This window comes from Pseudomonas sp. UBA5568 (assembly GCF_002425525.1).
In the GTDB taxonomy this organism is placed as follows: domain Bacteria; phylum Pseudomonadota; class Gammaproteobacteria; order Pseudomonadales; family Pseudomonadaceae; genus Aquipseudomonas; species Aquipseudomonas fulva.
Genome location: NZ_DIMK01000003.1, coordinates 33,407 through 86,135, shown reverse-complemented (window position 1 = coordinate 86,135; position 52,729 = coordinate 33,407). Strand labels below are relative to the sequence as shown.

Sequence of the window (52,729 nt, the reverse complement as noted above, 5' to 3'; positions counted from 1 at the left end):
AGCTGTTGGGCGATAAATGCGGGGTTGAGACCGGACATTAAGCATATTGTCGCATAGGTATGGCGGCAGTTATACGGTGGGCGATATCGGATCCCCAAACCCTTCAGGATCGGGCGCCATTGGTGGTGGAGGTCCGATGTCTGCTTGACGTACTCGCCGTTCTTCCCTGGTGGAAAGACGAACGGCGATTCATTGAACTGCCCCTTGCCCTGCTTGCGGCGCTCTGCATACTGCTTCGCGAACGCCAAGGCATGCAGCGCTCTGTCGTTGAGCAGAACAAACCGATCACGGCCGGTTTTAGTCCTCTCTTCCACAACGCCCAGCGCGACTGTCCGTCGGACGTGAGCGGTTTTCTTTATCGAGTCCACCGCATCCCAGCGTAGTGCCAAGCCCTCAGAGAGACGAAGCCCCGTGAAGAACATGAACTCGAAGAATGCTGCGTAGATCTGGCTGGGCCAGTGCGCGTGCTTGTATAGCTCAGCGATGATCAAATTGGCCTCGTCGAGAGTGAACGGATCGACTTCCTTCCTTGAGCGCGCTGGAAGTTGGATCGCTTCGGCGGGATTCCTGGTGATCAGCCCGTCCAGCACAGCTGAGCGGAGGATTGTCGACAGCTTCACCATGGCATTGCGTTTAACGGATGCCGATGTCCAGGTGATCGAGGTGACGATCCGCCTAAGAAGCGTGGGCGTGATCAGATCTATACGTACCAAGGCGAGGTGGGGCACCCAATACAGATTCAAGGTGCCTTTGTAGTTGAGCCTCGTGCCCGCCGCGATCTCCCGGCTGTCCAACCACAATTGCGCGTACTCGCCGAACGTTGGTACGCCACCCACGACAGCGCCGGAGCTAGGAAAGAGTTCCGCGTACTTGTCATGGTCGAGTAGGTTGAGTTTTATCAGGCTGTTTACTTTATCTCGAAGCTGGGATGCAGCCTTGATGCCTTTTTGTGTCGCGGGATAGGGAAGGGTCTCACTCCTGCGAGCACCTTCCCACATGAACCTGAGCCGGAGCGAGCCGTAGTGGACGTCGATGCCAGGGGGTAAATCCATTGGCTTTCCAGCCATTCGTCATACCTCTTTATGCTGTAGACAATTCGGCCGCTGTGCTTCATCCATACGCCCTCGGGGATAGATCCCCGTAGTCGCCGGCCTTCGAGAGCGCGCTTCGTGCAGCCGAGCAAATCGGCCATTTTCTGTTCGGTAACTTTGTCGACGTCACCAGTGCTGGCGGTTTCCATGGGTGGTCTCCACGCCGCCGGCGGCGGCAGGTTGTTAGTCAGACGAGTATTTGCTCGAGCACGGCGTCGGCGACTTTTAGTGCAGCCTGGGCGTCCCTTACGTAAGCCGGATCGAAGCCGCCCGCGTAATGGATCACTCGCTGGCAAGCATCCAGCTCTTTGCGCACCAGGCGCAGCGCCTGCACCACTTCCTCCTGCAGTGCACCTTCGGCGCGACCGATATCCCAAAACTCCTGACCCCAGTGGCCATCTGGTGGGGGGTTGTTGTTCTGCTTGCCGAAAGCCATGGCGCCGATGATGGCGTCACAGAGCAGTCGCTTGTAGATGTTCTCGCCATCCAGACCCAACCCCCCGCGCCGCCGTAGGGTGCTCACGACCTCGTCTACGTTAAGGCCGCTGTCCTTGAGCACGATGTCGAGCTCAGGCTTTTCAGGGGTGTAGATGACCAGAGCCAACTTGGCTTCTGGCCAGAGATCGGCCGCCAGGCGCTCTAGGCAGTCATTCGCGGTGTGGTGGAATCGTTGAGTTGCGGACATAGGAAATCCTCGCACGCGCGTATCGGCGGGCTTAAGTAGTAGTGAAGGGGGTTCGGTTAAAGCAGGTGGGCGCCGGCCTCGAGCAAGGCGTCGCGGTCTTCGCGCGCCTTATTCAGCTCGGTTGCCAGGCGCTGGATGCCGCGATGCAGGTACTGTGCGATGGTCTCGCCGCCGCGCAGGTCGCTGGGCTTGACGCCTTTCAGAATGGCCTCAAGCTCGTTCACGCTGAATTGCTCGATCATGGCTTCCACCTCTTGCCCACGCGGAACACCATCATCATGTTGTGATGGAGTGGCACCTTCAGGACGTGGTCGAAGAACTCGCCCTTTCCAGAGATGAATCCGGTGGGCACCTTGGTCCGCCCTGCGCCGAATTCACGCCAGCACTCTTCACCGCCGTTCTCTTCCCAGTAGGCGCGCTCGCGCTTTGGAATCTCATCGTAGGTTTTTTCGAACATGGAGATATCCGGGATATCGCAGATCCGGCGCCATGCGGGGTTGCGTTTGCACCATTCAGCAGCATGCTGAGAGGCTTGATCGACAGAGTAGAATTGCTTTGTGCTTTGTTCGGTCATGGCATCAGCTCCTTGGGCACCTGGACGGTATCGCCGAGCTTGGCGTCGACTATGGCCAGACATATCGCTGCGGTCGGGCTATCGCAAAAGGCAGTCCATGCATCGCCCAGCGCGCTCCACTTCTCGGATTGAAAGTCCAGGCAGATATGGTGCTTGGCCAGCAGCGGCCCGCCCAGCGCCCATGCCTCCCAGGGGTTGTAACGCTCGCAGCGCTCGGTCGCCTCACCCCGGTAGATGGTAAACACGCGCCAGCCGTTGCCGTACTGGGGCGGCTCGAGGTGTAGAGCCAGGCCTTCGGCCATACCCACCGCCCAGCCTAGGGCCTCGTCTGCCAGGTCCGCCGTCTTCACTTCGATCAGGTCGGTCATGGGCGGCGCTCCATTTGACGCTGGCGATATGTCGACGGCCTCTCGATGGCCCACCAGCCAGCGCTGCGCGATATGGCGAAATACCAGTGGCCTTGAGCGTCTGTTTTGTACCAGCCCGCCATGAATTTGTGGGTGCTGGGTGCCCATGCCTCTGCATCGGCAGGCGCGACTTTCCAATTCGTAGTCGTCACAGCTCATACCTCTCATCAATCCAGCGCCCAGGCGCCAGAGCGGGTGTAGGTTCCGGTTGGGTTTCGTGCGGGGAGAGCTGGCGCTCGTTGCCGGCCTGCAGCTGGCTGTCGGGGATGCAGCTGATGCCGCTGGGGGAGCTGAAGCCGTACAGCCAGCAGGTCGCGCCCCGCTCATCGTCATGGAACACGTGCACTCCGTGCGGTAACGGCGCTGCGCTGGCGCCGGTGGCCAGCAGCAGGAGGCAGAGGGCGAGGCGGGTCATGATGGTTCGTTTCCTTCACGCATGGCGCGCAGCTTGTCGCGCTTGATGATTTCGGTGCACTCCTGCAACCCGTGGCAGCATTGATCTGGCATGCCTTCTTTGAAGGTGTAACAACAGTCCGCGCAAACCCATGGGCATTCGCCGCGGGCAGCGCGATCAGTCCAGTCGCGCGTAGCCTGGTCCAGCGCGCTGATGTACTCCGGCAGTTTGTTTGCGGGCATCTCCGTTACAGCAATTTCGAAGTCGCTCATATGCTTACCTCGCCGCTGTAGCGCTCGTGGCCTTCGCCGTACTCATGGCAATAGGTCGCAGGCCAGCATCCCCGAGTGCCTTCGGGCACGATGTTGTACATGCGGTCGTAGGTGCCGTGGCCCGGGGTTGTCTTGATCCAGACATGCTCAGGGCCACCAAGGCACCAGCCAGGGTGATCGGCAACTGCAGCCTTCATGAACTCTTCCAGGTTGTGGTGACCCTTGCTCATGCAGATGTAGGTGTCCTCGCCAACGCTACGCACATCAAGCGGATAGGTTTTGGATGGCATCGCTCTGCACCTTTTCGAAGTGGAAGACGACCTCGGCGCCGGTCTCGGCTATCAAGCCGTAGGCCTTGGCCAGGCGGTAGATGGGGTGGTACTGGTTGAGGCTGTTGACGTGGCCGGCCAGCCAGCGCCGCCAGTCCTCCAACTGCATGCGGGACTTACTCAGGTTGCAGGGCACGCAGGCCGGCATCATGTTGGCCACGTTGTGGTTCTGCAGCTGCTCGGCCACGCGCTCATCGGGCAACCGGATCACCGGGTCGAAGTGATCGGCGTGCCAGCGCTCGCCCAGGACGTTGCCGCAATAGGAGCAGCGGCCGCCGTACTTCAGACGGACCTGCTCGCGCTCAGCTTTCTTCAGGCGCACGGATGCTCCTTGGCCGCCATATCGCGGCAGTGAATAGAGGGGAGAGGGTTTACAGCGGGGTGGAGTACAGATGTTCTCTTGGGCGGTTAGGCTTGTCCGCGCATGTAGGCAGCCATGTCGCCCATTTGCTCGACGATATCGTGCTCCTCGGCCGCTATGGCCTTGGTGATGCTGCTCTTGCGCTTATGGCATCTCCGGCAATCGACCTTGGCCCAGTCGCCAGATAGCTCGGAGGATTCCCCTAGCCAGGTGCCGCAGGGTGCTTGCTCAAAGTCTTCCGGGTCGGTGAATGGTGCGAAGTGCGTCTTCACGACTTCACCTGCGGCTCTGGGCTGGCGGATAGGGCAGCGTCGATCTCCGTCTCGATCTTACCGCTGGCCCATTCATGCACTGGGCGATTCTTCAGGCTGCGCAGCAGCGCAGCCCGCTCGGCCAGCTGGGCGCGCAGCCTGCTGATCGCCGTGGTGACGTTCATGTACCCAAGTGCGGTAGCCAGCTCCCACACTTCGTCGTACAGCTCGGCCTTGTAGCGCAGCCGCTCAACCTCGCCAGTATCGGCGCGTAGTGCCTGAATGGCGCGGCGAATGATGGCCTTGTGTCCGATCGGCGTTTCGAGCCATTCGCAAGCCTCCAACGCATCGGCGATCTTGCTGGTCTGGTGCTGCTCGGCTGGCTGAGCCAAGAGAGCAGCACCTTCAGCACGTGCTTTGTCTTCGACGCCGCATGCACCGCAGTACGGAGTTTCAAGGCTACCGGCTCGTTTCACTAAGCGTTGCAGCAGCTCACGCGGCACGCTGACCATCTCTGTGTTGCTGGATCGGTTTTCTGTGGGCATGGGGATACCTAGACGGGTAACATATGGCGGATTTATGAGGAGGAAGAATGCTCAACGACTATGGGAAGAGTTTGTTCAGGCCGTGGCTTTCAGCTCAAAATGTTTGCTTGTCTCTGGCATTAGTATTTATTTGCGGGCTCTTTATTAGAATCTACGATTTAAAAAGTTCTGATATCGCAAGCTGGGTGCAAGCGATAGGTTCTATACTGGCTATCGTTGGCGCGTTTGCAGTCGGAGGTAACCAGGCTAGGGCACAGCAGGAGCTAGTGGCTGAGCAAGAGCATAGGCAAGAGCGAGCCCGGGCTGCAGATAGGAAAAAGCGGGCGAAGTCATACCTGTCAGTGATCCAGCATGCGGCCAGCCAATGCCAGTATGTTACAGACATAGCCGAAGGGAGACCGCTCGAGGTGTTCAAGGGGCAGTGGGAAGCTCATTACAAGGAATTGTGTTTAGTTTCGATTTCGTCTCTGAAATTATTGCCGGCTCACGAACTAGGAACGCATGACTTGGTTCTTGCTTACATTAATGTCTTGGCCGGATTCTCTAACTTTATTAGCGAGGCTGATAGGGTGGTGGTTGAGGATAAGAAGTTCCACGCCCCCGGAACTGATAAGCCGTATGCTGGCTTGGTTATGCATAATGGAGTAGTTCACGCTGGGCTTGAACTGTATACAGAGGCGCTCAACAAAGCTGACGAGACGCTAGTAAGCTAATCTCCGCACATACAGTCGATGAGATCCTCGTTCTCGGCGAAGTCCAGGTCCAGCGGCATCTGGCGGCCCAACTGGTCAGCCATCCACGCCAGAGCCTTGTAGTTGGGACGGTCGCGGCGAAACACCTGGCCGGTGCGCTCTTCCGCCTCAATCCACCAGCGGGCGGCGCCGGGGTTTTCGATGATTGCCCGGATGATCTTCTCTGGTGACTTGAGAAAGCAGAGGTCGCAGTTGCCCAGGTCGGAGTCGATGCCAAGGTCGAACAACTGGCGCGCCCAGAAGCTGTTCACGTCGGCCTTCAGCACGCCCGCGTGATACATGGGTGTCACGTTCTCCCACCGGTTACCGCCTTTCTCGTTCGCCGCCATCATGCGGTGGTAACGCCGGGGCTCATCCGCCCGGATACCGATGATCGCGTCCCATGAGGTCAGGCCGACCACATCTCGCATGTACCAGGTGCTGGCCTTGATCTTCATCCGGTCAGTGCACATCCGGTTTACCGGGTTCGGCAGGATTGGCGGCTCGCCCTTTTCTTCGCGTCGATAGTCGGTGTAGTACTGCAGCATTAGGTCGAACGGCTCACCGTTCCGGCTGGCCGTCTCGTGACTTACGATTTTCCAGCTCAGGCCCTGGCCATAAACCCCGTCAAACTCTAGCCAGGTGATCGGCACGTTCCAGTGGCGCTGGCACTCACGGATGAAGTCGAGCGTCTCGTCCCGCTCTTTGCCGGTGTTCTGGAAGGTGACATGAACCCCTTCGGGCAACTGGCCGCCGTGCGCTTCGAGGATGTGGTACAGCATGTACCCGGAACTGCGTCCGCCACTGAATCCGATCTGCGCCGGCCCAGTGATCTGGTAGGGGTTAATGGTCATGCGCTGCCTATCCCAAGCTGTTCCTGGCCTCCGTGGGCCAAACCTGGGTTCAGCTCGACCCGCTGACCAGCCAACAGGCCTGCGATTTGCGCATTCAGGTCTAGCTCAAGCTCTCGGGCCTTACGGGCCTTGCCGATCTCGCGACCTGACAGGTACTGCTCGATCAGCGCCTTGTCATGCGATTCGACCGCCATCAAGTCTCGCCCCGTCGAGTGCTGGCCGATTGCAAGGTCCTCTTCGCCGCAAGGTACCAGCTCATGGATCTTGCCGTGGACTGCTGAAACCCAGGCGATCGCGAAGTGATCACCCGCAGTCTGGGGTGAGTACGAGCTGCGCCGCTTTCCCGCCCTAACCTGCGACACATACTCACGCCGGGCCTGGGCGAGCTTGTTTAGCAGCGTCTCGTAGGCGTACATGGCGATCTGCGGTGCGGGAGTCACCCCAACGAACATAGCGCGATCAACCAATCTGCTGGTGGTCCTGCACCAGTGGCGCCTTGAGAAAGCCCGGCAGCCGAAAGCGTCCGCGATGATCGAACTGAGATCGCGATCCCAGGTTGGCCTGCGCTTGGCTCGAGCCACTGCTGACTCCACTTCGCCCACATCGCTGAGATGTACATCCAGTTCTGTTAGTCGGTATTCGCGCATCAGTGCCTGAGCCTGCCGCATAGCGGTTGCAGCTTCGGTTTCGTTGGAGCTGGCTGATAGGGCCAGGCAGCGCTTGATCTTGCGTATTACGCGCTCGAGCTTGGCTTCGTCGATCTTCTTGTCAGACATGGCTGATCCTCGCCGGGGAGGCGTTATCGTTGAATAGGGGAAGGTGAATTTTCCACAAGAGGAACGTTAGGCGGGGCTCACCGACGATAGGCGTACACAGTGAAGCGTTTTGCTCCGATCTTGGAAAAAACCCAAGTGGAATGGGCAGGCCATGCGCTTCAAAGTGCGCCTGCCGATGAGTCGTGACGCGAAGCTTCGGCCATTATTCAAGCCGGAGAGCTGCTGTATGAAACGACTGACTGAATGGATCAACCTGCTGAACGAGGTCGTCAGGCTGATCAAAGAAATTCTGCTATGCCTGGTCTTGATCGGTCAGCTCCAAGGAGTGGAGCCGACCGATCCCTCAGGTCACTTCGAGTCGAAGCTACCCAGCACCAGCTTGGCAGATTCGCCTACCTTATCCTCCAGAACTTGCTTGAACTCCTGAGCGATCGCCTCTCGCTGGGCCTCCTCGCCGAGCCAGCGCAGCTTGAGAACCGGCTGCGAGCCGCTGGTGATGACGGACATGCGCAGGCGGATCACCTGTTCGGCCAAGCCTTCGAATGGGATGACCTTGAAGTCGAGCCAGGCCGGCAGGGTTTCCTTGCTGCTGGCCTCAATCGAATCCATGGCGCTGCGGCTGGCGCGGGTCTCGCTGACCGCGTGATCGCTCTCGGATGAGGCCTTGATGGTGATGGTGCGCACGGCGGCGATGGCCTTGGCGATCGTCATACCGGCGCCGTTCTCGTCAGTAGCGGTCAGGTGCTGATGCCAGTCTTCGATCCAGTCGCTCATGGACTTCTGCACCAAGGACTGACCACATACGGCCTGCACGGCGGCGAATGCAGCGGAAGGCTTGAGACGCAGCACGGCGCGATCATCAGCATGGCCAGGGTTATCTGGAGTGCCGAGGTTGAACAGCACGGTGCAGCTCATGGCGTCCTGATCGATGAAGCCGCGGGCTGCTGGTACCGAGCGTTCGACCACGTAAGCGCCGAAGTCGGCCAGGGAGTGGGTGGAGTAGGTACCACGGAAGCGGTTGCGGTAATTCTGGAAGCGTTCGAGGTCGACGACCTTGGCGCCGTCTGGCACCAGCGCAACCGGTGCATGCGTATCCAGCTGCTTGCCGGCGGCTGCCAGAGCGTCGTCGATGATCAGCTGCAGTGCTTCTTTCGAGAGGGACATACAATGTTTCCTTGTTGGGATAGGGATCAGGTGCGCGGGTGGACCGGTGCTTCGTCACGGGTGAAGAGCTGATCGTGCTTCTCGGGGAACAGCGAAATGTTGCCGCCGGTACCGACGTACATCGGCGTGTCCAAGCTGGTGTTTTCGCTGCGATCACCGCGCTTGGTGGGCACCTTGTAGGCCAGCTTGTGCTTAATCTTCACCTGGTGGGAGTCACCGATCTGGCTGAAGTCCAGAGTGATGGTGATCTTGCCGGCCTTGCCGTGATCGACCACGTCGGCGGCTACTTCTGAGAGGGCGTGGCCGATCTGGCTGGCGAATGCGCCGCCGTTGAGCTCCTGCAGGAACTCGGTAGTGTCTGTAGGTTTTGGCATTGCTGATGCTCCGAGAGGACAAGGCCGCTGGGCGGCAGGTTGATGTACTGCTGGCGCCGGCCGTGCCGAACGCGTGGGGTGATGCGCTTCATGCTGCTTTCTGCTGACTCCAGGCGCCGACAGCGGCAAAGATCTTTGCGGCCTCTGCTTCGTCGAGCGTTGTGTCGGTTGGGATGGCGATCCAGCCGGCTGCCACCAGGTGATTAGGATTGGCCGTGGCCCGCAGGTCTGTGTAGGCCGCCTCAATCACGTCGGTCAGGTGCTCGGCGCGGTAGTTGCCCTGTGGCGCGACTTCGATCGACTTGTGATAGCGCTCTCCGAACTCCGTCCGGCACAGCACGCTGAGGTAGATGGTCCAGCGGTGGGGGATGTCGCAGACTGCGTCGACGACTTGCCGCACGCAGATCTGTTTTAGGTTTTTCCAGTTGATCAGCACCTGCTGTCCGCTTGGGTCGATGTTGACCACGGCCGCGTGGTTGGCCGAGACCAGGGCCCGGCACGTCCGTTCAAGGCGGGCCCTCATGTTGTGGGGCTTGCGCTTGCTCATTGCCGCGCGCCTGTTTTGGTGGCCGCCCCAGCTTCGCACGCATCGACAAACCGCATCGCCGCCTTGTAGCTATAGGCGAAGCCTTGCACCGCGCCGGTTGCGATCTCGACCACATCCCAAGCGCCGCTCTTGCCGCTGGCCTGATAGCGCGGAGCGGGCTGGCCGATCTTGTTGTGGGCTTCGGCCCGTGCCGACTGACTGCGCTGAAGCAGTGCTGCGAGCACGGCAAGTTTCTCCGCGAAAGCGGGATGCATTGCTGTTTGCATGGGGCGATCCTCGGTGGAATCAGGCGTGGAGCTCGAAGGCCTCGGCCTTGCGAACGATTCGAACTTGGGCGGTGCGACGCTCAGGTGCGCGGCGATCGCGGCGCATGGGGTCGCTGTCGTTGATGACGGAGTGCATTGCGATTAGGCCTGCCAGCACGATGCAGAGCGGGCTGATGATCTGCTGGCGCATGGCCTTGGTGACCGCCTCGATGCGGCGCCCGGCTTCCAGCTTGAACAGCGCAGCCTCGATACGGTTGGCCACGGTCCCGGGGGTGACCGCCATCTGCCGCGCAATCTCTTTGGTGGTCAGGCCCTGGGCAACCCAAAGCAGTGCTTCCAGCTCGCGTGGTGCCAGCGTCTTGCCGAGCTGGCCGGTCCATGAGCCGCAGGTGATCGTTTCCATGATTGTCCTCAGCAACCGCATTGGTCAGGCGTCAGGGTGGGTGACCAAACCCACGCGCAGCCGAGAAGCGCGGACCTGGCGCCTGCCTAATGCGGTCGTATGTGAAGGGAAGGGGTGCCGATAAAGTTTGGCAGGGTGAGCCTTACGAGTTTTAAGGATCACGCTCATGCGCTTTACGATGTTTCTGCATCGGTGATCCACATTCCGGGGCAAACCGGGTGTCGGGACGCCTCACCGAAGGACGAGACGCTACCCACGCTCACAATTCGCGGCGATCAAATCGCGTTCAATGTGGATCACCGATGCAGCCTGCGATGGGGAGCAGGGCATCGGGCAGTTAACGACAGGCTGTCGTGGCGCTTGCTTCGAAGGCGGCGCGCTCCAGCTCCATGCATTGCTCGTAATGGGCCAACGCGATCGGCATGTGGTAGCTATCCAGAGGCCATTTACTGACCTTGCAGCCCTGACCTGCCGGGCAGTGAAAGACGAAGAGCTCGCCCTCTTCCTTGTCCATTTCCATGCTTACCTTGGCACCGCTGTCGAAGCGGTCTTCGATAATCGTCGTCATCTTGAATTGCTCCGTGGGTTTGATTTCCCGTCTGGCCCTGTCGCCAAGGCCAGCCAGTGAAAACAAATCAGGCAGCAACCTCGGCCTGAGCCGCAATTCGTTCTTGAATCTCTTGGCGGTGCACGGAAACGTCTTTTGGCGCCTCAATACCAATGCGCACCTGATTGCCCTTAACCTGCAGCACCGTCACTCGAATCGTGTCGTTGATCACAATGGTTTCGCCCACTTTGCGGGTCAGTATCAGCATGGTCCTACTCCTTGGTTGGTTTCCCGTCTGGCCCTCGTGAGAAGGCAAGCCAGTGAAATCGTCACGGCAACAGCGGTGCCAGCGCCAAGCGTGTGTGCAATCGAGCGCGGTGATAGTGGAAAGCTCGGATCATTTCAGCCTTAGCTGGCCCCCAGCCGGCGCCTTCGCGGCACTCAGCCATAGAGCTCATGAGGTTGATCGCCACGCCGCGAGCACGACGAGCCTTGAACTGCTCCATGGTTTCGCCTTCGATGCGAAGCTGATTGAAATTGCGCATGCTGTGTTCCTCCAGTGGATTCCCAAAGCACCCGGTCGCCCAGGTGCTTCAGTGAATCGATAGGTCCGGCCTCGCTACTGGCGTCAGGCCGGGGCATTGCGTCAGCGGTGATTCCCTCTGCGCTAGGGTGGCGCCGCGTCTGCCGCAGCTGATTGCAGCTCTGCGGTCCGTCGTGGTTGCGGGCGTCGAGCTTCCTCCTCGCGACGTCAAACAGCATCTGTCCGCCGCGGATCACAGGTCCTTACAACATGCACGCTGCAGCTCTGAGTGCCCTAGCTGAGTGGGGCAGGGTGCATGAGGTCCGGCGCCCCTCGATGCCGAAGCTCGGGGCGCTAATTCAATGATTCGTGTGGCCACTCCCGCTTACCGAGGTCGATACAGCCAATCCCAGGGAGCCGCATGGCTATATGGATTCGCTAACGCCTTTCCCGACAGGAGCTTGAACAAGTCGAGTTGTTAAAGAGCGGTGGCGGTCCGGCGTAAAGCATCTAGCCGTTTGTGGCTATAAATCTAACCATGGATGGCTGTTACGTCAAGCCGTAAATGGCTAACCCGAGACATAAAGCCTTAAGTGGCTGATTTTGGCCAAAAAAAACCCGCCGAAGCGGGGTTGTTTGGAGGGGGGGGCTATCTCCTGCGGCGATCCATCCAACTGCCGGTGCACACTCCGCATATGAGCGTGCCTTCAGGAACCCGAATGATCCGATCTGGATAGTCTGGGTTGACTGCTAGAAGGAACATCCCATCGTCACCTTCTTGCAGCCGTTTGAAGGTGGTCTTGCCGTCCGGCGTTCGAACGATTACATCGTCATTGTGCTGAGCAGCGACCTCGGGATCGATCTGTATGATTTCCCCGTCTTTGTAGTCAGGCCACATGCTCTCTCCGCGCACCCGGAGGCAAAAAGTTTGCTTACTGTGGGGGAAGGGGGATTCCAGCCAATCCTCGGCCTCGCCAGCCGGAAGAGTATCAATAGCTTCACATAGCATCCCTGCGTTCACCCATGAAATCAGAGGAATCAATCCGACCGTCCCGCTGGTCGAGCCTACGTTTGAGTCGTCACCGCTTAGGCGGGTGACTAACCCGGCGTCAAGAAGGTCTCCTGGAGCCAGCTTAAAGACCTTGGCTAGGTCCTTGACGGTTCCAATTTTGGCCTGGGTCTCAGCCCTTAGAATTCTACCTATGGTCGCCTGGGCTACCCCGGATCGCTCCTCGAGCTTCGGCTGGGTGCCGAAATCGCTGCTCGAAGCCATCAGATACTTCAGATTATTAGCCAGCGTTTGCTCTATTGAGGCCATTTGGTCCTACCCGTCTAGTGAAAGCTGATTTTGCCATTAACGGCTAATCGCTTGCGGCTTGACGGCTGAAGCCATAAACGACTAGCCTAGCCGCACATGGCTTAAAAGGCGCACAGCAATGACAACCCTGAGCGAAGCTCAATCGATTAGTCGTGACCTCAGCGCGTTCGTCATTGAGCAGCTGAGGCGGCGTAAGGGTGAGTGGCCGGAGATCAGCCGCGCTTCGTCCGTCCCGTATTTCACGATCAGCAAGATGGTGACCGGAACGACCCGTAACCCGCGGGTTAACACCGTCCAGAGGCTGGCCAACTACTTCATGGATAACCCGTCCGCTGACTGACGAGACGAATTATCGAGCGGGATCCATCGGGCAGGTAGATGCCCGTCATACCTGTGAATGTAACCAGTAGGAGAGAGCAGATGAAAGGGAAGCGAAAAAAATTGCTGGGGGAGGCGTTACGCAAGCATCGCGCAAACGCCGTTGAGGTGGCACGTGCAAGCACGTCAAGGCAATTGAGTCAGGACTCCAGCTATCTGGACCCGACCGTTAAGCGCGCTTACCCGATAGTCAAGGCAGAGGAGCCGACTCTGCGAGTAGCTGATAGCAGTCCATATGAGAAGTCCAGTTGCGAACTGGCTCCCACTCCTCCTTCGTCAGCCTCATCTGAGTGAGCTCCTCATGCAGAAACGCCATCAGCGCAACGATATCAAGATTCTTCACCTCAGCAGGAATCCAGTGGTGCTTGTTGAGCAGATAGAGGCGTCCGGCTTCAACCGCTGTGGGCTGATACCAAGGAGAGAAAAACTCTCTAGCCAATCGCTCACAAAAGCACCTTGTTTTGTAGATCCCAAAACCAAGTCGACAGGCTTGAGCCTCCCAAGGTTCGGCACTGTTGCCGCTCTTGCGAGCTACCGATTCTTGATCGTCCACGGCCTTCGCCCAGATCGACTCATAACTTACTTCCCTAGGTTTCATACGTCCGGTCTCCTTGGACCTTCTTGTGTGGAAGCAAAAAGCTACCACGGATGCACCGGACACCCATAACGCCCGAATAGCGGGCGAAAAAAAACCGCCTTGCACGGCGGCTTTCTCTACAGCTTCAAACGAGACCAGAGCATGACAAACATCGTCCCACTTGACAAGTCCAGGGGGTTCACCCGGATGGACAACCAGCTCATGGATGGCCTCTTGGCTATCGATCTTCCGGCACGAGAAATGAAGATCGTGCTGTACGTGGCCAAGGCCACCATCAACTTCGGGGCAGGCGCCCAGCGCATCCCAGCTACCGATATCGCGAAGGCCATCAACGCTCACCCCGACTCGGTATCGAAGGCAGTCTCGAGTCTGCTGCGCCGTCGCGTACTGTTTCGTGAGGGTGGTGCTCGTGGCGATATCGGCGTCAATGACCCGAAAGACTGGGTCTACGTAGCTGATCCGAAACAGACCAAAACAGTCGATTCGGCTCAAGTGGTCCGAATCGGCTGTGAGTCGAAACAGACCAAAACCGCCGAGTCCCTTCTTTATTCTAAGAAACAAACCCCCTATGTATTTCTTCCTTCGGAAGAAGATACATGCCCCCCCAGCGAAGCGGACGAGCCGCCAGCGAAGGCTGACCGCAAGACCCCATTCGGGAAGGCCGCCATGATGGCCGACAACCCCCACGGTCTGGATGAATCGTTGATCGCTGACTACCTGGCTGTCCGCAAAGCGGCCAAGGCTACGGTTAGCGCCCGGATCTGGTCCCGCCTGAACGCCAAGCTCGAGCAGTGCAAGGCCTTCGGTATCCAGCCTGCACAGGCCTTGGAGATCGCGGTGGAGAACGGCTGGCGCGGCTTCGACGTGGAATGGGTCACCAAGCGCGTTGGTGGCCAGACGCCTACCAAAGCCAACCCCAATAGCCGTCATCACGGCTTCAACGAGCGCGATTACACCGCTGGCCTTGCCCCGCGGGAGGACGGTACCTATGCGATCTGAATCGGTGATCACCATGTCCGAGGTGAAGAATGCCGCTGGCTTTCGTGTTCAGCCGGCTGAGTGCGAACAGCACGGCCCCTTCGAGCAGCGAGTGACACTGTTGATGGGGCGCGAGATCGTCGGCCGCTGCCCAGACTGCGAGAAGATCGCCATCGCCGAGCGCAAGGCCAAGCAGCTGGCTGAGGAAACGCGCCTGAAACGTGAGGCCATGAGCCGAAAACTCGGCTCGGCGCTCATCCCGAAGCGATTCGCCGACCGCACCTTGGCCAATTACCGGGTCGAGCACGAGGGTCAGCGCAAGGCCCTGGCCTATTGCACGCGGTACGTTGCGGCGTTCGACGAGATCCAGCGTACCGGGCGATGCCTGATGCTGTTGGGCCAGGTCGGTACCGGCAAGACCCATCTGGGCGCTGGCATGGCCAATGATTTGATGCGTAACACCTCGGCTACCGCCGTGTACCGCACAGTAGGCGCTGTCCTGCAGGCCATCAGAGCGACATACGACCGCCACAGCGAGCAGTCCGAGGCCGACATCCTGTCCAGCCTGATCGAGCCGTCGCTGCTGGTGCTGGACGAAGTCGGCGTCAGCAAGGAGCAGCCGAGCGAATTCGAGCTGACAACCCTGTTTTCGATCATCAACGGGCGTTACGAGCAAATGCGCCCCACGGTCGTGATTTCCAACCTGGAAGCCAGCCAACTGCGCCACGCCATGGGAGAACGGTGTTACGACCGCCTGCGCGAGGGCGGCGGTGTGGTGGTGCCGTTCCAGTGGGAGTCTCACCGTGGCAAGGAGGAGTTCTGACCATGCGGCAAACCAAGCTGACCAAGGCTGCGCGCGGCCGGGAGTGTCAGGTGCGTATCCCGGGGGTGTGCAACGGCAATCCGGAGACCACCGTTCTCGCGCACTACCGCTTGGCTGGCACCTGCGGCGTCGGCAAGAAGCCGCACGACCTGCAGGGCGCCTGGTGCTGCAGCGCGTGCCATGACGCTTGCGACGGGCGCAGCAAGGCCGTAGATCGCGAAACAGCCCGGCAGTATCACGCCGAGGGCGTCATGCGCACCCAGGCGCTGCTGCTCAACGAGGGGGTGCTCATCGCATGAAGCCGGCAACCGTGTCTGGGTTCAGCCCCAAGAAGCCCCGGGCCAAGCGCGTAGACCGCGAGGGGCTCGAGCAGGCCACCCTGATGACCGAGATCAAGATCCGCTATCCAGAGGTGTACGCGAATCTCCATCACACCCCGAATGGTGGGCATCGCAGTTGGGCCGAAGCCAAGCGGCTCAAGGCCCAAGGCACCAAGCCTGGCATTCCCGATCTGCAGCTGACGCTGGCCCGCGGCGGATATTTCGGTCTGTTCATCGAGTTCAAAGCCACCGTTGAGCCGGCGGCTGTCTCCCCTGAGCAGTACGCCTGCATCGAGCGGCTGACCCGCGAGGGTTACCTGGCGGTCGTTTGCTACGGCCATTTCGACGCCATGGAGTGCTTGAGAGCCTACATGGCCCTGCCCAAAACCGAGGTAGTGCAATGACCAACACCGCTGCTGTGAAGATCAGCGATTCCGAGATCCGCCGGCAGGCCGCCGGGTCGGCACGAGACCTGCGCAGCCTGGCTAGCAAAGGCCTGTATTTCCGTTTTCACAGGTCCCGCGATCGAGGTTCCTGGTACCTGGTCATCAAGGGCAAATGGCACCGGATCGGCTCATATCCAGAACTGAGCGCCGCCAAGGTTGCCGCGGCGCTACCGGATATCCGTCTGCGCCTGGAAGCGGGCGAGGGCTCTAGCCTTTCGAGCTGGGTGCTGACCGGCGAGCTGCTGACCTGGTTTGCTGAGCGCATGGCCCGGGACCGCAATCTGTCGGGCAAGCGCAAGAGCACCGGTGCATCGGCCATCAAGCAGCACCTAGTGCCGCGCCTCGGGCAAGTGCCGCTTGCCCAGATCGACAAGGCCCTGCTCGACCGCGAGCTGATGTGGCCACTGCAAGAGACCCTGTCCATCGACTACGTGCGGCTGGTCTTCCAGCTGCTGGCCTTGGCCTTCCGGCAAGCCCTCAAGCTGGGCCATATCAGCTCCAACCCCATGGCTGGCATCCGCTTCGGAGACTTCTCGAAGGCCAAGGTCACTGTCAAGCCATCGCGTCTGCGTGGTGTGCACCTTGAGGATCTCATGAGCCGCATGAAGACCGCTCTGGCCAACCGGCCACAGCACGGCGTGCTGGCCCTGATGATGCTGTGCCACGGCACCCGGCTGGGCGAAACCCGCCTGGCCCGCTGGAGCCACATCAGCCTGGCCGAGCGTGAGTGGTACATCCCGGCCGAGCACACCAAGACCGGCGTGCAGCACCGTCTGCCCCTGACCGACCAGGTGCGGCTCCTGCTGATGGCCTATCGCGAGATCCAGCGTAATCAGGGCTATGACGGCGAATTCATTTTCCCAGGGCGCCATGGCAAACCCATGAGCGAAGCCAAGGCATCGGCAGTCTTCACGGTCATGGGGCAGGGTGAGTGGACAAGCCACGACCTGCGCAAGCTGGCTCGCACAGGCTGGGCTGACCTGGGCGTTGACCACCTGGTGGGAGAGCTGCTGATCAATCACGCCATGGGCCACAACGTGAAGGTGTACATCCAGTCCGACATCATGGCCCGCAAGCGTGAGGCGCTGGAGAAGTGGCATGCACATCTTGATCAGAAGGGTTTCGAGTCGGTTCACGGGTTGATCGGCGATAGATCGACGGATTCAGGGATTCTCTCGCGGGCCGCAGAGCGTGCGGGCTTCGGGGCACTTCCGGTATCCACCATAAGCGAGGATTCGAAAGGATGAAGAAGAGCCGCACGCCTGAGTTTTCAACGAGGCGGATACCGCTGACTGCTTGCTCGGCATGTGGTGGCCGAGCAGCAATCAGCGGGCTTTTCGGGCCGCGGCCCTGCATAGCCTGCAATGTGTCTGGTTGGGTTTCGGCGGCGACGGGTGAGCCACTACCTCTCGAGGATCTGGCTATGCAGCTTGGCCTGCGCCTTCGCGAGCTGGAGCAACAGGCCGAAAGCAAACCCCTGGCCGCGATCAGCGGCCCGGAAGATCAGTATCAGTCGAACAACCGCCGCGGCGCCGGCGGCACCAACTACACCGGGGATTGAGGGGAAGGACATGATCTACAACAGCGTATCGGGTGCAGTAGTTTCCGCTCTGGCGGCAGGGGAGAAAGGCGCTGCGAAAGGCCAGGCATGGCAGAAGCTCTACAAGTCGGCAGAAGAAGAGGGTGGCTGCCTGGCTTCGTTGGGAGGGAGTTCAGGTGGCTTCGATCGGGCCCAGGTGGATTATTGGCTGGCTGCGCGCCTGCATCACCTGCTCGTTCCTCGTCACTGGAGCGCACTGAATGCGAAGTACGCCACCAACAAGGCGAAGCGGCTACAGGGTATCACGGCCATTGCGCCTCTGATTGCCAGCCCTGCGCCTCAGCTGTTCATCTTCAAGGCCGTGACCACCTGGGCCATCCCAAAGCTCAAAGGTGCGCGTCGCAAGGGGCCTCGCTCGGTTGCGGTTGATATTCCGCTGGATGCGCCTGAATGGCGCCGCGAGAACTTGGTCAACGCTGCATTGGCCGCTGGCCAGGCGGAACGCAAAAAGGCAGAGGCTCTGGCCGAGGATCTGGTAATTCTGCCTGACAGCTTCTACGACATGAACACCTGGGACCTCGATGCTACGTCGGAGCCAACGCGCTACCGCTGGCGTGCCGGAATCAAGGAAAAGCTGGATGGCATGATCAACGACTCTTTGCGCGAGGTCCGAGCGATTCTTGAAGCAGAAGGGCTGCTGATCAAAGACGCCGCATAATTGCCTGTTGACATCAGTGAGAGAGTGAGAGAAATTATTCCCATCCTGTCATTCCTGCGCGTTGCTGAGGAATGGCGCTGCAAAGCCCGGCCATCGCGCCGGGTTTTTTATTGCCTTCAGAGGGCCTCACGAGTTCCGAAAACACAAACTTTGGTAGATGCCTCATTTTTCAGAGTGCACGGAACGAATTGATAGCACTATGATTCTGATAGCTTGCTAAGAAAACCATCAGGATTCCGTGATCATGAAAAAAATCATCGCTGCTGCGCTGTTCTCCCTTTTGGCTACCGGTGCACATGCTGCTGATCTATCTGGCGCAATCGGTGCGACTAGTCAGGGCGGCTTGACCGCTCGCGTAGCTGTGGGCTTCAACTGGGACAAGAGCTGGTTTGAGAGCAGCACCGGCCGCTTAACCGGGTACTGGGATGCTGGCTACACCTATTGGGAAGCTGGAGACGCTTCTGGTGGATCCCATTCGCTGTCCTTCGCCCCTGTGTTCGTTTATGAATTTGGCAGCGGTAACATCAAGCCTTTCATCGAAGCGGGGATTGGGCTCGCAGTGTTCTCGGGCACCTCTGCAGGTGATCAGGAGTTCGGCTCGGCTTTCAACTTCGAAGACCGTATTGGTGCAGGCCTGAAGATTGGCGAAACGCAAAAGGTCGGTATCCGAGCGATCCACTATTCCAACGCTGGCATCAAGCAACCGAACGACGGCATCGAGTCATACTCGCTGTTCTATAGCCATCAGATCTAATTCACAGTCCCTCCCTTGCCCGCCTAGCGCGGGCTTTTTTGCTTTTCAGCAGGGTTCGGTGCCTGTCCTGCGACATCATCTCGCCTCAGCTATCGAATTGAGCTTCAGCCGGGAGTCTGTAGCCGGTCATCTCGGCACTGAGAGCAAACCGCTTCTCTTCAGAGCTCATTTGCTCAAGCTGCGATTTGGTCCAGTTGTGCTTCTGCATCAGGTAATAATTCACTGCCGAAATACCGTACAGGTCTGGCGGCAACTGATGCGCCTTTGCTAAGTGATCTCCAAAAACATCAAGGATGTATGCCATCTCTGCCTCTGCCTGATAGAGGCGCAGAGTCGTTTCATAGTGGCTTCGTGACCTGGGCACTGCGGAGCTCCTGGGAGGGCTTGGAAATCGGTTTTGAATTGTGACATCAAGTCGCGCTTGTACGACACAACAGAATTATCGGCCTCGACGTTCGTCGTAGCTCGTTCCCTTCAGGAGAAATTGATGGACCCGACCGATCTCGGCCCAGGCACAGCCACCTGGCTGGGCGGTACGGGCACCGTCCTGCTGGGCGGCTTCCTTTGGCTGCGCAAATTCCTATCTAAAGATGCGGCAGATCGAGCGATGGATAACGCCGATATCGGCACGGTGCGCCGCCTGAACGAACTGCTCGACTCGGAGCGCGAGGCCCGCAAGCTCGCCGAGGCCCGGGCTGACCAGTTCGCCAAGGAGCGCAACGACCTTGCCGCCACCGTTGGGCGCATGGAAGGGAAGATCGAGGCTCTGACCAGCCAGGTCGGCCAGCTCACTGAGCGCGTCTCGCTGCAAAGCGAAGAGATTGCCCGCTTGCGCACCAAGCTCGGAGGTATGTCGTGATGGACAGATGCGCAATTGAATTCATTGCCCGCCGCTGGTGGCGTCGCATCGAGGTTTGGGTAATCGCCCTGTTGCTCGTGGTGGGTGGCGGGTTCGGCGGCTACCAGCTCGCTCAATGGGCTCTTGCCCGCAGTTACCTGGAGCAGGTCGCCGAGATCCGCGCAGCCTATGACGAAGCCAGTCTGCAGCGAGACCAGCGCCTGGATGAACTAGCCAGGCAGACTGGAAGCGCCGCCGCAAAGGCGTCGAAGGCAGCGACTACCGCTACCCAGGCCGCCGACAAGGCTGACGAAGCCCTCAATCGAGTGCAGAGCGAGGAACGACCGTGATCAAGCTGACCAGCACCAACGGCAACAATTACTACCTGGCGCCTGCTGCTATCGCTCGTGTAAGCGAGGCCAGCGCCAGCTCTCAGTGGCACGGCATCTGCGCCATCGTCCATACGTTCGATGGCCAAACGCTTGAGGTTCGCGAGCGCGCCACCGATATCGCCAGCCAAATTGGTATGCGCCGAGAGGGGTGAGAGGTGGCTAGGACACGAGCGCCGTATACACCCTGCAAGCTTTACGTGGACGGCGCCGACGGCATCGCGGTTGGTGACTACATAACCACTGCTGCTGGTTCTGCCTACCTGGTGCAGACGCTGAGGGTGAGTCGCACCAGGCCAGAGCGCAAGCACATGGACTGCCTGCGCTGGCCCATTGCTGAGTTACCGCCTGATGCACGGTGCTACCAGCTGACTTGGTACAAGAGATAAGGAACATCGGCCATGGCCAAGGTTTACGCAACGATCGTCTGCCGCCACCGCTGGTGGTTGAAGTACTACTTGGCTGGCGTGCTGCTGGCGTGTCACCTCACCGGGCGTGATCCTCACCTTGGTCGCGTCACGCGCTGGATAGAGCGCGGCATCGTGGTCGAGGTGCGTTGATGGCCAGGCTCAAGACGATCAGCCCCCGCCTACAGGAAGCCGAAAACACTAGGGTCAAGCTAGTAGACCCCAGCAGTTGGCGTAGTGGAATGACCAGCTCGCAGCGCGGGTACAACTACAAGTGGCAGAAGGCGAGGGAGCGATATCTCAAAGAACACCCGCTCTGCGCCTACTGCGCGAAGATCGGGCGAACGACCGCCGCCGGCGTTGTTGACCATGTCGTGCCGCACCGGGGTGATCGCGATCTGTTCTGGAACCAGGACAACTGGCAACCGCTCTGCAAGTCCTGCCACGACACGGTCAAGCAAGCCGAAGAGGCCGCAGGCTTAGTGGGTTGACCGCGCGGCGCACCAAATAGGTGCGGGATCTTTCCCTAAGCACGCCAGTGACGTGCCACAAAGGGGTAGGGGGGTCAAAAGCTAGGGATTGTCATCTAGCTAGACCGCTCCCGACCCCACGTACAGATTTTTTTCCCCTACAGGATTTTTGTTAAATGGCTTTAACATCCCGCAAGCGCGCTTTCATCGCCGCGCTGAGGGAAGGTGCGTCCAATCGAGACGCTGCCGTGGCGGCCGGCTATTCCGAGAAGACAGCGTCTGCGGCGGGCTCTCGGCTGGTCAAGGACAAGGACGTCGCAGTCGAGTTAATGAAGCTGCGTGCCTTGGGACTGATGCCTCCAGATGTTAAAGGCGATGTTAAACCGGATGTTAAAGCCAGGCCCGCCGCCAAGGCTGCCAAAGAGGCTGAGCCGGGCCCGGAAGGGGCACCGGAATCCGAGGAGCAACCAGAGCCGGAACCTGCCGGCTTCGACCTGGCCCAGGCGCTGCTCCACCGTGACCCGAAGGACTTCCTCCTCTCGGTGATGAACGACATGGGCACGGAAGCGAAGCTTCGCGTAGACGCCGCCAAGGCCCTGATGCCATTCGTTCATCCCCGCAAGGGCGAGAGCGGCAAGAAGGACCAGGCCCAGGCCAACGCCGATAAGGCTGCCACCGGCAAGTTCGGCACCCGCCGCGGCCCGCTGCAGTCGGTGAAATGATGGAGTGGTCAACCGCCTGCCCAGACTGGGAGCAGTGCATCGTTGCTCGTCAGAGCCTGATTCCGTTCGAGCCGCTATTCCCCACCGAGGCCGAGGAAGCCCTGGACGTGTTCGGCGCACTGCGCATGGTGGACGCCACCGGCAGTCCACTGATGTGCGAGACCGTACGTGACTGGGTCAACCAGTTTGTGGCTGCGATCTTCGGCGCCTACGACCCAGACTCGGGCCGGCGCCTGGTCAGCGAGTTCATGCTGCTGATCAGCAAGAAGAACGGCAAGTCGACCATCGCCGCCGGCATCATGCTCACCGCACTGATCCTCAACTGGCGGGCGTCGGGTGAGTTCATCATCTTGGCGCCGACCAAGGAGATCGCGGATAACTCCTACCTCCCGATCCGGGACATGGTGGGTGCTGACGAAGAGCTCAAAGCCTTGCTCAAGGTGCAGGATCACCTGCGCACCGTGACGCACCGTCAGACTAACGCCACCCTCAAGGTGGTTGCGGCGGACAGCGAGACGGTGTCGGGCAAGAAAGCCATCGGCGTGTTCGTTGACGAGCTGTGGGTGTTCGGCAAGCGGGCCAACGCCGAGGCCATGCTGCGCGAGGCCACTGGTGGCCTGGCATCCCGGCCGGAGGGATTCATCATCTGGGCCACCACCCAGTCCGATGCGCCGCCGGCCGGCGTGTTCCGCCAGAAGCTGACGTACGCCCGCAAGGTGCGCGACGGCGAGATCGTCGATAAATCGTTCCTGCCGGTGCTGTACGAGTTTCCCAAGGCGATGCTGGACGCCGGCGAACACCGGGATTTCTCCAACGCGTACATCACCAACCCTAACCTTGGGCTGTCGGTCGACGAACCTTTCATCGAGCGTGGTTACGCACAGGCCCAGCTGGACGGCGAGGAATCGTTCCGCGGCTTCTTGGCCAAGCACCTGAACGTCGAGATCGGCTTGGCGCTGCTTTCGGATCGCTGGGCGGGTGCTGATTTCTGGGAGACCCAGACCTCCGAGCTATGCCGGACGTTGGAAGACCTGATTGAGCGCTGCGAAGTGATCGATATCGGTGTCGATGGCGGGGGGCTGGATGACTTGCTTGGCTTTGCAGCACTCGGTCGAGAGCAGGGCACACGGCGTTGGCTGACCTGGACCCATGCCTGGGCCCACCCATCAGTACTGGAGCGGCGTAAAGCAGAAGCGCCGCGCATCCGCGACTTCGCGAGGGATGGGCACCTGACCCTGGTTGAACGCATCGGCGACGACATCGAGGCGGTGGCACAACTGGTGGCGCAGGTTGAGCAGGCCGGCCTGCTGGACAAGGTCGGGCTGGACCCGGCCGGCGTCGGGGCGATCCTCGACGCGCTGGAGGCTGTTGGGATTCCGCGCGAAAAGATCGATGGCATTTCCCAAGGCTGGCGTCTGGGCGGAGCCATCAAGACTGCCGAGCGCAAACTGGCCGAGGGCACGCTGCTACACGGGGGCCAGCCGATGATGGCCTGGTGCTGCGGTAACGCCAAAGTCGAGCCCCGTGGCAACTCGATCCTCATTACTAAGCAGGCCAGCGGCTCGGCCAAGATCGACCCGCTGATGGCGCTATTCAACGCTGTGACGCTGATGGCCCTCAATCCCGAGGGCCAAGGCGGCATGGAAAACTTCATGGCCGGCATTCGGGATCCACTGATCGCATGAACGCATTTCACTACTTCATCATCTGCGCGGTGTGCGGATTCGGCCTAGCCTGCGCGGGCGTCTGGATGCTGGCGGGTACGGGCTGGTCTCTGCTCGCGGGCTCGGTCAGTCTGTTCAGCATTGCAGCGTTCATTCGCCGAGGGCTGAGCAGTGATTAAAACCCTCTCTCAAGCGCTCGGCACTGCAGCCGCCAAGCCCTCGGCAAGCATGAGCAGTTGGCTGGGCAAAAGCATTCGATTGTCGGACGGCGGGTTCTGGAGCGCCTTCTTGGGCGCCCAGTCCAGTAGCGGCAAGTCAGTCACGGTCGACAAGGCCATGCGCCTGTCGGCGGTCTGGGCCTGCGTTCGCATCATCTCCACCTCGGTCGCAGGCTTGCCACTCAGCATCTACCGGCGCCTCCCGGACGGCGGGCGCGAGACGGCGCGAGACTTCCCGCTCTACGACGTGGTGCACAACAGCCCGAATGAGGACATGGCGGCCTTCCACTTCTGGCAGGCGGTCGTCGCTTCGATGCTGCTGTGGGGCAATGCTTACTGTGAGATTCACCGATCCGGCGGGCGGGTCATCGCACTAGACTTCCTGATGCCGTCGCGGGTAACTCCGGAGGCGGACGATGATGGTCGGCTGCGCTACTTTTTCCAGCCGCGCAAGGGCGCTCGCCGAGAGATTGCCCAGGGCGACATGTTGCACATCCCGGCCTTCACCCTGGATGGCCGGATGGGCCTCTCGGCAATTCGTTACGGCGCCGATGTATTCGGCTCGGCTATGTCGGCCGACGATGCTGCCAATACCACCTTCAAGAACGGGATGATGCCCACCGTAGCCTTCTCGGTGGATAAGACGCTCAACCCAACGCAGCGTGCCGAATTTCGAGACTACGTTAAGACGATTTCTGGCGCGCTCAATGCGGGTAAGAGCCCGGTGCTCGAGCAAGGCGTGAAGCCCGAGATGATCGGCATTAACCCGGCTGACGCCCAGCTGCTCGAGTCACGTGGGCACAGCATCGAGGAGATCTGCCGTTGGTTCGGCGTGCCGCCCTGGATGGTGATGAAAACTGACAAAGGCAGTAACTGGGGCACAGGCCTTGAGCAACAGCAAATCGCGTTCCTGACCTATTGCATCATGACCTACACGGCGCCAATCGAGCAGTGCGTGAACAAGCGATGCCTGACAGCGGTTGACCGGATCAAGCACTACGCGGAGTTTTCGCTGGAAGCCTTCCTGCGCGCTGACAGTGCCGGCCGTGCCGCCTACCTCAGCACCATGGGCCAAAACGGCTACATGACCCGAAACGAGGGTCGTCACAAAGAGAACCTGCCCAGCATGCCTGGCGGCGACATCCTCACCGTGCAATCGAACCTGGTACCGCTTGACCAGCTGGGCAAACAAAACGACAGCCAAGCCGCGCGTGCGGCGCTGATGAACTGGCTCCAAAGCAACTCCGGGGAGTAACCCATGAAACACAAGATCCAGTCTCGCGGCCTGCGCAGCGAGATGAGCCCGCGTGCGCTCGATAAATGGAACCCCGCCATCCAGGCGGCCGTGGAAAACACCTCGGAAACCATCACCATCTACGGCGTGATCGGTGAGGACTGGTACGGGGAGGGCGTGACCCTCAAGCGTATCGATGCAGCGCTGCGGACCATCGGCGACCGTGAGGTGACGGTGTACATCAACTCCCCAGGCGGCGACATGTTCGAAGGCATCGCTATCTACAACCGCCTGCTTGAGCACAGCCAGAAGGTCACCACCAAAGTGCTGGGTATGGCGGCGAGCGCGGCGTCGATCATCTACCTGGCCGGCGCCGAGCGTCAGGTGGCTAGCAGCGCCTTCCTGATGATCCACAACTGCTGGACCTTCCTCGCTGGCAACCGCCACTACCTGCGCGACGTGGCCGGCGACATGGAAGAGTTTGACGCCGCCATGGCCGACCTTTACGCCGAGACCAGCGGCCAGACCTCTGAAAGCATGGCGGAGCTGATGGACGACGAGACGTTCATCCGCGGTAAGCGTGCCGTGGAGCTCGGCCTGGCCACCAGCATCCTCGCCCCGGGAGAAATCACCGAGCGGGAGACCGAGGAATCTGCCCAGGCCAACGCCCTGAAGGCCATGGACACAGCGCTCGCGAAAGCCGGTATGCCCCGGTCCGAGCGCCGCGAATTGTTCGCCAGTTTCAAGTCCAGCATGCCTCGCGCTGCTGGCGGGGGTACGCCTCGCGCTGCCCTGACCGACAAGCCGAACGCTGTCGCGCCAGACCTCTCCGCCTCACTGAGCGCGGCAACCAATCTCTTGAACTCTCTGAAAGGTAAATGACCGTGGACTATGAAGCCCAAGTCAAAGAAATCAACGCCACGCTCAAGGGCATCGGCGACCAGATCAAAAGCCAGGCCGAGGCCACCGAGAAGCAGATCAAAGCTTCCGGTGAGATGAACGCCGAAACGCGCGCGAAGGTCGACGAGCTGCTGACCAAGCAGGGCGAGGTCTCGGCGCGCTTGCAGGAAGCAGAGCAAAAGCTCGTTAACGCTAACCGCTCGCGCAGTGAGCCGGACCGCCAAAAGACGGCCGGCGAAATCGTCACGGCATCTCAGGAGATGGAGGGTGTTGATTCCTCGTTCCGCGGCTCCCGCCGCATCTCGGTAGCTCGGGCAGCTATCACCTCGGCAACCGGATCGGCGGCGGACACAGTACCTGCTGATCGCCGCTACGGCATCCAGGCAATCCCTGAGCGTCGACTGACTATCCGTGACCTCATCGCACCAGGCCAGACTGGCAGCAACTCGGTGGAGTACGTTCAAGAGGAGGGTTTCACCAACAGCGCCCGACCAGTCGCCGAAGGTACCGCCAAGCCCTACTCCGACATCAAATTCAAGCTGGAGAACGCGCCCGTTCGCACGCTGGCTCACCTGTTCAAGGCCAGTCGGCAGATCCTGGACGATGCACCTGCGCTGCGCAGCTTCATTGACGCTCGTGGCTACTACGGCCTGAAACTCGCGGAAGAGTCGCAGATGCTGTTCGGTAACGGTACCGGAGCGAACATCGGGGGGATCGTACCGGCGGCTCAGCTCTACTCGCCTCCTGGCGGTGTTGTTGTGCCAGGTGAGCAGCGGATTGACCGCATTCGTTTGGCGCTGCTGCAGGCAGAGCTCGCTGAGTACCCCTCGGACGGCATCGTTCTCAACCCGATCGACTGGGCCATGATCGAGCTGCTCAAGGATGCACAAGGTCGCTATCTGATTGGCCAGCCTCAAGGCGACACCCAACCCACTCTGTGGCGGCGTCCCGTAGTTGCCACGCAGGCCATGCCGGTCGATGACTTCCTGGTAGGTGCATTCGGTCTAGGTGCCCAGATCTTCGACCGCATGGATGTTGAGATCCTCATCTCGACCGAGAACGACAAAGACTTCGAGAACAACATGGTGACCGTACGTGCGGAGCAGCGCTTAGCATTGGCCATCTATCGAGGCGAAGCTTTCGTCACTGGCCCGCTCACTCGCACGTCCTAACCCAACAAAAAACGGCGCCGGCCCCGGCGCCATTGAGGAGTCAATCTCATGGCCAGCACGAAAAAGCAGGACAAGGCTGACACGGTCGCGCCCTCAGCGCCCGAAGCGTTGCAACATCAGCTCGAGGATTCTCAGTCCCAAGACCGACCAGCCGAGCAGGGTTCGCCGCTCGATCCTGAGCAGGCACCGGCAATTGTTACGGTGAATGCCGACTCTGGCCTCGAGCAAATGGGGCCATTGCTCGTGGAGCAACCGACAGCAACCGAAGTATCAGCCTCTTACGCTGATGCAACTGAGGTCACGCAGTCGCGTATCGACGAGCAGCGCCAAGCAGTCAGTGGAGACCAGGTAAAAGCTGAGTCGACCACGATTGCGCGTACAGACCCGAACCCTATCAGTGTCGAGGTTTACCCAATGCGGACCTACATGGACGAGGGCGAACTGCGTCGTCGCGGCGGCCCAAGTTACCAGGTACCGCGGCGGCATGCTGAAGACCTAGAGCGCCGCAATCTAGTATCTCGCACTCCACTGGAGGAGTGATCCATGTCGCTGATCAGCATGGTCCAGGCACGCGCCCACCTGCGTGATCCGGACGATGACGACGATTATCTGCAGCTGCTGATCGACTCGGCCGAGCTCTCGGCAATGAACTACCTCAACCGCCAGGTTTACGTCGATGCGCAATCAATGGCAGAGGCGATACTGGCAGGTCTGGTCGGGGAGAAGCCTATGCTCAGCAACGCGCCGTTCAAGGCGGCGTGCCTTCTAATCCTGGGGCACCTCTACGCCAACCGAGAAGACGTAGTGACGGGGACCATCGCCACTGAACTGCCTCGAGGCTCGCAGGCCTTGCTGACCCCCTACCGGGTGGGGTGGGGCATATGAGGGCCGGGCCGCTTCGCCATTTATTCGAAGTCACTTTCCGTCACGAGGAGCGCACCAAGTCCGGTGGGGCTGTCGTCACCTGGCTCCCTGCAGCTCGTCCAAAGATGTGGGGTGAAGTGCGCACACCCTCTGGCCGGATCATCGCTGTAGCTGAAAAGCTCAAAGCGATAGTTACAGCCGAGATCATCAGCAGGCCTCGAGCTGAAATGGTGGCAGGCGTAAGGCTCACCCGCCGCGGCGTCACCTATCAGGTCGAGGCTGTATTGCCAGACAACGAAAACACGCTGATGAGACTTCTTTGCTCATCGGTACCAAACCCATGAGGTGAACCATGAAAATTCAAGCATTGGGCCCGCTCACCGGTGCATTCGGCGAGCGCGAAAAGGGCGATATCTTCGATGTGAAGAAGGAATACGGTGAAGGCCTGATCGCGCGCGGCTACGCGATTGAAGTCAAGGAAGAGGCAGCCCAGGAAAAAACAGCCAAGGCCCAGGCCAAGGAGTAGCCCATGGCCCGCCGCTCGAAGATGCGCGGCGATATCCGCTTAAGGCGAACGCTGCGCAACATCCACAAGACCATGGACAACGAACTGGCCCCGGCCATGCGCCAAGCTGCAGAGCGCATCTTGGCCACTCAGCAGCAGCTGATGCCGAGGGACACCGGCGCTGCCGCAGCCGCGCTGAGAATCTACGTCGCACCCAGCGGCCTTGATGCGCAGATCGGGATCAGGGGCAAGCGCGACAGCCGCAAGTTCTTCTACCTGCGCTTCATCGAGTACGGCACCAAGGGCTATACCGGGGGGAGACGTTCAGCCGGCCGCAAGCAGCGCGAAACGAACAAGAGCGATGGTGAGCACTTCTTCGGCAAGCACCCAGACATTCCGGCCCGGCCGGCGCACCCATGGCTTCGGCCCTCGATGGACGTCAACCGCGAGTATGTGACGGCAGATATCGAGGCAGCAGTACGCCGCACGCTGCGCAAGGCAAGCCAGGGGGTGGGCAATGGCTGATCCCTCGGTATCGCTGCAAGAGGCCATTTTTGCCAGGCTGCAGGCCGAGGTGAGCTGCCCGGTCTATGACGGTGCACCCATGGACGCTGACATGCCCTATGTGTCGATCGACCGCGAGGTCTCAGCCAACGTCAGCCCGATATCAGGCCGCAAGCGCGAGCAGCGCCTGCTGTACCTGTCGGTATGGTCTGACACGGTTGGCCAGGCAGAGGTGAAGCGCATCAACGGGGAGGTCATCACCGCCCTGGACGAGCGCCCGCTGCCGCTGAGCGTCGGCAGGGCAGTCTCTGTGCGCGTAATCCAGTCGGACGCCCAGCGTGACGCTGACGGGGTTACCTACCAGGGCTCGATCACAGTCCGCGTCATTACCACCCACTGATCCACCTACCGGCCGCACCGCGGCTTTATCCAATGTGCCTTTGGAGGAACCCCCATGGCCGATGACAACCTGAACACCGCTGCCGGCTGCCGCTTCTGGCTTGGCGGCAAAACTGGCGCTGACACCCAGACCCAATACGAAGCCGACACCTATGTCGAGGTGGGCGAAATCGAGGACCTGGGCGAGTTCGGCGACACATTCAGCAGCGTGACTTTCACGTCGCTGAAGAACGGCCGCGTGCGTAAGTACAAGGGCACCGCTGATGCTGGTGACCTGACGCTGACCGTGGGACTGGACAACGGCGATGCCGGCCAGAAGGCAGTGAAGGTCGCTCACAAGGACCGTAGCAAGGGCGACTACAACATCAAGATCACCCTCAACGATGGTGATCCCACCGCCACCCCAGTGGTCAGGCCGACCACCTTCTACATGCGCGGCAAGGTGATGAACAACACCGTTGCACCAGGTGCCGCCGACAACGTCGTGCGCCGCAACATCACCATCGGCATCAACTCCGATATCTTGGAGCTGCTACCTGCAGCCGCCTGAATAACCGGGGCCCTGCCCCGGCAATCAAGGACAGTGCTTTATGAATAAGACCCTCCACGGGACTTTGACCGTGAAACTGGGTGATGAGGAGTTCGTCCTCCAGCCAACGTTGAAAGCGGTGCGGGCTATTGAAAGCCGTTTTGGTGGCCTCCGCGGCGCCTCCCAAACCATCTCAGCCTTGAGCATTGATGGCTGCGCGATAATCCTGGCTGCTGGAGCCGGCCTGGAAGGCAAGGCTGCAGACGCTATGCCAGAGAAAGTGTGGCAAGCCGGCGTGCTGGGCGTTGCCAGCCAGCTCAATGCTTACCTGGTCGCGCTTTACAATCCACGCGGTGGTGATGAGGGAAAGGAGACAGCCGGGGAGGCGTGAGCGTTGTCGAGGATGGCAGCTACGTAGACCGGCTTTATGCAATCGCTACAGGGTGGCTTGGCTGGTCACCAGATGCAGCATGGCGCACGCCTCTTCCGGAGTTGTTCCTGGCCATGGATGCGCGCATCGAGTGGTCACAGATGACGAACCCCTTCGGCAAGGGCAAGGCTCAGCCAGGGAAGGGAAAGCCGAGTGCATCAAATGTAGCGGACAGGCTCAGAACCGCATTGACTGGGAGAAAGAGCTGAGCAGGATGTAGAATCTCCTGCCCTTTAAATATGGATGTTGAGCATGACTTTCCTGATGATTTTGTTCACGGTGGCCGTGGGTGTAGCGGTTTACATAATATGCTCTGTGATGGCAGCGAATTGGAGTCCTGCTGAAGGGAAGATCCGATTCACGCTAGCTATCGCAGCGGTAGTGCTTATTGGTGGCTGGTCCTGGTTTTATTCATGGAAGCATAGTCCTCAGCGTGAAATCGAAGCGCAAATTAAGGACTGCGGAAACACGACAATGGCTTTCGTCATGTCGCAGAACTTTGTGAAACAAAGGCTGAAATCTCCCGCGACCGCGCAGTTTCCATATGTAAACGATCAAGGTGTTGACGTTGTGCCTGATGGTGAGTGCGGATTCCAAGTTTCGGCATATGTTGATTCTCAGAACGGATTCGGCGCTTTAATTCGCAGCAGCTACCGTGCATCAATCTCATATGACAGAGCAACGAAGCTTTGGAGGGTGAGTGACCTAAACATCCAGTAGCGTCGATCCACTATCAAACCCGCCTCGGCGGGTTTACTTTTATACGGAGAATAGAATGGCCGATCAGCAAGTCCAGGGAATGCTGGTCCAAATCGAGGCCACTACCGCACAACTTCGCCGGGAGTTGGCTAATGCAGATCAGTTAGTCGCTCGCTCATCACAGAGCATTGATCGCAATCTGGCTCAGGTCGACTCTGCATTTGACCGCGCTGGCAACTCCGCTCAGCAGGCAGGTAACCTGATCCGCGGTGCATTTGCTGCAGTGGCTGGCGCCGGTCTGGTTGGCGGCATCATCAAGCAGGTCGATGCCTACGGTCAGATGTCCGACCGCATGAAGGCTGCTGCAGGGAGCGGCGCTGAATATCAGTTGGTGCAGGAGCACCTTCTGCAAACCGCCAATGAAACCTACCGCCCGCTGGCGGAGGCACAGGAACTCTATATTCGTACTGCCGGGGTAATGCGCAACCTAGGCTACGACACCCAGAAAACCCTGGATATCACCGACAGCTTCAGCTTTCTGCTGGTAACCAACGCTGCGTCAGCGGACAAAGCCGGCTCTGCGCTGGATGCCTATTCCAAGGCGCTGCAAACTGGCAAAGTCGAGGCTGACGGCTGGGTGTCGATTCAGACCGCAATGCCGACGATCGTCGATGCGATCGCTGCGGGTACTGGAAAAAGCGCTGAGCAGATACGCAAGCTGGGCGTAGAGGGCAAGCTTGCGCTGGACGACCTCAACAACGGCCTACTGAAGACGGTCGATACGAATCGCCAGGCAGCTGCCGAGATGTCGACCAGTGTGCAGGATGCGTTGACCAATATTGGAAACGCCATCAGCACTTTCCTTGGCAATATGGAAGAGAGCACTGGGGTAGTCGGCGGGCTATCCCAGGTTTTGTTGGTGCTGGGCGAAAATGTCGAGTTGGTCGCTTCGGCGATGGGTGTTGCCGGCGTGGCCGCGCTCACCAACTACGTGGCCAAGTCGGGCCTGGCGCTTAAGGCGGCGTTGGCCCAATACCGGGCAGAAGTCCAGAACGCCCAGGCTGCTATGCGGGCGGCTGAGGCTCAACGCATCTACGCCCAAGCCCAGTTGCAGCAGGCCGAGGCTACGATTGTTGCTACCACCGGCCTGCAGCGCCTTTCGATCGTCCAGAGTGAGCTGATCCCCAAACAGGCTGCGCTGAAGGCTTCGACTGACGCGCTGGCCATCGCCCAGGCAAACCTTACCCGGGCTGCCACCGGTGGCCTGCTGGCGGCGATGGGTGGCCCAATGGGCATTGCCATGCTCGCCGGTACTGCAGCGGCCAGTTTCCTGCTGCTGCGCGACAACTCCGACTCGCTGGAGAAGAAGCTCGGAGACCTAAACGACCCAATCGATAAGCTGGTTGAGCGGTTCGGCAAGCTCAATAAGGCCACACAAGCAGTGGCGTTGCGCGAGCTAAAAGGAACTCTCGAAGACACTGCCAGCGAGCTTAGTCAAGTTGCCGGCTCCATCGCTGACCGGTTTGAAAACAGCCTGCGCGACGTGGGTGCCGCAGGTGTCGACGGCTTTATTGGTGCCCTAGTGCCGCTGCCAGCAGAAGCGCAGAAAGCGCTCGACTTGGTTCGGCAGGCGGCGAATGAAGCGGCTAAAGGCGCAGTCGTGGATTGGAAGGCTGTGGCTGACCAGGTGCGCGGCATTCCCGGCGTCACAGAAGCCATGGCCCAGGCCATCGAGACCGGTCAGATCAAGGCCTCCGAGCTCAGTGCGCAGTTGCAGAACCTGCGCGCAAAGCTCGGTGAACTGACCGAGGAAACCGACCGTAACACGGCCTCTACCCAGGCAAACACTGCCGCCAAGATCGGTATGAGTAGTGCCGGGCAGACATACCTCGACACCCTGCAGAAGCAGCTGGGCGGCCTGCAAGATAACAATGACGCGATCAAGATCGCCAATCGCTATATCGCAGAGCACGCCGATCTCACCGACACTGACCGCAACGCGATCCTCTCAGCAGCGAGTGCTATCGAGTCGCAGAAGAAGGTCAACGACGCGGCCAACAAGGCTAAGCGAAAGGGTGAGTCTGAAAGCGAGAAAGCCGCAAAAAAACAGCTCAAGGACTTTGAGTCGACTGAGGAGGGATTCAAGCGTCAGATCCAGCTGATCAACACCACCGGCGACAGGCAAAAGGACGCCACCGAGGTCGCCAAGCTGTCGTTTGAGCTACAACAGGGCAAGCTTGGCAACCTGTCGAAGGCTCAGCAAAAGCGGCTCCTGGAACTGGCTGCAGAGCTGGACGGGCTCAACAAGATCAAGAAAGCCAATGAGGATGCGCTGAAGCTAAGCGCTTTCAAAGCTGCGCAGTCCTCTGGCACACAAACAGCCATCAACGGCTATGCGCAGGAGCTGGCGGGAATTGGGATGGGCGACAAAGCCCGTGACCGGATGCGTGCCGATCTGGCTGTACGGCAGAAGTACGTCGAGGATGTGAAGGCCCTCAATGAACAGCGAAATACGGGTCAGATCACCCCTGAGCTCTATGCCAGCCAGACAGAAGTTTTACAGGAAGAGCTGAACAAACAGCTGTTCGCCCAGCAGCTCTACTACGAGCAGGTCGATGAGCTGCAGACAAACTGGGTACTGGGTGCTCAGGAAGCCTGGCAGAACTATGCCGACGCGGCCACCAACTACTCCGCGATTGCAGCCGATGCTACCGCGTCTACTCTCGGCAGCGCTCGCAGTGAACTAGGGGCGTTCTTCACGGATGTGGCCACCGGATCCAAGGACGCCGGCGACGCATTGGCGGACATGGTGACTGGTTTCGGTAAGTCAGTGATATCGACCTTGGCCGATATGGCAGCTCAGTGGCTGATCTACCAGGCGGTGCAGCTTGTGGTCGGTAAAACCACTCAGTCATCTGCAAGCCTTGGCATGGTAGCTAACGCCCAGGCAACGGCCTTCCAAGCGCAACTGGCCGCATATGCATCTACCGCAGCCATCCCCATTTACGGGCCCGCTCTGGCGCCTGCTGCAGCGCTTACGGCGGCAGCTGCTACGGCCCCCATGGTTGCCGGGGTAGCCTCAACCTCAGCGATGGCAGGGGCAGGCTTCATGGATGGCGGCTACACAGGCCACGGTCGCAGAGATGAAGTTGCCGGCCCTGTTCACCGTGGGGAATACGTTTTCGATGCCGAGGCCACTGCCAGGATTGGTGTTGGCAATCTGGAAGCCCTCAGCGATGGGCGCATTGGGATGATCGGTCAGAGTTCGTCAGCTTCTGCTGGCGCAGAGCGCGCGCAGAGCGGTGCGCAGATCATCATCAACTCACCAATCAACGTGCAGGCCCAGCAAGGAGTAACTGAAGAGCAGGCGAGGCGTCAGGGTGAAGGTCTGCGAGAGGGCTTCGAAGGTGTCGTGCGTGATGTGCTGTATCGGGAAACCCAGCAGGGCGGCCTTCTTTGGAGAAAGTGATGACAGAGATCTTCAGCTTTGACGTTGAGGCCGAAGCTGACGGCGAGGTCAAGCAGAACACCTGGGAGAACAACTTCGGTGATGGTTTTGTCCAGGCAGGTGGCGTCGGCATTAACACCAAGACACAATCGTGGAGCTTGTCCCATACAGGCCTTCTAGTCGAGGGAGAGGAAGCCTTTGAGATTCGCAAGTTCCTAGACCGCCATGAGGGCTATCGCACCTGTTACTGGACGCCGCCCGGTGGTGTGCAGGGTCGGTACAGGGCTAAAGGCTACAAAATCAGAGCCCGTGGCGCTCCCAACCTGGTGACCATCAGCTGGACTTTCGATCAGCGATTTACCCCCTATTGACCCCGCGCTTGCGGGGTTTTCTCTTTCAGAGGCCCCATGACATTCGAATCCGATATCCAGAAGCTTGAGCCGGGAAACCAGATCCGGCTCTACGAGGTGGACGCCACCCGGCTGGGCGGGAACATCATGCGCTTCCATGGCCATGCCCAAGAGGGTGAAATTATCTGGCAGGGTCAGCTCTATTCGGCCATGCAGATCGAGGCCAAAGGCTTCGACATTCGCGGCGATGGCCGGCCTGCCACCCCGACCCTGCAGATGTCTAACGAGATAGCTGGCGTGCGTGGCGCGGTCACAGCGCTCTGCCTAGCGCTTAAGGACCTGGTGGGCTCCAAGGTCAGGGTCATCGAGACCTTCCGCCACTTCCTGGATGCTGCGAACTTCCCGGACGGAAACCCCGATGCGTCCAACCAGGCCCGAGAAAACCTCTGGTACATCGAGCAGAAGACCGACGAAGACCGCCAGCAGGTGACCTTTCAGCTGTCCAGCCCGCTGGACATGGGCGGCGTCATGCTGCCGGCTCAGCAGATCACCAAGCTATGCCGCTGGGCCTGCCGTGGGCAGTACCGGGGCGAGGCCTGCGCCTATACCGGCGCTGCCATGTACACCAAGCAGGACGAACCCACTGACAACCCGGCGCTCGACCGCTGCCCGGGGCGCTGGAAGAGCTGCAAGCTTCGCGGCAACACACGCCGCTTCGGCGGCTCCATGGGCGCAAGCCTGATCGTCAGCTCGAGGTGATCAATGCGTATCAACCATTCATTGCAGGCCGCGATCCGCGAGCATGCCGAACGCGCGTACCCGGCCGAAGCGTGCGGGGTGCTTATCAAGACCGACCAGGGCCGGACCTATGTGCCGTGCCGCAACCTGGCGAAAACCCCGCGGGAGAACTTCCGCCTTCACCATGAGGACTTGGCAGACGCCGAGGATAAGGGCGAGCTGCTGGCGATCGTGCATAGCCATCCTGATGCTGCGCCTACGCCCAGCATGGCAGACCGGGTGAGCTGTGAACTGCATGAGGTGCCCTGGGGCATCGTCGGCTGGCCAGGTGGCGACATGCAGTGGTTCAAGCCGTCAGGCTACCAGGCCCCGCTGCTGGGTCGGGAGTTCGCCCATGGTCTGCTGGATTGCTGGGCAGCCTGTCGCGACTGGTATGCCCGCGAGGCCGGGCTGATGCTGCCCAACTTCGAGCGCGATGACCTCTGGTGGGAACAGGAAGACGGCCCAAGCCTATACGAGGCCAACTTTGCGGCCACCGGTTTCTACCAGGTGGATGAGCCCCAGCGCGGTGACATGCTGGTCTTCATGGTGCCATCGCCAGGCCGGCCCTGCTTTCACTCTAATCATGCGGCCATTTACCTCGGCAGCCAGCCGGAGCTGACCAGCGAGCCGGCCGCGCGCCTGGGCGGCAGTGGGCCCTTCATCTACCACCACATGGCCGGCAGGGCCTCCACGCGGGAAGTCTACGGCTGGTCAATGGCCAACCGCTGCCGGCTGATCCTGCGGCACAAGGACTTTCAGCCATGAAGCGCAAGGTGAAACTGTACGGAGTGCTGCGCAAGCACTTCGGGCGTGAGTATGAATTGGATGTGAACAGCACGCGCGATGCCATCCAGGCGTTGTGCAACATGGTGCCCGGCTTTGAAAAGTTTCTGACCACAGGCGAGGAGCGAGGGCTGGTATTCACCGTGTTTTCCGGCACCCGCAACCTGTCAGCCGATGACTTGGACATGCTGGGCGACGACGCCGGGGACATCCGAATCGCCCCGATCATTCAGGGCAGCAAGCAGGCCGGGCTGTTCACCACCATCATCGGCGTCGTGCTCATCGTGGCTGGCTACTTCACCTTCGGTACCACCTCCGCCTATGGCGTGGCGATGATCGCTGGCGGTGCCGCGATGGCTGCAACTGGTGTTGTGCAGATGCTGTCGCCCACGCCGACAACCGGCAGCCTTGATCGCAATGAGGACGGCAACAACCCCAGCTACGGGTTTGGCGGTGCGGTCACGACGATTGCCCAGGGCAATCCCTACCCAGTGCTGTACGGCGAGCGCGAGATCGGCGGAGCCGTAGAGTCGGGGGGAATCTACCCGCAAGACCGGCTGTGAATATTGGCAACACACGACCCGCTTCGGCGGGTTTTTTCGTTTGTGGAGACTGGAATGGTCCAAGTATCGAAGCGCGCCCCGCAGCAGTCCCGCGCAGCACGTAAGCGCCAGGTTATGGGCAGCAAGGGCGGGGAGAAGAAGCAGAAGCAGCCCAGCATCGCTTCCAACAGCGTTCCGTCCATCGCCGTTGCCCGCCTGCTGTACCTGTGGAGCTGGGGCCCCATTGTAGGGCCGGTAAATGGGCTGCGCTCCGTCAAGCTCGATGGCACTCAGGTCATGGCCGACGACGGCACCATGAACTATCCGGGCGTGAAATGGCAGTTTCGCTCCGGTGAGTTGAACCAGGAGCGTATGACTGGCATCACCGAGTCGAGCAACGAGATTGCTGTTGGCCAGTTGCTGCTGACCACCGCGCCCTACGTGCACACCATCAGCAACCCCATGCTGGATGCCGTGCGCCTGCGTTTCTCCTGGCCACAGCTCCAGCGCCAGGACCAGAGCGGCAACATTGATGGCGTGCGCATCGAGTATGCGATAGACGTTTCGACTGACAACGGCCCCTTCCAGCAAGTCCTGGTGTCCGAGGTCAACCGCAAGAACGTCACCAAGTACGAACGCTCGCACCGGATCGAACTCCCTGCCGGTTCTCGCTGGACGGTCCGCGCCCGTCGTATCACCCCCGAGGCCAACAGCTCGCTGACCCAAGATGGGATGTACGTTGAGGCGCTGTCGGAGGTGGTCGACAGCGACCAAGAGTACCCGCTGACCGCTGTCAGCTGCGTGGAGTACGACGCCGAGCAGTTCGGTGGCGATATCGCCAAGATCGCCGTGCTGATGCGCGGGCGAATCGTGCGCGTACCTGCCAACTACAACGCGGAGACTCGTACCTACGCCACCAGTGGTATAGGCACAACGAACGGGGTCTGGGATGGGACCTTCAAGGAGGCCTATGCCAACAACCCGGCCTGGGTCTTTTATGACCTGGTGCTGCACCCTTACTACGGCTTGGGAGATCGCATTGATCCGAGCATGATCAATCGCTGGTCGCTGTATCGCATCGGGCAGTATTGCGACCAATTGGTGCCAGACGGCATGGGCGGCCAAGAACCGCGCTTCACCTGTAACCTGTACCTGCAGAAGCAGGCCGAGGCCTGGGCGGTGATCCAGGACCTGGCAGCCATCTTCCATGGCCTGGCCTTCTGGGACGGTAGCCAGATCACCGTGAACGCAGATCTGCCGCAGGACCCGGTCTACAACTACACCCTGTCACAGATCCTCGACGACGGCGCAGTCAAGTACACCGGCAGCAAGCTGCGCGAGCGGCATAGCCAGGCCATGGTGTCGTTCGATGACCCGGCGCGGGGGTATGACACCGACAAAGAGCCCGTTTTCGACGAGGACGCGATCGCTGAATATGGGGTCCGCGAGATCTCCGTAGAGGCGGTGGGGTGCACCTCGCGTGGCCAGGCCCAGCGCGCTGGCCAGTGGGCTCTGATGACCGAGCAGCTGCAACTCAGGGGGGCAACCTTCCACGTCGGCCTGGATGGCTACATTCCGAAGCCAGGCAAAGTCATCACCTTGTCCGACCCAATGCTCGCTGGGCGGGACAATGGCGGACGTATCGCCGCAGTAACGGGCCGCGTCGTGACGGTAGACCGTGACATCAATGTTCCAAGCGGCGCCCGCCTGCTGGTCAACCTGCCTAGCGGCAGGTCCGAGGTTCGCCAGATCCGTTCTGTGACCGGTCGCCAGATCACCGTGGTAGCTGAATTCAGCGAGGCGCCGCAGCCTGAGTGTGCCTGGGTGCTGGACTTCGACGACCTCAAGGACATGCAGTTCTACGTCCGCAACATCACCCGGCCGGAGTGGCACCAGTTTCAGCTGGAGTGCATCCAGTATGAGCCGGGTAAATTCGACGCCATCGACTTCGGTACCATCATCGATGATCGGCCCATCAGTGTGCTTCCGCCAGGCGTACAAGATGCACCCGCGCGCGTACTGATCGGCAGCCACTCCGCTGTGGACCAGGGCATTGCGGTCACCACCATGACCATCTCCTGGGATGCAGCACCAGGTGCTGTGGCCTACGACGTTGAATGGCGGTGGGGTTCGCGTGACTGGGTGAGGATGCCGAGAACTGGCCAGCTCACCGCTGATGTTCGTGGGGTCTATGCGGGTCAGTACTTGGCCCGCGTGCGCGCGGTCAGTGCCATGGACGTGGCTTCCATCCCGACCACCTCAGTCCTGACGGAGGTTGCCGGCAAAACGACGCCACCGCCAGCGGTCACCTTCCTGCGCGCTGAAAGCTTGATCTTCGGGATCAAGGTCACCATCGGTTACCCAGCTGGTGCCAGCGATACGCAGCGTGCAGAACTGTGGTACGGGCCGGGCTCAGACCTGGCCGCAGCCACAAAACTGACGGATTTGGCGTACCCGCAGGCCGACCACACTCTGCAGGGCTTACGCGCTGGCCAGACGTTCTACTTCTGGGCGCGCCTGGTCGATCGCTCTGGCAACATCGGCCCATGGTTCCCGGTAGACGGCACTGCGATTCGTGGCCAAGCCAGCGAAGACGCCATTCCAGTGCTTGAGCAGATCGCGGGCCAAGTTGGACGCAGCGAGCTGGGCAAAGAGATCAACAGCGAGATCGACAAGATCAAGCTTATTGACGGCAATGGCCCGGGCTCGGTGAATGAGCGCCTGGGTACTGCCAAAGCCGAGTTGGCCAAGCAGATCAGCGAGGTGAACAACGCCCTTGGCACCGTGAAGGGCAACCTTGAGCAGCAGATCACGGCCGTCAGCGCGGACGTTTCCGCTGCCAACACCGAGCTGCAGCAGCAGATTGCGAACGTCTCGGCTCTGGCCGGCTCTCTGCCTTATCGCAAGGACAAGGCCTACAGCGTCGGCCAGAGCGCCCTGGGCAGTGATGGCAAGCTCTACCAGGCCCTTAAAGCGGTACCGCTGAACACGCCACCGCCGAACACCACCTACTGGACCGATGTTGGCCAGGCGGTGGTAACTGCCAATGGCATGGCCGCGCGCGTCTCGAAAGTCGAAACCGATGTGTCGACGCTGGATGGCAAGGTCACCGCCCAGGCGTCTCAGATCAGCGGGCTGCAATCGAGCCTGACCACCACCAATGGCAATGTCTCGGCTGCCCAGCAGGCTGCTCAGGATGCGGCCACGCTGGCGGGCGGGAAGGGCAAGGTCATCGTTCAGTCGGCCGCGCCTGCCGTCGCTGATCGCCTGGCGCAGAATCTCTGGATCGACACCACCAGCAATGGCAACACCCCGAAGCGCTGGACCGGCTCGGCTTGGGTTGCGGTGACGGACAAGGTGGCCACCGATGCAGCCGCTGCTGCCGCTGGCGCACTGGCTCTGGCCCAGACCAAAGCCGATGCCTCGGTAGTCAGCAGCCTGACAACCCGCGTCAGCGATGCAGAGGGCAAGCTCACATCGCAAGCCAACAAGCTGGACGGCATGCAGACCAGCATCGACGGCAAGGCCAGCTCGCAGGCGCTGCAGCAGGTCACCAGCCGTGTGACCGCTACCGAGCAGAAGGATGCTGCTCAGGATCAGCAGCTGACCTCGCAGAGCCAGGCCCTGACCTCGCTGACCGACAGCGTGAGCAAGAAGGCCGACGCTTCAACGGTCCAGGCCCTGAGCAACGAGGTGAAGACCCAGGGGCAGATCCAGACCGCCCAGGGCCAGGCGCTGACCCGGATAGACACCAAGCTGCTGGCCAGCCAGGACAACTCGCCGACCAAGGTCTATCAGAGCGTGTTTTCGGACATGGCTCAGGATCAATGGGTGTCAACCAATTCGGGTGCCGGTTCTTCGGCATCGTTCGGTACGCCCACTGACATCACGCGGGGCGCTGCGCTGATTTTGGACGGCGGCGCCGGCAATAGGACCTGGTGGGGCGCTTCGACTCGCAAGATTCGCTTCGACTCGACGCGCCTGTACAAGCTGACCATTCGAGTGCAACAGGTCGCCATGGGTACCGGCTCGCCCGGCACCTACGCTGGCCTTGATTGCTACGCGGAAGACGGCAAAACCCGCGTCAGCACCATGGGCACGGGCTCGGTCGGGTCCTCTCACTACGTTCTGCTGAGCAACAGGAAGCTCGGCCAAGGTGAATGGGCTACCGCCGAGGTGTATGTGAAGGGCCATACCACTGGCTCGGAGGGCGGGGCAGCCGGTGCAGGGACGCTGGCAGACCCCAAGCGGCTCAAGGAAGGTGCTGCCTGGTTCTCGCCCATGATCATCGCCGGTTACTCGGACGTGGGCGGGCAGGTCGTTGTCGATTATTTCGACATCGAGGACGCCACCGAGCAGGCGCAGATCGACGCAGGCGCCACGGCCACGTCAGCCATTGGTGCGCGGGTTGAGCGAACGGAGCAGGGACTGAGCTCGCAATCCGGTGCCATCACCGTACTGATCAATACGCTGAATGCAACCAATCAGGAGGTGGCCAAGAAAGCCGAATCATCTGCAGTCCAGTCTCTTAATAACGTCGTATCACAGCAGGGCGCTGCGATCACCGCCAACGGCCAGGCCTTGACAGGCATCAATGCAAGCCTGAACAACTTGGGCGCCAGTGGCGTCAACCTGGTCCCTGCTGAGTACTGTGCGTTCACAAAAGACTTGCCGCCCATGTACTCCAACGGTGGCGTCAACGTCACTACAGTGGCTGATCCGCAAGCCCTCAAAGGCTATGCATTGCGGGCTGATAGTCGCGCCGTCGACTCTCACACCTTCGGTTTGAACACCGGTTTCAATGCGCCTGGTTGCAACATGGACTTCAAGCCGGGGAAATACCTGGTGTCCTTCTATGCCAGGACGGAGACACCTGGTCATGTTGTGGGGGCATACGCCCGCGTGTTGCTCGCGGACGGGACATCTTTCAAGACGTCAAACGCGCCCACCTTCGCATTGACCACGTCGTGGGCCAGGTACGCAGGCGTTATTGACCTGACAGACTCAGCCTACACCGGCACGCAGATGCAGCTGGCCATTCAAGGCAACCGCTCTGGGGTGGCCAACCGGGTCAGCTACTTCGACCGGTTCATGTTCGAAGCGGTGGTCAACGAGCAGAAGTCGCCGTCCACGTTCAGCATGGGCAACAGCTTCGACCAGGCCCAGGCGAATGCCTTGGCTAACACAGCCCTGACGGGTCGAGTAGAGCGGGCCGAAAGCGGGGTGACCAGTGTTTCCGGTCAGCTGACCGAGCTGAACAACAGCATCGGTGATGTCGGCGCGGAGAACCTCGTCTTTAACCCTTCGTTCGAGCGGGTCGACCCGGGCACGCCAGGAATGGCAGACGGCTGGTGGTATGACGGCACCGGCAGTACGACTCGAGTCCCGAGTCTGGTGCCGTCCTCGCTGGCATCGGGCACGGCCCAGCGACTGGACGTGACCGGCCTGACGTCGACCACCTGGGCCCGGTTCTACGTCAAGTCGCAGTTCCGGTTCAAGCCAGTGCCGGGCAAAACCTACACGGCATCGGTCTATATGCGCGGCACGGCGGGGCTGCGCATCTTGCCGCAGGTCTATGGGACCAATGAGGCAGGTGCCGGTACCGAGAGCTGGGCAGCGGCTCGCACCGATGCAACAGACGGCTGGGTGCGGCTGACCGTAACCTTCACGCCGGGCACTGCTACGACGAAGATTTACGCAGCGGTCGTGGTGTACGGCGGTGGTTCGGCCAACAGCGGCTTCATCGAGGCCGACCGCTATCAGATCGAGGAAGGTCTTCGGGCAACGGGCTGGCGGGACAATGGCCAGGTCAACAGCTTCGAGAGCTCGGCCTTGTCGTCCGCCGTGACTGGGCTGTCATCAACGGTATCGCAACAGGGCTCGACCCTGTCGAGCGTCAGCAGCAGGACGACCAACCTGGAGAACGCTGTCAACAGCACCTCCAGCGGTTTGCCGTCCAAAGCCAGCACCAGCGCGCTCCAGTCCTTGACCGGTCGCGTGACAGCGGCGGAAGGCGGCTTGACCGCTGCCAATTCGAGCATTACGCGGATCGGCAGCCAGGTCGAGGCCATCGGCGGGTCAGGGTCAAACCTGATGCCAGCGGAGTACTCCACGTTCACTGACTCGCTACCGGTCTTCCGAAGCCAATCCGGCTTAGTGTTCAGTGCAGTGGCAGACGCTGCGGCGTACAGCGGCAGGCTGCTCAAGGTGGAGTCTAACGCCGGGTCGGGCTGGACGTGGCTGGCAAATAGCCCCACCGACTACAACCTGCGCTTGGTAACCGGGCGACAGTACATCGTCTCGTTCTGGGCCAAAGGCAGCGCGGCCCATAACGTGGCGGTCCGTATGCGCTTCCAGAACACCGCGGGCGGCGAAAGCGAGGTGGTCTTCGCCAACGTGAACGTGGGCCTGGAGCTGGCGCGGTACAGCGGTGTGTTCACGGCTCCTGCCGCGCTGGCTGGGCCTGCCTGTGTGGTGCTGTTCACGCAGTCAGCAGGTAACTCCGGGTCTACGTGGTTCGACGGTTTCATGGTCGAGGAGAAGATCGGTGAATCGACGGCGCCCTCTGCCTTCACCCCTGGCACCTCAACGCGCCAGGCCGCTGGTCAAGCGCTTGCGGTATCGGCTTTGGATACCAAGGTTACGCAGCAGGGTGCCAAGATCGAGTCGGAGGCCAAGCGCACGGACGGGCTGTACACGTCAGTGGGTAACGCCAATTCAGCGATTCAGGATGAAACGACTGCTCGCGCCAGTGCCGACTCAGCCCTGAGCACTCGAATCAACACCGCCCAGGCGAAAGCCAATGAAGCGGCGGCGGCTGTCCAGAGTGAGGTGCAAGCGCGGGCCGATGCCGATGGCGCTCTTTCCAAGCGCGTTGAAACGGCCCAGGCAACGGCGGGTAACGCCAATGCTGCAGTTCAGCAGGTCGCTACAGCGCAGTCCGACATGAAAGGGATGCTCAACGCGCAGTACACCATGCGTGTGCAGATCAACAACCAGATGGGCGTGCACCATTGGGGCGGGTTTGGCATCGGCATCAACGAGCAAAACGGGGTGGTGCAATCGGCCTTCGTGGTCTATTCGGACCAGTTCGTGTTGCTCAACGCCAACGGGGGAGGGCTTTCGTCGCCATTCTCCGTGGTTGGCGGACAGACGTTCATCTCCGACGCCTATATCCGGAACGCGAGTATTGGCACCGCCAAGATCGCCAACGGTGCAATCGCCAATGCCCAGATCCAAGACGCGGCCATCACCAACTCGAAGATCGGCAACCTACAGGTGGACACGCTCAAGATCGGTAACGAGGCAGTGACCATCCCCCGTTACGCTGGCTATGCCCCTCGCTTCAACTGCAACGGGAGTTGGCAGACGCCGCTGACCATTACGTTCTACATGCCTCAGCCTGGCATGGTTTACATCAACTACTGCGCAACGTTCCTATCGAACGGCACCCAGTTCTACCAGTACCGCCTGGTCCTTGATGGAAACATGATCGCTGAATCTGTCGCGAACTGGTCGGACAGCTCCATCACCCTGGCCTCTGGACAGTACGTGGGAGCAGGCCAGCACACGGTCGATTTCTCGATCCTGGGGGCGGTAGGCGTGGTGCTCTCTTATCAGAACCTTATGGTGCAAGGAATCATGAGATGACCCAATCACCCCCAGCCGGGGAGGTAGTGCTCTACAACGAGCGCGGAGAAATCCGTATGCGGGGCTACATGTCCCAGCTCGAGGCGGAGCTCAACGCGAAGCGAACAGGATTCTCCTATCTATTCGCCCGGGCCAGCGAGCTCGAGCAGTTCGTCAGCGCGGGCAAGATCGTGCCTCGACCCAAGATGGCACTGCAGCTGGTTGGCATGACCCTTAAAGGCGTGCCCGCCAAAGCCGTGCTCAACATTGAGGGCGTGGAGTACACCGCCGACGGCAGCGACATCGAGTTGGGCTTCAGCCTGCCCGGCGAGTATGAGGTCGTGATCGACCTGTGGCCTTACCAGAGCGAGGTATTGAGCGTTGAAAATCGAGCACAAAAGTGACCATGCCAAAGCCCGGGCCACTGACTACCCGGCGATCGAGGAACAGCTGGACATGCTTTGGCACGCGATGGACCAAGGAACAATGCCCAAGGCCGAGCCGTTCTATTCAACGATCCAACGAGTAAAGCAGCAGTACCCCAAGACCTGACAGTCAATCACCCCTCAAGCCCGCCACGCGCGGGCATTTTTTTGCCTGGAGATAACCATGCCCTACGTAGCCATCAACCTGACCAACGATTACGACCCTGACAACAAGACCCGATTCAACACCCTGGAGCAGGCCAAGGAGCGCATTCAAGCCGGCCTGCGCCAGTTCCCCAGCCACCGGTTCGTTACAGCCGAGCTCCTCGAGGAGTTCACTGCCGAAGTCGTGATCACTGGCAGCGAGCCAGCCAAGCCTTATCCGGTACCGGACGAGAGCGCCGAGGCCTGAGCCCCACGCTTCACCATACAGCCCGCCCAGCGCGGGCTTTTTTCGCCTGGAGAAAAAATGGCCAGACTCACCGAATCCCAGGCCGGAGGTGCAAACGTGCTCCGATTCCTGGACCTAATCGCTTTCTCGGAAGGCACCTCTACCGTCAAAGGCAGCGATGACGGCTACAACGTCCTGTACGGCGGCGGCCTGTTCCAGGGCTATGCCGACCATCCCCGACGCAAGCTGACGTTTCCCATCAACGGCAAAAATGTCACCAGCACTGCTGCCGGGCGGTACCAGCTGCTCGAGCGCTACTGGGATGCGTACCGGATCAGCCTGCGCCTGACTGGGGGCTTCACCCCTGAGAACCAGGACCGCATAGCCCTGCAGCAGATCCGCGAGCGGCGTGCGCTGGATGACATCAAGGCTGGACGCATCCAGCAAGCGATCGCTAAGTGCTCGAACATCTGGGCGAGCTTCCCGGGCAACACCTACGGCCAGAACCCGCATCGCCTGGACAAGCTTCTGGGGCGGTGGGTTGAGCTGGGCGGGGCCCTGGCATGAGCCCCTGGGTCGGTCTGGCGGCTGGCTTGGTCCTGGTGGCCAGCCACTGGGCCGCCTACGAGCACGGCCGGAGTGTAGAACAGGCGCAGGCCGGCCAAATCTCGGCCCAGCGCGATAGCGGCGACCGTCTTGCGGAGGTGATCGGTGAGCGTGGCGCTCGTCAGCAGGAACATCAAGGCGCGCAGGCGCAGGAGGAGGCGAGAGCCAATGCCCATGATCAAAGAGTTGTCGCAGCTGCCGGTGGTGCTAGCGCTGACGCTGCTGGCCAGCGGCTGCGCAGCGACGCTGCCCAGTTCGCTGCCGCCGTCAGTTGCCCCGGCACGGATACCGCCGCTTTCGCCCGAGGCCAGAATGCCACCCGCGCCGCCATGGTGCTCTCCGACCTGCTCCGACGGGCTGATGCGAGAGCGGGAGAGTTGGCGAAAGCTTATGACGACGCCCGCATCGTAGCGAACCAGTGCGCCGCCGAGTACGACGCCCTGATCATGAGACGGGGGACCGAACGGACCCGCCAGTAATTCGAAGGCCTCATACAAAGAGAGCGGCCACCGGGGATGCGTCAACATCCCTGCTGACCGCCGGACCCGCAGACCATACCTGCAAGCCCAGCCAAGGCTCCCGCTCTGTGCACAAAGCACGGCGAGCCTAGCACCTGTTCATCCATACAGTAAAGGTTTGCAAATTGACCAACCCAATCATTCCCTGGATGGGCGGCAAGCGCCGCCTGGCTGATCGCCTTATCCCGCTGTTCCCTGCTCACGAATGCTACGTCGAAGTGTTCGCCGGCGGCGCTGCTCTCTACTTCATGCGGCCGCAGCCTGCGCCAGTTGAGGTGCTAAACGACCTCAACGGCGACCTGGTCAACCTCTATCGGGTAGTGCAGAACCACCTGGAGGAGTTCGTGCGCCAGTTCAAGTGGGCGCTGTCCTCTCGCCAGATTTTCGAGTGGCAGAAGATGGCCAGGCCTGAAACCCTTACTGACATTCAGCGCGCCGCCCGATTCTTCTACCTGCAACAACATGCCTTCGGCGGTAAGGTGAGCGGTCAAACCTTCGGAACGGCCACTACCGGGCCGGCCATCAATCTTCTGCGCATTGAGGAGAATCTGTCAGCAGCCTGGCAGCGACTGGCGGGTACCTACGTCGAGAACCTCTCCTGGCTCGACTGCGCGCAACGGTATGACCGGGCGCACACGTTCTTTTACATGGACCCCCCGTACTGGCAGACCGCCGGCTATGGCCTGGAATTTCCGTTTGAGCAGTACGAGCTCATGGCCGAGTTCATGCGCAGTTGCAAGGGCAAGGTGATGGTGAGCATCAACGACCATCCAGACATACGTGAGGCCTTCGCCGGCTTCCACATTGAAAGGACTGACATTCGCTATACAACAGCCAATCAGCGCAATGGGCAGGCCGACGTGACTGGTGAGCTGATCATCATGAACTGGAAGCCATCTGAACTGGGACAGCTGTTCTAACTAGCGCGCAGGGTCGAAGCTTGTCCTGCTCCATGCTTGCGTTAGCCTGTACTCTATAGGCCTGGATATGGACGTGCGCAAGTTATAGCGCTTTTAGAGGCAGGCGAGCCGCTTTTGAGACATCCGCTTGAGGCTTACCGCGACCTGCATGAGGTTAAAGACAACAGAACCCCGGCAGAGGAATCGGGCGTCTCCAGTTAATAGAGTAATGCCTCTGGCATGCGTGAGGTAAGCTGATGCCTATCCGTGCGGTTATCCTCCGCACCGTTCGATAGGAGATCGTCCATGTTCCCCCGCTTCGCCGCCATTGTCGCTGCTCTGGCTGCATCCGGACTAGCCCAGGCAGCCGCTACGCACTATCCATTGACGATCGTCAACTGTGATGTGCCGCAAACCTTCAACAAAGCTCCAGAGCGCGTGGTCACGATCGGCCAGGCAGGCACTGAGATGCTTTACGCCATGGGCCTAGCCAGCAAGGTTGTAGGAACTTCGCTGTGGTTCAACAATGTGCTGCCCGAGTTCAAGGTACACAACGATAAGATCGAACGCCTCACCGACAACGACCCAAGCTTCGAGGCCGTGGTCAGCAAGCGCCCTGAGCTCGTGACTGTACAATTTGAGTGGATGGTAGGGCCCCAAGGAGTGGTGGGTACTCGCGAACAATTTGATGATTTAAAGATCCCGACGTATCTGCTGCCATCCGACTGTGAAGGTAAGGACAACTTGGCCGGAGCCGACGGTACCCGCACCCAGCCATTTCGCATCGAGACTATCTACAAAAGCGTAAGTCAGCTGGCTGAAATTTTCGACGCGCATGACGAAGGGGCTGCACTTAATGCAGACCTCAAAGATCGCTTGGAGCGTTCCAAGCAGCAACTCATTGGCACGGACTTGTCGAATACTTCTGCGATGTTTTGGTTCTCCAGCGCAGATCTAGAGATCGATCCTTACGTTGCCGGCCGCCAGGGTGTAGCTGACTTCATGCTGCAGGCCCTCGGTGTACGGAATGTTGTGGAGTCCAACGAGGAGTGGCCGACTGTAAGCTGGGAAACGCTAGCCAAAGCTAATCCAACATGGATCATCATCGCCCGCATGGACCGACGTCGTTTTCCTGCCGATGACTATCAAAAAAAGCTTAATTTTCTGCGTAGCGATCCTGTGACCAAGCACATGGAGGCCGTTAAGCAGGGACGGGTTATCATTCTTGAGGCTGAGGCCATGCAGGGCGGCATCCGCCTGTTCCGCGGCCTGGAAACACTCTCGAGCGCTTTCGCTACCGGTAAAGCACCACAGTGAAACCTAAGGATGATCCGGCCGATCCGGATCGCCCCTACTTACCTGGAAATAACATGTTCATGCGTTCCTTTGCATTGCTGCTCGCCTTCCTCGCTCCAACTCCAGCCGCTTATGCCGACATTCATGAGGTAAAGATGCTCAACCGCGGAGCTGATGGCGCCATGGTCTACGAGCCTGATCACCTGCATATCGCGCCGGGTGACACCGTGCGCTTCGTACCGTCCCACAGCAGCCATAACGCGGCCAGCGTTCCAGCCCTGCTTCCTGCCGGGGCCAAACCCTTTAAAAGCAAGATCAGCCAGCCCTTCGAACAAATCTTCAGCGTGCCCGGACTCTACGGCATCCAGTGCATTCCGCACCTAGGGATGGGCATGGTCATGCTGATTCAGGTCGGCGATGCGGGCGCAAAGCAGCCGCAGCTGTCAGACGACCTACCAACGCGCGCCAAGGCACGCTTCGTTGCACAGTTGAAAAAACTGGAGGCTGATCGATGAGCCGTGGCAATTGAATTGCCTGGGTGCTGCATGGCTCAGCCTGAGCACGATCGCCTTCGCCGATGGGCCTGAACCTCACAGTCCTGCACAGATGCGGCTTCGATGTCGACGACAGCAACGTCGGCCGCCAATGGCGGCTATGCCATACCTGAGGTATGGCAAGGATGACAAACACTGGGACCGCGACCTGGAGGTGCGTTACGTGTGGTGCAGAGTGGCAAGGACAAGGACATTAAAGAGCCGGTGCTGGCGCCTCGCGATACACACGACGCCCGGTTGCAGTCTTGAAATGGCTTTGTATTGTGCAATACAAAGCCATTGTGCAAGCACTACCTAGCCAGCCGTTCAGGTCAAAGATTGAGGTTGACGCTGAACATCACATTTCGTGGTTCACCCGGCATCACCCAGTACCAGTCATAGCTGCGCTCGTAGTACTTCTCGTCGAAGATGTTGTTGACATTAATGCCCAGCGTAACTTGCTCGCTGACCTTGTAGTGCGCCAGGAGGTCAACAGTCATATAGGACGGCAACTCGAAGCCGCTGTCGGTCGGGCTGCCGGAGCGGTCCCCCACATAATTGACCGCACCACCAATGTCCGAACCCTTCAGCCAGCCATTCTGGAATTCGTAGACACCCAACAGGCTCCCGCTTTGCTTGGCGACACCTAGTAAGCGACTGCCTTTAGGCATATCAGGCTCATCCTTGGTGGTCTCGGCATCGATGTAGGCGTAACTACCGATCAAGCGCAGCGCATCGGTGAGCTGCCCGGTAACCTGCAGATCGATACCCTGGCTTCGTACTTCTTGTGAGGTCCGATTGTAATTCGGGTCGATCGGGTCAGCGGACAGAACGTTCTTCTTCTCGATGTGGAACGCGGCCAGAGTGGCATCCAGACGGCCATCGAAAAGCTCCAGCTTGGTACCCGCCTCGTAGCCAATGCCTTCTTCCGGATCGAATGTTTGGCCAGTGCGGTTCAGGCCACTATTCGGTTTGAACGTGGTGGAGACGTTGCCGAACAAGCCGACTTGCGGCGTCAGCTGGTAGAGCAAGCCAGCCCGGCCGGTAACTTCATTGTGCGTTTGCCGACTGTCAGTACCACCAGGACGCTGGTTATGGTTGTCCTGTTTAACACGATCCAAACGCACGCCCAGAACCCCACGCAGATCATCCGTAAGCAGCAGTTGATCCTGCAGGTTCAAGGCATAGCTTTTACTTTGCTCGGTATAGTCGGTACCAGTGTTGGCATCGCTTGGCTTGGGCTGCCCATAGACCGGATCGTACGGGTTGACACCATAGCTGTCCGGTGAATTGCTTGAGGTGACCCGCTGACTGAGGCGATAGTTCTCATACTCAACGCCGATCAGCAACTGGTGACCGATACTGCCGGTCTGTAGTTTGCCCAGCAATTCTGCCTGGCTGATGCTATCGTGCCAGTCCATATCACGCTGCCGGTAGCGGCGCTGCAGCAGGCTGCTGTTGATGCTGCTCAAACGCCGCGGCTCCGTGGCGGCGCCATTGAGCAGGCCGCGCTTGTAGTGGCTGGCCAGGCGCAACTGCCAGTCATCATTGAGGTAATGCTCCAAGCGTACCTGCAACATGTCGTTGTCGTTGTCGATATGGCCGTCATTGGGTTCGCCCAGGAAGGTCGAACGTGAAGGCGCCGAGCGACCATCCTGTGGCACGACGATGCCACGGTCGAAGACGGTGTTATTACGCACGAATTCGCTTTCGATCATCAGCCGGGTATCCGGACTCAACTGCCAGCTCAGGCTGGGAGCCACCAAGTATTTTTCGTTCCGGACATGGTCGCGGAAACTGCCATTGTTCTCCGACACCAGGTTGAGACGACCGAGCAGATTGCGCTGCCCGTCCAAGGGGCCATTGACATCCATGGTGCCTCGGTAACGATCCCAGCTCCCGGCGTTGGCGGAAAAGCGGGCGAATGTATCATCCTGCGGCTTTTTGCTGACCAGGTTGACTAGGCCACCAGGATCGCCACGACCATACAGGCTGGACGCAGGCCCTTTGAGCACTTCTACACGCTCAAGGGTGGCGCTGTCAGGGCTGTTGGGGTATCCACGGTTGGCGCTGAAGCCGTCGCGGTAGAATTCCGATGTGGTAAGCCCTCGGACACTGTATTCATACAGCGTCAAGCCCCCAAAGTTATTCTGCTTGGAAACACCACCGGCATAATCAAGTGCACGTTCGACATTCGAACTACCCAGATCCTGCAGGACTTTGGCCGGCACCACGCTGATGGCCTGAGGCACTTCGCGCAGTTCGCTGTCAGTTTTGGTAGCGGTGGCTGACCGTGTTGCACGATAGCCCTGCACCGGCCCATCGGCCGTTTCCTGATGGTACTCTGCATCCACAACGCTTGGATCGAGTTCAATCGTGGAGGCGGATTGTGCAACGCATGAGAAGCTGAGAAGCCCGGCAGGGATTGCCGATAAAGTGATGAAGGTGCGCACAACGGTAATCTCACGGATATTTGTTATGTGATAGTATTTCAATTGTGACGGATTTGAAACGTTCGCTGTACGAGGTACACCCTCTGAATCTTAAAGCGGATCCTGTCGCATATTGAGAGGGCGCGAGTGAAGCGTCGAAGCGCTTCGAGATGTCAACGATAGAGCCGCCCGTTGCCTGAAGGTAGTCAACGTAGTGGTATCAGTTACAGAGGATTCGCCCGTGAGGAGGCCCTGCTCACATGGAAGCGTCCCCAATCGCAGCCCTGACCGCCCAGATCGGATAAGCTCATAGCCTGTCGAGTGAGGCAAGGTTACGATACTCTCCCTTGAAATAAAGTAGTGGCTGTCGGGCGTCAACTTGTTGCAGGTTTATAGCTTTGACTTCGCCAATCACGATCAGGTGATCGCCCGCGACATGCTCAGCATGAATTTCGCAGTCAAACCAGTGCAGGCTCCCGGCGATGATCGGATTGCCCAGTGGCGACTCCTGCCATTCGACACCGTGCCACTTGTCCGTACCTCGCCGAGCGAACTGATTGGAAATCCCAACCTGCTCACCTGACAAGATGTTGACCGCGAACCGACCGGCCTGGCGTATCATGGGATAGCTGGCCGAACTGGCCATCACGCTGAACGACACCAGCGGCGGGCTCATCGACACGCTGTAGAACGACTGGCATGTGAAGCCAATCGGCTCGTCATCCGTGTGCGATGTGATCACCGTGATACCGGAGGCGTAGTGCCCGAGCGCTTGGCGAAAGCGCGACGGTTCGATGGCTGTGCTGAGAACTGACATGGTAGGTCCTGATTATTGGATGCCGGTCGGAAGTATTGACGAAGGCCTGCGGTAACCTTCCAGGAAAACCACTTCCGATTTCCTCAGTACCCGTTCGAGAGCTCTTTTCGTACGATTTCAGCACCGGCACTCAGCGCCTGCAGCTTGCCCCGTGCCACTCGACGAGGCAGAGGGGCCATGCCGCAGTTGGTGCAAGGTAAAAGCTTGTCAGCGTCGACGAACTGAAGGGCCTTGCGCAGGGTGTTGGCGACTTCTTCGGGCGTTTCGATGGCATGGTTGGCCACGTCGATAGCACCCACCATCACTTTCTTGCCGCGGATGAGCTCGATCAGGTCCATCGGCACGTGTGAGTTGTGGCACTCCAGCGAG

General features: G+C 60.0%; 70 protein-coding genes and 2 pseudogenes (1 of these 72 only partly in view). 45 read left to right on the top strand and 27 right to left on the bottom strand.

The window, feature by feature from the left end:
• The 11 genes from B2S33_RS02255 to B2S33_RS02205 form a co-directional block, all read right to left on the bottom strand.
• Positions 1 to 1,067: the 5' portion of a site-specific integrase gene (locus B2S33_RS02255; RefSeq protein WP_288649720.1), read on the bottom strand. 127 nt of this gene lie to the left of the window's left edge; only the first 1,067 of its 1,194 coding nucleotides appear in the window; its start codon is at positions 1,065 to 1,067; its stop codon lies beyond the left edge, outside the window.
• Positions 1,068 to 1,278: 211 nt separating this feature from the next.
• On the bottom strand, positions 1,279 to 1,776 hold the full coding sequence (locus B2S33_RS02250) for a hypothetical protein (RefSeq protein WP_288649718.1): 498 nt from the start codon (positions 1,774 to 1,776) through the stop codon (positions 1,279 to 1,281).
• Positions 1,777 to 1,832: 56 nt separating this feature from the next.
• Entirely contained in the window at positions 1,833 to 2,018 is a 186-nt protein-coding gene (locus tag B2S33_RS02245; protein WP_288649716.1) for a hypothetical protein, read from the bottom strand.
• A complete protein-coding gene (locus tag B2S33_RS02240; protein ID WP_288649714.1) occupies positions 2,015 to 2,350 on the bottom strand; it encodes a hypothetical protein in 336 nt (111 codons plus the stop codon). The genes B2S33_RS02245 and B2S33_RS02240 overlap by 4 nt, the downstream gene beginning before the upstream one ends.
• A complete protein-coding gene (locus B2S33_RS02235; RefSeq protein ID WP_288649712.1) occupies positions 2,347 to 2,718 on the bottom strand; it encodes a phage protein NinX family protein in 372 nt (123 codons plus the stop codon). Before B2S33_RS02235 ends, B2S33_RS02240 begins: the two co-directional genes overlap by 4 nt.
• A gap of 187 nt (positions 2,719 to 2,905) precedes the next feature.
• A complete protein-coding gene (locus B2S33_RS02230) occupies positions 2,906 to 3,172 on the bottom strand; it encodes a hypothetical protein (RefSeq protein ID WP_288649709.1) in 267 nt (88 codons plus the stop codon).
• Entirely contained in the window at positions 3,169 to 3,423 is a 255-nt protein-coding gene (locus tag B2S33_RS02225; protein WP_288649707.1) for a hypothetical protein, read from the bottom strand. Before B2S33_RS02225 ends, B2S33_RS02230 begins: the two co-directional genes overlap by 4 nt.
• Positions 3,420 to 3,713: a hypothetical protein gene (locus B2S33_RS02220; RefSeq protein WP_288649705.1), complete on the bottom strand. Its 294-nt coding sequence runs from the start codon at positions 3,711 to 3,713 to the stop codon at positions 3,420 to 3,422. Before B2S33_RS02220 ends, B2S33_RS02225 begins: the two co-directional genes overlap by 4 nt.
• Positions 3,688 to 4,074 (bottom strand): HNH endonuclease, encoded by a 387-nt coding sequence (locus tag B2S33_RS02215; protein ID WP_288649703.1) that lies wholly within the window; start codon positions 4,072 to 4,074, stop codon positions 3,688 to 3,690. Before B2S33_RS02215 ends, B2S33_RS02220 begins: the two co-directional genes overlap by 26 nt.
• An 86-nt stretch (positions 4,075 to 4,160) precedes the next feature.
• Positions 4,161 to 4,385, bottom strand: a complete 225-nt coding sequence (locus B2S33_RS02210) for a hypothetical protein (RefSeq protein ID WP_288649701.1) — start codon at positions 4,383 to 4,385, stop codon at positions 4,161 to 4,163.
• Complete coding sequence (locus B2S33_RS02205; RefSeq protein WP_288649699.1) at positions 4,382 to 4,909, bottom strand: hypothetical protein; 528 nt, start codon at positions 4,907 to 4,909, stop codon at positions 4,382 to 4,384. The genes B2S33_RS02210 and B2S33_RS02205 overlap by 4 nt, the downstream gene beginning before the upstream one ends.
• Positions 4,910 to 4,956: 47 nt before the next feature.
• On the opposite strand from B2S33_RS02205, the gene B2S33_RS02200 reads away from it, so the two are divergent.
• Positions 4,957 to 5,622 (top strand): hypothetical protein, encoded by a 666-nt coding sequence (locus tag B2S33_RS02200; protein ID WP_288649697.1) that lies wholly within the window; start codon positions 4,957 to 4,959, stop codon positions 5,620 to 5,622.
• On the opposite strand, the gene B2S33_RS02195 is transcribed toward B2S33_RS02200, so the two are convergent.
• The 11 genes from B2S33_RS02195 to B2S33_RS02145 all read right to left on the bottom strand — a co-directional run bounded on the left by B2S33_RS02195 (position 5,619) and on the right by B2S33_RS02145 (position 12,412).
• A complete protein-coding gene (locus tag B2S33_RS02195) occupies positions 5,619 to 6,494 on the bottom strand; it encodes a hypothetical protein (protein ID WP_288649695.1) in 876 nt (291 codons plus the stop codon). The two genes, B2S33_RS02200 and B2S33_RS02195, sit on opposite strands and share 4 nt — an antisense overlap.
• On the bottom strand, positions 6,491 to 7,270 hold the full coding sequence (locus tag B2S33_RS02190) for a DUF2786 domain-containing protein (RefSeq protein ID WP_288649693.1): 780 nt from the start codon (positions 7,268 to 7,270) through the stop codon (positions 6,491 to 6,493). The genes B2S33_RS02195 and B2S33_RS02190 overlap by 4 nt, the downstream gene beginning before the upstream one ends.
• A 348-nt stretch (positions 7,271 to 7,618) precedes the next feature.
• A complete protein-coding gene (locus B2S33_RS02185) occupies positions 7,619 to 8,434 on the bottom strand; it encodes a DUF2303 family protein (protein WP_288649691.1) in 816 nt (271 codons plus the stop codon).
• A gap of 26 nt (positions 8,435 to 8,460) precedes the next feature.
• On the bottom strand, positions 8,461 to 8,808 hold the full coding sequence (locus tag B2S33_RS02180) for a hypothetical protein (RefSeq protein ID WP_288649689.1): 348 nt from the start codon (positions 8,806 to 8,808) through the stop codon (positions 8,461 to 8,463).
• Between the two features lie 88 nt (positions 8,809 to 8,896).
• Positions 8,897 to 9,355 (bottom strand): hypothetical protein, encoded by a 459-nt coding sequence (locus B2S33_RS02175; RefSeq protein WP_288649687.1) that lies wholly within the window; start codon positions 9,353 to 9,355, stop codon positions 8,897 to 8,899.
• A complete protein-coding gene (locus B2S33_RS02170; RefSeq protein WP_288649686.1) occupies positions 9,352 to 9,621 on the bottom strand; it encodes a hypothetical protein in 270 nt (89 codons plus the stop codon). The genes B2S33_RS02175 and B2S33_RS02170 overlap by 4 nt, the downstream gene beginning before the upstream one ends.
• A 19-nt stretch (positions 9,622 to 9,640) precedes the next feature.
• Complete coding sequence (locus B2S33_RS02165; RefSeq protein ID WP_288649684.1) at positions 9,641 to 10,024, bottom strand: response regulator transcription factor; 384 nt, start codon at positions 10,022 to 10,024, stop codon at positions 9,641 to 9,643.
• Between the two features lie 337 nt (positions 10,025 to 10,361).
• On the bottom strand, positions 10,362 to 10,592 hold the full coding sequence (locus B2S33_RS02160; protein WP_288649683.1) for a hypothetical protein: 231 nt from the start codon (positions 10,590 to 10,592) through the stop codon (positions 10,362 to 10,364).
• A 67-nt stretch (positions 10,593 to 10,659) separates the two neighbouring features.
• Positions 10,660 to 10,839, bottom strand: a complete 180-nt coding sequence (gene csrA, locus B2S33_RS02155; RefSeq protein WP_049696051.1) for a carbon storage regulator CsrA — start codon at positions 10,837 to 10,839, stop codon at positions 10,660 to 10,662.
• A 61-nt stretch (positions 10,840 to 10,900) separates the two neighbouring features.
• Positions 10,901 to 11,116 (bottom strand): hypothetical protein, encoded by a 216-nt coding sequence (locus B2S33_RS02150; RefSeq protein ID WP_288649680.1) that lies wholly within the window; start codon positions 11,114 to 11,116, stop codon positions 10,901 to 10,903.
• 627 nt (positions 11,117 to 11,743) lie between these two features.
• A complete protein-coding gene (locus B2S33_RS02145; protein ID WP_288649679.1) occupies positions 11,744 to 12,412 on the bottom strand; it encodes a LexA family protein in 669 nt (222 codons plus the stop codon).
• 118 nt (positions 12,413 to 12,530) lie between these two features.
• Here B2S33_RS02145 and B2S33_RS02140 point away from each other — a divergent pair, with 118 nt between their 5' ends.
• The gene (locus tag B2S33_RS02140; RefSeq protein WP_288649677.1) at positions 12,531 to 12,752 is read left to right on the top strand and encodes a hypothetical protein; all 222 of its coding nucleotides are present in this window, start codon (positions 12,531 to 12,533) and stop codon (positions 12,750 to 12,752) included.
• A gap of 228 nt (positions 12,753 to 12,980) precedes the next feature.
• On the opposite strand, the gene B2S33_RS02135 is transcribed toward B2S33_RS02140, so the two are convergent.
• Entirely contained in the window at positions 12,981 to 13,388 is a 408-nt protein-coding gene (locus B2S33_RS02135; protein ID WP_288649674.1) for a hypothetical protein, read from the bottom strand.
• Between the two features lie 141 nt (positions 13,389 to 13,529).
• Between B2S33_RS02135 and B2S33_RS02130 the strand changes: the two genes are divergently transcribed.
• From B2S33_RS02130 to B2S33_RS02095, 8 genes are all read left to right on the top strand, one after another.
• On the top strand, positions 13,530 to 14,387 hold the full coding sequence (locus tag B2S33_RS02130; protein ID WP_288649672.1) for a replication protein: 858 nt from the start codon (positions 13,530 to 13,532) through the stop codon (positions 14,385 to 14,387).
• Positions 14,377 to 15,189 (top strand): ATP-binding protein, encoded by an 813-nt coding sequence (locus tag B2S33_RS02125; protein ID WP_288649670.1) that lies wholly within the window; start codon positions 14,377 to 14,379, stop codon positions 15,187 to 15,189. Before B2S33_RS02130 ends, B2S33_RS02125 begins: the two co-directional genes overlap by 11 nt.
• Before the next feature lie 2 nt (positions 15,190 to 15,191).
• Positions 15,192 to 15,488 (top strand): DUF1364 domain-containing protein, encoded by a 297-nt coding sequence (locus B2S33_RS02120; protein ID WP_069942525.1) that lies wholly within the window; start codon positions 15,192 to 15,194, stop codon positions 15,486 to 15,488.
• Entirely contained in the window at positions 15,485 to 15,913 is a 429-nt protein-coding gene (locus B2S33_RS02115; protein ID WP_288649669.1) for a VRR-NUC domain-containing protein, read from the top strand. The genes B2S33_RS02120 and B2S33_RS02115 overlap by 4 nt, the downstream gene beginning before the upstream one ends.
• On the top strand, positions 15,910 to 17,202 hold the full coding sequence (locus tag B2S33_RS02110; protein WP_288649667.1) for a tyrosine-type recombinase/integrase: 1,293 nt from the start codon (positions 15,910 to 15,912) through the stop codon (positions 17,200 to 17,202). The genes B2S33_RS02115 and B2S33_RS02110 overlap by 4 nt, the downstream gene beginning before the upstream one ends.
• Positions 17,203 to 17,378: 176 nt before the next feature.
• Positions 17,379 to 17,516: a hypothetical protein gene (locus B2S33_RS02105; protein WP_288649665.1), complete on the top strand. Its 138-nt coding sequence runs from the start codon at positions 17,379 to 17,381 to the stop codon at positions 17,514 to 17,516.
• A 10-nt stretch (positions 17,517 to 17,526) separates the two neighbouring features.
• The gene (locus B2S33_RS02100) at positions 17,527 to 18,213 is read left to right on the top strand and encodes a hypothetical protein (RefSeq protein WP_288649664.1); all 687 of its coding nucleotides are present in this window, start codon (positions 17,527 to 17,529) and stop codon (positions 18,211 to 18,213) included.
• Positions 18,214 to 18,457: 244 nt separating this feature from the next.
• Positions 18,458 to 18,967, top strand: a complete 510-nt coding sequence (locus B2S33_RS02095) for an acyloxyacyl hydrolase (protein WP_288649663.1) — start codon at positions 18,458 to 18,460, stop codon at positions 18,965 to 18,967.
• A gap of 85 nt (positions 18,968 to 19,052) precedes the next feature.
• Here the strand turns inward: B2S33_RS02095 and B2S33_RS02090 are convergent, their stop codons facing one another.
• Entirely contained in the window at positions 19,053 to 19,271 is a 219-nt protein-coding gene (locus tag B2S33_RS02090; protein ID WP_288649661.1) for a hypothetical protein, read from the bottom strand.
• Between the two features lie 183 nt (positions 19,272 to 19,454).
• Between B2S33_RS02090 and B2S33_RS02085 the strand changes: the two genes are divergently transcribed.
• The 35 genes and pseudogenes from B2S33_RS02085 to B2S33_RS01910 all read left to right on the top strand — a co-directional run bounded on the left by B2S33_RS02085 (position 19,455) and on the right by B2S33_RS01910 (position 49,093).
• Positions 19,455 to 19,826: a hypothetical protein gene (locus B2S33_RS02085; RefSeq protein ID WP_028634947.1), complete on the top strand. Its 372-nt coding sequence runs from the start codon at positions 19,455 to 19,457 to the stop codon at positions 19,824 to 19,826.
• Positions 19,826 to 20,155 (top strand): hypothetical protein, encoded by a 330-nt coding sequence (locus B2S33_RS02080; protein WP_028686482.1) that lies wholly within the window; start codon positions 19,826 to 19,828, stop codon positions 20,153 to 20,155. The genes B2S33_RS02085 and B2S33_RS02080 overlap by 1 nt, the downstream gene beginning before the upstream one ends.
• On the top strand, positions 20,152 to 20,349 hold the full coding sequence (locus tag B2S33_RS02075) for a hypothetical protein (protein WP_049696036.1): 198 nt from the start codon (positions 20,152 to 20,154) through the stop codon (positions 20,347 to 20,349). Before B2S33_RS02080 ends, B2S33_RS02075 begins: the two co-directional genes overlap by 4 nt.
• Positions 20,350 to 20,352: 3 nt before the next feature.
• A complete protein-coding gene (locus tag B2S33_RS02070; RefSeq protein WP_080992863.1) occupies positions 20,353 to 20,583 on the top strand; it encodes a hypothetical protein in 231 nt (76 codons plus the stop codon).
• A 12-nt stretch (positions 20,584 to 20,595) separates the two neighbouring features.
• Positions 20,596 to 20,754 (top strand): hypothetical protein, encoded by a 159-nt coding sequence (locus tag B2S33_RS02065; protein ID WP_181074789.1) that lies wholly within the window; start codon positions 20,596 to 20,598, stop codon positions 20,752 to 20,754.
• Positions 20,754 to 21,092 (top strand): HNH endonuclease, encoded by a 339-nt coding sequence (locus B2S33_RS02060; protein WP_288649659.1) that lies wholly within the window; start codon positions 20,754 to 20,756, stop codon positions 21,090 to 21,092. The genes B2S33_RS02065 and B2S33_RS02060 overlap by 1 nt, the downstream gene beginning before the upstream one ends.
• A gap of 155 nt (positions 21,093 to 21,247) precedes the next feature.
• Complete coding sequence (locus B2S33_RS02055) at positions 21,248 to 21,793, top strand: terminase small subunit (RefSeq protein WP_288649657.1); 546 nt, start codon at positions 21,248 to 21,250, stop codon at positions 21,791 to 21,793.
• Positions 21,793 to 23,478: a terminase large subunit gene (locus B2S33_RS02050; protein WP_288649735.1), complete on the top strand. Its 1,686-nt coding sequence runs from the start codon at positions 21,793 to 21,795 to the stop codon at positions 23,476 to 23,478. Before B2S33_RS02055 ends, B2S33_RS02050 begins: the two co-directional genes overlap by 1 nt.
• On the top strand, positions 23,475 to 23,636 hold the full coding sequence (locus tag B2S33_RS02045; protein ID WP_182387823.1) for a hypothetical protein: 162 nt from the start codon (positions 23,475 to 23,477) through the stop codon (positions 23,634 to 23,636). The genes B2S33_RS02050 and B2S33_RS02045 overlap by 4 nt, the downstream gene beginning before the upstream one ends.
• Positions 23,629 to 24,930, top strand: coding sequence for a phage portal protein (locus tag B2S33_RS02040; protein ID WP_049696033.1), 1,302 nt, complete (start codon positions 23,629 to 23,631; stop codon positions 24,928 to 24,930). The genes B2S33_RS02045 and B2S33_RS02040 overlap by 8 nt, the downstream gene beginning before the upstream one ends.
• A 3-nt stretch (positions 24,931 to 24,933) precedes the next feature.
• Entirely contained in the window at positions 24,934 to 25,791 is an 858-nt protein-coding gene (locus tag B2S33_RS02035; RefSeq protein WP_288649652.1) for a head maturation protease, ClpP-related, read from the top strand.
• Positions 25,788 to 26,981, top strand: coding sequence for a phage major capsid protein (locus B2S33_RS02030; protein ID WP_049696031.1), 1,194 nt, complete (start codon positions 25,788 to 25,790; stop codon positions 26,979 to 26,981). The genes B2S33_RS02035 and B2S33_RS02030 overlap by 4 nt, the downstream gene beginning before the upstream one ends.
• A gap of 48 nt (positions 26,982 to 27,029) precedes the next feature.
• Complete coding sequence (locus tag B2S33_RS02025; RefSeq protein ID WP_288649650.1) at positions 27,030 to 27,521, top strand: hypothetical protein; 492 nt, start codon at positions 27,030 to 27,032, stop codon at positions 27,519 to 27,521.
• 3 nt (positions 27,522 to 27,524) lie between these two features.
• Positions 27,525 to 27,866, top strand: coding sequence for a head-tail connector protein (locus tag B2S33_RS02020; protein ID WP_288649647.1), 342 nt, complete (start codon positions 27,525 to 27,527; stop codon positions 27,864 to 27,866).
• Positions 27,863 to 28,189 carry a head-tail adaptor protein gene (locus tag B2S33_RS02015; protein WP_288649645.1) on the top strand — a complete coding sequence of 109 codons (327 nt, stop codon included), beginning with the start codon at positions 27,863 to 27,865 and terminating at the stop codon, positions 28,187 to 28,189. Before B2S33_RS02020 ends, B2S33_RS02015 begins: the two co-directional genes overlap by 4 nt.
• 8 nt (positions 28,190 to 28,197) lie before the next feature.
• On the top strand, positions 28,198 to 28,371 hold the full coding sequence (locus B2S33_RS02010; protein ID WP_288649643.1) for a hypothetical protein: 174 nt from the start codon (positions 28,198 to 28,200) through the stop codon (positions 28,369 to 28,371).
• A 3-nt stretch (positions 28,372 to 28,374) separates the two neighbouring features.
• Positions 28,375 to 28,875, top strand: a complete 501-nt coding sequence (locus B2S33_RS02005; RefSeq protein ID WP_288649641.1) for an HK97 gp10 family phage protein — start codon at positions 28,375 to 28,377, stop codon at positions 28,873 to 28,875.
• Positions 28,868 to 29,254 carry a DUF3168 domain-containing protein gene (locus tag B2S33_RS02000; RefSeq protein ID WP_288649639.1) on the top strand — a complete coding sequence of 129 codons (387 nt, stop codon included), beginning with the start codon at positions 28,868 to 28,870 and terminating at the stop codon, positions 29,252 to 29,254. Before B2S33_RS02005 ends, B2S33_RS02000 begins: the two co-directional genes overlap by 8 nt.
• A gap of 54 nt (positions 29,255 to 29,308) precedes the next feature.
• Entirely contained in the window at positions 29,309 to 29,803 is a 495-nt protein-coding gene (locus B2S33_RS01995; protein WP_049696026.1) for a hypothetical protein, read from the top strand.
• 40 nt (positions 29,804 to 29,843) lie between these two features.
• On the top strand, positions 29,844 to 30,173 hold the full coding sequence (locus tag B2S33_RS01990) for a hypothetical protein (RefSeq protein WP_145279049.1): 330 nt from the start codon (positions 29,844 to 29,846) through the stop codon (positions 30,171 to 30,173).
• A 291-nt stretch (positions 30,174 to 30,464) separates the two neighbouring features.
• Positions 30,465 to 30,932 (top strand): hypothetical protein, encoded by a 468-nt coding sequence (locus tag B2S33_RS01980; protein ID WP_288649637.1) that lies wholly within the window; start codon positions 30,465 to 30,467, stop codon positions 30,930 to 30,932.
• A 55-nt stretch (positions 30,933 to 30,987) separates the two neighbouring features.
• On the top strand, positions 30,988 to 34,380 hold the full coding sequence (locus tag B2S33_RS01975) for a phage tail tape measure protein (protein ID WP_288649635.1): 3,393 nt from the start codon (positions 30,988 to 30,990) through the stop codon (positions 34,378 to 34,380).
• Complete coding sequence (locus B2S33_RS01970; RefSeq protein WP_028686466.1) at positions 34,380 to 34,730, top strand: phage tail protein; 351 nt, start codon at positions 34,380 to 34,382, stop codon at positions 34,728 to 34,730. Before B2S33_RS01975 ends, B2S33_RS01970 begins: the two co-directional genes overlap by 1 nt.
• 36 nt (positions 34,731 to 34,766) lie before the next feature.
• Positions 34,767 to 35,468, top strand: a complete 702-nt coding sequence (locus B2S33_RS01965; protein WP_110607399.1) for a phage minor tail protein L — start codon at positions 34,767 to 34,769, stop codon at positions 35,466 to 35,468.
• A gap of 3 nt (positions 35,469 to 35,471) precedes the next feature.
• The gene (locus B2S33_RS01960; RefSeq protein ID WP_288649633.1) at positions 35,472 to 36,254 is read left to right on the top strand and encodes a C40 family peptidase; all 783 of its coding nucleotides are present in this window, start codon (positions 35,472 to 35,474) and stop codon (positions 36,252 to 36,254) included.
• A complete protein-coding gene (locus tag B2S33_RS01955) occupies positions 36,251 to 36,835 on the top strand; it encodes a tail assembly protein (protein ID WP_288649630.1) in 585 nt (194 codons plus the stop codon). The genes B2S33_RS01960 and B2S33_RS01955 overlap by 4 nt, the downstream gene beginning before the upstream one ends.
• Positions 36,836 to 36,889: 54 nt before the next feature.
• Positions 36,890 to 39,964: pseudogene (locus tag B2S33_RS01950) on the top strand (host specificity protein J); the annotation flags it as partial.
• Positions 39,965 to 40,315: 351 nt separating this feature from the next.
• On the top strand, positions 40,316 to 44,464 hold the full coding sequence (locus B2S33_RS21465; protein WP_349681298.1) for a phage tail tip fiber protein: 4,149 nt from the start codon (positions 40,316 to 40,318) through the stop codon (positions 44,462 to 44,464).
• Positions 44,461 to 44,847, top strand: coding sequence for a hypothetical protein (locus B2S33_RS01940; RefSeq protein ID WP_050587370.1), 387 nt, complete (start codon positions 44,461 to 44,463; stop codon positions 44,845 to 44,847). Before B2S33_RS21465 ends, B2S33_RS01940 begins: the two co-directional genes overlap by 4 nt.
• 205 nt (positions 44,848 to 45,052) lie before the next feature.
• A complete protein-coding gene (locus tag B2S33_RS01935) occupies positions 45,053 to 45,280 on the top strand; it encodes a hypothetical protein (protein WP_288649627.1) in 228 nt (75 codons plus the stop codon).
• 57 nt (positions 45,281 to 45,337) lie between these two features.
• Positions 45,338 to 45,826 (top strand): glycoside hydrolase family 104 protein, encoded by a 489-nt coding sequence (locus B2S33_RS01930; protein ID WP_288649625.1) that lies wholly within the window; start codon positions 45,338 to 45,340, stop codon positions 45,824 to 45,826.
• Positions 45,823 to 46,344 (top strand): DUF2514 domain-containing protein, encoded by a 522-nt coding sequence (locus B2S33_RS01925; protein WP_288649623.1) that lies wholly within the window; start codon positions 45,823 to 45,825, stop codon positions 46,342 to 46,344. Before B2S33_RS01930 ends, B2S33_RS01925 begins: the two co-directional genes overlap by 4 nt.
• 164 nt (positions 46,345 to 46,508) lie before the next feature.
• A complete protein-coding gene (locus tag B2S33_RS01920) occupies positions 46,509 to 47,303 on the top strand; it encodes a DNA adenine methylase (protein WP_288649620.1) in 795 nt (264 codons plus the stop codon).
• A 285-nt stretch (positions 47,304 to 47,588) separates the two neighbouring features.
• A complete protein-coding gene (locus B2S33_RS01915) occupies positions 47,589 to 48,599 on the top strand; it encodes an ABC transporter substrate-binding protein (RefSeq protein WP_288649618.1) in 1,011 nt (336 codons plus the stop codon).
• A 53-nt stretch (positions 48,600 to 48,652) separates the two neighbouring features.
• A complete protein-coding gene (locus B2S33_RS01910; protein WP_288649730.1) occupies positions 48,653 to 49,093 on the top strand; it encodes a pseudoazurin in 441 nt (146 codons plus the stop codon).
• Between the two features lie 350 nt (positions 49,094 to 49,443).
• Here B2S33_RS01910 and B2S33_RS01905 read toward each other — a convergent pair whose 3' ends face one another.
• From B2S33_RS01905 to B2S33_RS01895, 3 genes and pseudogenes are all read right to left on the bottom strand, one after another.
• Positions 49,444 to 51,564 (bottom strand): TonB-dependent siderophore receptor, encoded by a 2,121-nt coding sequence (locus tag B2S33_RS01905; RefSeq protein WP_288649616.1) that lies wholly within the window; start codon positions 51,562 to 51,564, stop codon positions 49,444 to 49,446.
• A 286-nt stretch (positions 51,565 to 51,850) separates the two neighbouring features.
• Positions 51,851 to 52,360 (bottom strand): flavin reductase family protein, encoded by a 510-nt coding sequence (locus B2S33_RS01900; protein WP_288649614.1) that lies wholly within the window; start codon positions 52,358 to 52,360, stop codon positions 51,851 to 51,853.
• A gap of 83 nt (positions 52,361 to 52,443) precedes the next feature.
• Positions 52,444 to 52,729: pseudogene (locus B2S33_RS01895) on the bottom strand (methionine synthase); the annotation flags it as partial.

What these genes read in the sequence shown, in the direction of transcription:
- B2S33_RS01930 (WP_288649625.1), top strand. Translation starts at nt 45,338, where the DNA reads ATGGCCAGACTCACCGAATCCCAGGCCGGAGGTGCAAACGTGCTCCGA.
- B2S33_RS02105 (WP_288649665.1), top strand. Translation starts at nt 17,379, where the DNA reads ATGCAGCTTGGCCTGCGCCTTCGCGAGCTGGAGCAACAGGCCGAAAGC.
- B2S33_RS02090 (WP_288649661.1), bottom strand. Translation starts at nt 19,271, where the DNA reads ATGGCATACATCCTTGATGTTTTTGGAGATCACTTAGCAAAGGCGCAT.
- B2S33_RS21465 (WP_349681298.1), top strand. Translation starts at nt 40,316, where the DNA reads ATGCAGACCAGCATCGACGGCAAGGCCAGCTCGCAGGCGCTGCAGCAG.
- B2S33_RS02230 (WP_288649709.1), bottom strand. Translation starts at nt 3,172, where the DNA reads ATGACCCGCCTCGCCCTCTGCCTCCTGCTGCTGGCCACCGGCGCCAGC.
- B2S33_RS02170 (WP_288649686.1), bottom strand. Translation starts at nt 9,621, where the DNA reads ATGCAAACAGCAATGCATCCCGCTTTCGCGGAGAAACTTGCCGTGCTC.
- B2S33_RS02045 (WP_182387823.1), top strand. Translation starts at nt 23,475, where the DNA reads ATGAACGCATTTCACTACTTCATCATCTGCGCGGTGTGCGGATTCGGC.
- B2S33_RS02085 (WP_028634947.1), top strand. Translation starts at nt 19,455, where the DNA reads ATGGACCCGACCGATCTCGGCCCAGGCACAGCCACCTGGCTGGGCGGT.
- B2S33_RS02020 (WP_288649647.1), top strand. Translation starts at nt 27,525, where the DNA reads ATGTCGCTGATCAGCATGGTCCAGGCACGCGCCCACCTGCGTGATCCG.
- B2S33_RS02150 (WP_288649680.1), bottom strand. Translation starts at nt 11,116, where the DNA reads ATGCGCAATTTCAATCAGCTTCGCATCGAAGGCGAAACCATGGAGCAG.
- B2S33_RS01900 (WP_288649614.1), bottom strand. Translation starts at nt 52,360, where the DNA reads ATGTCAGTTCTCAGCACAGCCATCGAACCGTCGCGCTTTCGCCAAGCG.
- B2S33_RS02190 (WP_288649693.1), bottom strand. Translation starts at nt 7,270, where the DNA reads ATGTCTGACAAGAAGATCGACGAAGCCAAGCTCGAGCGCGTAATACGC.
- B2S33_RS02250 (WP_288649718.1), bottom strand. Translation starts at nt 1,776, where the DNA reads ATGTCCGCAACTCAACGATTCCACCACACCGCGAATGACTGCCTAGAG.
- B2S33_RS02125 (WP_288649670.1), top strand. Translation starts at nt 14,377, where the DNA reads ATGCGATCTGAATCGGTGATCACCATGTCCGAGGTGAAGAATGCCGCT.
- B2S33_RS01965 (WP_110607399.1), top strand. Translation starts at nt 34,767, where the DNA reads ATGACATTCGAATCCGATATCCAGAAGCTTGAGCCGGGAAACCAGATC.
- B2S33_RS02055 (WP_288649657.1), top strand. Translation starts at nt 21,248, where the DNA reads ATGGCTTTAACATCCCGCAAGCGCGCTTTCATCGCCGCGCTGAGGGAA.
- B2S33_RS02130 (WP_288649672.1), top strand. Translation starts at nt 13,530, where the DNA reads ATGACAAACATCGTCCCACTTGACAAGTCCAGGGGGTTCACCCGGATG.
- B2S33_RS01910 (WP_288649730.1), top strand. Translation starts at nt 48,653, where the DNA reads ATGTTCATGCGTTCCTTTGCATTGCTGCTCGCCTTCCTCGCTCCAACT.
- B2S33_RS02245 (WP_288649716.1), bottom strand. Translation starts at nt 2,018, where the DNA reads ATGATCGAGCAATTCAGCGTGAACGAGCTTGAGGCCATTCTGAAAGGC.
- B2S33_RS02205 (WP_288649699.1), bottom strand. Translation starts at nt 4,909, where the DNA reads ATGCCCACAGAAAACCGATCCAGCAACACAGAGATGGTCAGCGTGCCG.
- B2S33_RS02160 (WP_288649683.1), bottom strand. Translation starts at nt 10,592, where the DNA reads ATGACGACGATTATCGAAGACCGCTTCGACAGCGGTGCCAAGGTAAGC.
- B2S33_RS02065 (WP_181074789.1), top strand. Translation starts at nt 20,596, where the DNA reads ATGGCCAAGGTTTACGCAACGATCGTCTGCCGCCACCGCTGGTGGTTG.
- B2S33_RS02030 (WP_049696031.1), top strand. Translation starts at nt 25,788, where the DNA reads ATGACCGTGGACTATGAAGCCCAAGTCAAAGAAATCAACGCCACGCTC.
- B2S33_RS02095 (WP_288649663.1), top strand. Translation starts at nt 18,458, where the DNA reads ATGAAAAAAATCATCGCTGCTGCGCTGTTCTCCCTTTTGGCTACCGGT.
- B2S33_RS02110 (WP_288649667.1), top strand. Translation starts at nt 15,910, where the DNA reads ATGACCAACACCGCTGCTGTGAAGATCAGCGATTCCGAGATCCGCCGG.
- B2S33_RS01935 (WP_288649627.1), top strand. Translation starts at nt 45,053, where the DNA reads ATGCCCTACGTAGCCATCAACCTGACCAACGATTACGACCCTGACAAC.
- B2S33_RS02015 (WP_288649645.1), top strand. Translation starts at nt 27,863, where the DNA reads ATGAGGGCCGGGCCGCTTCGCCATTTATTCGAAGTCACTTTCCGTCAC.
- B2S33_RS01960 (WP_288649633.1), top strand. Translation starts at nt 35,472, where the DNA reads ATGCGTATCAACCATTCATTGCAGGCCGCGATCCGCGAGCATGCCGAA.
- B2S33_RS02195 (WP_288649695.1), bottom strand. Translation starts at nt 6,494, where the DNA reads ATGACCATTAACCCCTACCAGATCACTGGGCCGGCGCAGATCGGATTC.
- B2S33_RS01940 (WP_050587370.1), top strand. Translation starts at nt 44,461, where the DNA reads ATGACCCAATCACCCCCAGCCGGGGAGGTAGTGCTCTACAACGAGCGC.
- B2S33_RS01995 (WP_049696026.1), top strand. Translation starts at nt 29,309, where the DNA reads ATGGCCGATGACAACCTGAACACCGCTGCCGGCTGCCGCTTCTGGCTT.
- B2S33_RS02060 (WP_288649659.1), top strand. Translation starts at nt 20,754, where the DNA reads ATGGCCAGGCTCAAGACGATCAGCCCCCGCCTACAGGAAGCCGAAAAC.
- B2S33_RS02225 (WP_288649707.1), bottom strand. Translation starts at nt 3,423, where the DNA reads ATGAGCGACTTCGAAATTGCTGTAACGGAGATGCCCGCAAACAAACTG.
- B2S33_RS01955 (WP_288649630.1), top strand. Translation starts at nt 36,251, where the DNA reads ATGAAGCGCAAGGTGAAACTGTACGGAGTGCTGCGCAAGCACTTCGGG.
- B2S33_RS01975 (WP_288649635.1), top strand. Translation starts at nt 30,988, where the DNA reads ATGGCCGATCAGCAAGTCCAGGGAATGCTGGTCCAAATCGAGGCCACT.
- B2S33_RS02185 (WP_288649691.1), bottom strand. Translation starts at nt 8,434, where the DNA reads ATGTCCCTCTCGAAAGAAGCACTGCAGCTGATCATCGACGACGCTCTG.
- B2S33_RS02025 (WP_288649650.1), top strand. Translation starts at nt 27,030, where the DNA reads ATGGCCAGCACGAAAAAGCAGGACAAGGCTGACACGGTCGCGCCCTCA.
- B2S33_RS01980 (WP_288649637.1), top strand. Translation starts at nt 30,465, where the DNA reads ATGACTTTCCTGATGATTTTGTTCACGGTGGCCGTGGGTGTAGCGGTT.
- B2S33_RS02000 (WP_288649639.1), top strand. Translation starts at nt 28,868, where the DNA reads ATGGCTGATCCCTCGGTATCGCTGCAAGAGGCCATTTTTGCCAGGCTG.
- B2S33_RS02200 (WP_288649697.1), top strand. Translation starts at nt 4,957, where the DNA reads ATGCTCAACGACTATGGGAAGAGTTTGTTCAGGCCGTGGCTTTCAGCT.
- B2S33_RS02175 (WP_288649687.1), bottom strand. Translation starts at nt 9,355, where the DNA reads ATGAGCAAGCGCAAGCCCCACAACATGAGGGCCCGCCTTGAACGGACG.
- B2S33_RS02145 (WP_288649679.1), bottom strand. Translation starts at nt 12,412, where the DNA reads ATGGCCTCAATAGAGCAAACGCTGGCTAATAATCTGAAGTATCTGATG.
- B2S33_RS02050 (WP_288649735.1), top strand. Translation starts at nt 21,793, where the DNA reads ATGGAGTGGTCAACCGCCTGCCCAGACTGGGAGCAGTGCATCGTTGCT.
- B2S33_RS02035 (WP_288649652.1), top strand. Translation starts at nt 24,934, where the DNA reads ATGAAACACAAGATCCAGTCTCGCGGCCTGCGCAGCGAGATGAGCCCG.
- B2S33_RS02240 (WP_288649714.1), bottom strand. Translation starts at nt 2,350, where the DNA reads ATGACCGAACAAAGCACAAAGCAATTCTACTCTGTCGATCAAGCCTCT.
- B2S33_RS02140 (WP_288649677.1), top strand. Translation starts at nt 12,531, where the DNA reads ATGACAACCCTGAGCGAAGCTCAATCGATTAGTCGTGACCTCAGCGCG.
- B2S33_RS02165 (WP_288649684.1), bottom strand. Translation starts at nt 10,024, where the DNA reads ATGGAAACGATCACCTGCGGCTCATGGACCGGCCAGCTCGGCAAGACG.
- B2S33_RS02005 (WP_288649641.1), top strand. Translation starts at nt 28,375, where the DNA reads ATGGCCCGCCGCTCGAAGATGCGCGGCGATATCCGCTTAAGGCGAACG.
- csrA (WP_049696051.1), bottom strand. Translation starts at nt 10,839, where the DNA reads ATGCTGATACTGACCCGCAAAGTGGGCGAAACCATTGTGATCAACGAC.
- B2S33_RS01925 (WP_288649623.1), top strand. Translation starts at nt 45,823, where the DNA reads ATGAGCCCCTGGGTCGGTCTGGCGGCTGGCTTGGTCCTGGTGGCCAGC.
- B2S33_RS01970 (WP_028686466.1), top strand. Translation starts at nt 34,380, where the DNA reads ATGACAGAGATCTTCAGCTTTGACGTTGAGGCCGAAGCTGACGGCGAG.
- B2S33_RS02100 (WP_288649664.1), top strand. Translation starts at nt 17,527, where the DNA reads ATGATCTACAACAGCGTATCGGGTGCAGTAGTTTCCGCTCTGGCGGCA.
- B2S33_RS02080 (WP_028686482.1), top strand. Translation starts at nt 19,826, where the DNA reads ATGGACAGATGCGCAATTGAATTCATTGCCCGCCGCTGGTGGCGTCGC.
- B2S33_RS02135 (WP_288649674.1), bottom strand. Translation starts at nt 13,388, where the DNA reads ATGAAACCTAGGGAAGTAAGTTATGAGTCGATCTGGGCGAAGGCCGTG.
- B2S33_RS02010 (WP_288649643.1), top strand. Translation starts at nt 28,198, where the DNA reads ATGAAAATTCAAGCATTGGGCCCGCTCACCGGTGCATTCGGCGAGCGC.
- B2S33_RS02235 (WP_288649712.1), bottom strand. Translation starts at nt 2,718, where the DNA reads ATGACCGACCTGATCGAAGTGAAGACGGCGGACCTGGCAGACGAGGCC.
- B2S33_RS01990 (WP_145279049.1), top strand. Translation starts at nt 29,844, where the DNA reads ATGAATAAGACCCTCCACGGGACTTTGACCGTGAAACTGGGTGATGAG.
- B2S33_RS01915 (WP_288649618.1), top strand. Translation starts at nt 47,589, where the DNA reads ATGTTCCCCCGCTTCGCCGCCATTGTCGCTGCTCTGGCTGCATCCGGA.
- B2S33_RS02220 (WP_288649705.1), bottom strand. Translation starts at nt 3,713, where the DNA reads ATGCCATCCAAAACCTATCCGCTTGATGTGCGTAGCGTTGGCGAGGAC.
- B2S33_RS02180 (WP_288649689.1), bottom strand. Translation starts at nt 8,808, where the DNA reads ATGCCAAAACCTACAGACACTACCGAGTTCCTGCAGGAGCTCAACGGC.
- B2S33_RS02115 (WP_288649669.1), top strand. Translation starts at nt 15,485, where the DNA reads ATGAAGCCGGCAACCGTGTCTGGGTTCAGCCCCAAGAAGCCCCGGGCC.
- B2S33_RS02120 (WP_069942525.1), top strand. Translation starts at nt 15,192, where the DNA reads ATGCGGCAAACCAAGCTGACCAAGGCTGCGCGCGGCCGGGAGTGTCAG.